At 42.1% G+C, this 57,671-nt stretch carries 53 protein-coding genes (1 of these 53 running past the window's edge); 23 read left to right on the top strand and 30 right to left on the bottom strand.

Going from position 1 to position 57,671, the window contains the following annotated elements:
- The 11 genes from RM368_RS23035 to RM368_RS22985 all read right to left on the bottom strand — a co-directional run.
- Positions 1–248: the 5' portion of a GNAT family N-acetyltransferase gene (locus tag RM368_RS23035; RefSeq protein WP_322696192.1), read on the bottom strand. 10 nt of this gene lie to the left of the window's left edge; 248 of the gene's 258 nt are visible here — the first part of the coding sequence; it begins with the start codon at positions 246–248; the stop codon falls past the left edge of the window.
- Between the two features lie 23 nt (positions 249–271).
- Entirely contained in the window at positions 272–658 is a 387-nt protein-coding gene (gene hpxZ, locus RM368_RS23030) for an oxalurate catabolism protein HpxZ (RefSeq protein WP_322696191.1), read from the bottom strand.
- A gap of 150 nt (positions 659–808) precedes the next feature.
- Complete coding sequence (locus tag RM368_RS23025; RefSeq protein WP_322696190.1) at positions 809–1,585, bottom strand: sulfite exporter TauE/SafE family protein; 777 nt, start codon at positions 1,583–1,585, stop codon at positions 809–811.
- A 16-nt stretch (positions 1,586–1,601) separates the two neighbouring features.
- On the bottom strand, positions 1,602–2,258 hold the full coding sequence (locus tag RM368_RS23020) for an HAD family hydrolase (protein WP_322696189.1): 657 nt from the start codon (positions 2,256–2,258) through the stop codon (positions 1,602–1,604).
- 156 nt (positions 2,259–2,414) lie between these two features.
- Positions 2,415–3,377, bottom strand: a complete 963-nt coding sequence (locus tag RM368_RS23015; protein ID WP_322696188.1) for a DMT family transporter — start codon at positions 3,375–3,377, stop codon at positions 2,415–2,417.
- A gap of 508 nt (positions 3,378–3,885) precedes the next feature.
- Positions 3,886–4,800, bottom strand: a complete 915-nt coding sequence (locus RM368_RS23010; RefSeq protein WP_322696187.1) for a TauD/TfdA family dioxygenase — start codon at positions 4,798–4,800, stop codon at positions 3,886–3,888.
- A gap of 76 nt (positions 4,801–4,876) precedes the next feature.
- Positions 4,877–5,677, bottom strand: a complete 801-nt coding sequence (locus RM368_RS23005; protein ID WP_322696186.1) for an SDR family oxidoreductase — start codon at positions 5,675–5,677, stop codon at positions 4,877–4,879.
- 422 nt (positions 5,678–6,099) lie between these two features.
- Positions 6,100–7,485 carry an eCIS core domain-containing protein gene (locus tag RM368_RS23000; RefSeq protein WP_322696185.1) on the bottom strand — a complete coding sequence of 462 codons (1,386 nt, stop codon included), beginning with the start codon at positions 7,483–7,485 and terminating at the stop codon, positions 6,100–6,102.
- Positions 7,486–7,842: 357 nt separating this feature from the next.
- Complete coding sequence (acsF, locus tag RM368_RS22995; RefSeq protein WP_322696184.1) at positions 7,843–8,898, bottom strand: magnesium-protoporphyrin IX monomethyl ester (oxidative) cyclase; 1,056 nt, start codon at positions 8,896–8,898, stop codon at positions 7,843–7,845.
- Between the two features lie 391 nt (positions 8,899–9,289).
- A complete protein-coding gene (locus RM368_RS22990; protein ID WP_322696183.1) occupies positions 9,290–11,041 on the bottom strand; it encodes an ABC transporter ATP-binding protein in 1,752 nt (583 codons plus the stop codon).
- 247 nt (positions 11,042–11,288) lie between these two features.
- Positions 11,289–11,939 carry a hypothetical protein gene (locus RM368_RS22985; RefSeq protein ID WP_322696182.1) on the bottom strand — a complete coding sequence of 217 codons (651 nt, stop codon included), beginning with the start codon at positions 11,937–11,939 and terminating at the stop codon, positions 11,289–11,291.
- Positions 11,940–12,342: 403 nt separating this feature from the next.
- On the opposite strand from RM368_RS22985, the gene galE reads away from it, so the two are divergent.
- The gene (gene galE, locus RM368_RS22980) at positions 12,343–13,341 is read left to right on the top strand and encodes a UDP-glucose 4-epimerase GalE (RefSeq protein WP_322696181.1); all 999 of its coding nucleotides are present in this window, start codon (positions 12,343–12,345) and stop codon (positions 13,339–13,341) included.
- 123 nt (positions 13,342–13,464) lie between these two features.
- Here galE and RM368_RS22975 read toward each other — a convergent pair whose 3' ends face one another.
- Entirely contained in the window at positions 13,465–14,166 is a 702-nt protein-coding gene (locus tag RM368_RS22975; RefSeq protein ID WP_322696180.1) for a hypothetical protein, read from the bottom strand.
- On the bottom strand, positions 14,141–15,412 hold the full coding sequence (locus tag RM368_RS22970; RefSeq protein ID WP_322696179.1) for a sulfite exporter TauE/SafE family protein: 1,272 nt from the start codon (positions 15,410–15,412) through the stop codon (positions 14,141–14,143). The genes RM368_RS22975 and RM368_RS22970 overlap by 26 nt, the downstream gene beginning before the upstream one ends.
- Positions 15,413–15,721: 309 nt before the next feature.
- On the opposite strand from RM368_RS22970, the gene RM368_RS22965 reads away from it, so the two are divergent.
- The 5 genes from RM368_RS22965 to RM368_RS22945 all read left to right on the top strand — a co-directional run bounded on the left by RM368_RS22965 (position 15,722) and on the right by RM368_RS22945 (position 21,373).
- Positions 15,722–17,056, top strand: a complete 1,335-nt coding sequence (locus RM368_RS22965) for an ABC transporter substrate-binding protein (protein ID WP_322696178.1) — start codon at positions 15,722–15,724, stop codon at positions 17,054–17,056.
- An 80-nt stretch (positions 17,057–17,136) separates the two neighbouring features.
- Complete coding sequence (locus RM368_RS22960) at positions 17,137–18,048, top strand: sugar ABC transporter permease (RefSeq protein ID WP_322696177.1); 912 nt, start codon at positions 17,137–17,139, stop codon at positions 18,046–18,048.
- A 3-nt stretch (positions 18,049–18,051) separates the two neighbouring features.
- Positions 18,052–18,936 (top strand): carbohydrate ABC transporter permease, encoded by an 885-nt coding sequence (locus tag RM368_RS22955; protein ID WP_322696176.1) that lies wholly within the window; start codon positions 18,052–18,054, stop codon positions 18,934–18,936.
- Positions 18,937–19,070: 134 nt separating this feature from the next.
- Positions 19,071–20,162, top strand: a complete 1,092-nt coding sequence (locus RM368_RS22950) for an ABC transporter ATP-binding protein (protein WP_322696175.1) — start codon at positions 19,071–19,073, stop codon at positions 20,160–20,162.
- Positions 20,163–20,323: 161 nt separating this feature from the next.
- Positions 20,324–21,373 carry a M28 family peptidase gene (locus RM368_RS22945; protein WP_322696174.1) on the top strand — a complete coding sequence of 350 codons (1,050 nt, stop codon included), beginning with the start codon at positions 20,324–20,326 and terminating at the stop codon, positions 21,371–21,373.
- Between the two features lie 117 nt (positions 21,374–21,490).
- Here RM368_RS22945 and RM368_RS22940 read toward each other — a convergent pair whose 3' ends face one another.
- Positions 21,491–21,913: a hypothetical protein gene (locus RM368_RS22940; RefSeq protein ID WP_322696173.1), complete on the bottom strand. Its 423-nt coding sequence runs from the start codon at positions 21,911–21,913 to the stop codon at positions 21,491–21,493.
- Between the two features lie 562 nt (positions 21,914–22,475).
- Here RM368_RS22940 and RM368_RS22935 point away from each other — a divergent pair.
- The 3 genes from RM368_RS22935 (at position 22,476) to RM368_RS22925 (ending at position 27,057) form a co-directional block, all read left to right on the top strand.
- Positions 22,476–24,122, top strand: coding sequence for an alpha/beta hydrolase (locus RM368_RS22935; RefSeq protein WP_322696172.1), 1,647 nt, complete (start codon positions 22,476–22,478; stop codon positions 24,120–24,122).
- A 1,460-nt stretch (positions 24,123–25,582) separates the two neighbouring features.
- Complete coding sequence (locus tag RM368_RS22930; RefSeq protein ID WP_322696171.1) at positions 25,583–26,269, top strand: DUF6875 domain-containing protein; 687 nt, start codon at positions 25,583–25,585, stop codon at positions 26,267–26,269.
- A gap of 323 nt (positions 26,270–26,592) precedes the next feature.
- Positions 26,593–27,057: a CYTH domain-containing protein gene (locus tag RM368_RS22925; RefSeq protein WP_322696170.1), complete on the top strand. Its 465-nt coding sequence runs from the start codon at positions 26,593–26,595 to the stop codon at positions 27,055–27,057.
- A 25-nt stretch (positions 27,058–27,082) separates the two neighbouring features.
- Here RM368_RS22925 and RM368_RS22920 read toward each other — a convergent pair whose 3' ends face one another.
- From RM368_RS22920 to RM368_RS22910, 3 genes are all read right to left on the bottom strand, one after another.
- Positions 27,083–27,448: a four helix bundle protein gene (locus RM368_RS22920; RefSeq protein WP_322696169.1), complete on the bottom strand. Its 366-nt coding sequence runs from the start codon at positions 27,446–27,448 to the stop codon at positions 27,083–27,085.
- A 190-nt stretch (positions 27,449–27,638) separates the two neighbouring features.
- Complete coding sequence (locus RM368_RS22915) at positions 27,639–29,021, bottom strand: aminopeptidase P family protein (RefSeq protein ID WP_322696168.1); 1,383 nt, start codon at positions 29,019–29,021, stop codon at positions 27,639–27,641.
- A gap of 46 nt (positions 29,022–29,067) precedes the next feature.
- Positions 29,068–29,334 carry a hypothetical protein gene (locus RM368_RS22910; protein WP_322696167.1) on the bottom strand — a complete coding sequence of 89 codons (267 nt, stop codon included), beginning with the start codon at positions 29,332–29,334 and terminating at the stop codon, positions 29,068–29,070.
- A gap of 222 nt (positions 29,335–29,556) precedes the next feature.
- Between RM368_RS22910 and RM368_RS22905 the strand changes: the two genes are divergently transcribed.
- Positions 29,557–30,363 carry a PhzF family phenazine biosynthesis protein gene (locus tag RM368_RS22905; RefSeq protein WP_322696166.1) on the top strand — a complete coding sequence of 269 codons (807 nt, stop codon included), beginning with the start codon at positions 29,557–29,559 and terminating at the stop codon, positions 30,361–30,363.
- Positions 30,364–30,365: 2 nt separating this feature from the next.
- Here RM368_RS22905 and RM368_RS22900 read toward each other — a convergent pair whose 3' ends face one another.
- Positions 30,366–30,830, bottom strand: coding sequence for a DUF29 domain-containing protein (locus tag RM368_RS22900; RefSeq protein ID WP_322696165.1), 465 nt, complete (start codon positions 30,828–30,830; stop codon positions 30,366–30,368).
- Between the two features lie 303 nt (positions 30,831–31,133).
- Here RM368_RS22900 and RM368_RS22895 point away from each other — a divergent pair, with 303 nt between their 5' ends.
- Both RM368_RS22895 and RM368_RS22890 read left to right on the top strand, forming a co-directional pair.
- Positions 31,134–31,388, top strand: coding sequence for a hypothetical protein (locus RM368_RS22895; RefSeq protein ID WP_322696164.1), 255 nt, complete (start codon positions 31,134–31,136; stop codon positions 31,386–31,388).
- 8 nt (positions 31,389–31,396) lie between these two features.
- Positions 31,397–31,846, top strand: coding sequence for a DUF4332 domain-containing protein (locus RM368_RS22890; protein WP_322696163.1), 450 nt, complete (start codon positions 31,397–31,399; stop codon positions 31,844–31,846).
- Positions 31,847–31,956: 110 nt separating this feature from the next.
- Here RM368_RS22890 and RM368_RS22885 read toward each other — a convergent pair whose 3' ends face one another.
- Positions 31,957–32,571 (bottom strand): TetR/AcrR family transcriptional regulator, encoded by a 615-nt coding sequence (locus RM368_RS22885; RefSeq protein ID WP_322696162.1) that lies wholly within the window; start codon positions 32,569–32,571, stop codon positions 31,957–31,959.
- Positions 32,572–32,721: 150 nt separating this feature from the next.
- Between RM368_RS22885 and RM368_RS22880 the strand changes: the two genes are divergently transcribed.
- The 3 genes from RM368_RS22880 (at position 32,722) to RM368_RS22870 (ending at position 37,146) form a co-directional block, all read left to right on the top strand.
- Positions 32,722–34,437, top strand: a complete 1,716-nt coding sequence (locus RM368_RS22880) for a pitrilysin family protein (RefSeq protein ID WP_322696161.1) — start codon at positions 32,722–32,724, stop codon at positions 34,435–34,437.
- Between the two features lie 35 nt (positions 34,438–34,472).
- Complete coding sequence (locus RM368_RS22875) at positions 34,473–35,990, top strand: pitrilysin family protein (protein WP_322696160.1); 1,518 nt, start codon at positions 34,473–34,475, stop codon at positions 35,988–35,990.
- A gap of 448 nt (positions 35,991–36,438) precedes the next feature.
- Positions 36,439–37,146: a Uma2 family endonuclease gene (locus tag RM368_RS22870; RefSeq protein ID WP_322696196.1), complete on the top strand. Its 708-nt coding sequence runs from the start codon at positions 36,439–36,441 to the stop codon at positions 37,144–37,146.
- Here RM368_RS22870 and RM368_RS22865 read toward each other — a convergent pair.
- Positions 37,107–37,517 (bottom strand): fasciclin domain-containing protein, encoded by a 411-nt coding sequence (locus tag RM368_RS22865; protein WP_322696159.1) that lies wholly within the window; start codon positions 37,515–37,517, stop codon positions 37,107–37,109. The genes RM368_RS22870 and RM368_RS22865 overlap by 40 nt on opposite strands.
- On the opposite strand from RM368_RS22865, the gene RM368_RS22860 reads away from it, so the two are divergent.
- Together RM368_RS22860 and RM368_RS22855 are read left to right on the top strand one after the other, a co-directional pair.
- Positions 37,518–37,865, top strand: coding sequence for a transposase (locus RM368_RS22860; RefSeq protein WP_322696158.1), 348 nt, complete (start codon positions 37,518–37,520; stop codon positions 37,863–37,865). It begins immediately after the preceding gene.
- A gap of 113 nt (positions 37,866–37,978) precedes the next feature.
- Positions 37,979–39,181, top strand: a complete 1,203-nt coding sequence (locus RM368_RS22855) for an alpha/beta hydrolase (RefSeq protein ID WP_322696157.1) — start codon at positions 37,979–37,981, stop codon at positions 39,179–39,181.
- Positions 39,182–39,226: 45 nt separating this feature from the next.
- Here RM368_RS22855 and RM368_RS22850 read toward each other — a convergent pair whose 3' ends face one another.
- The gene (locus RM368_RS22850) at positions 39,227–39,841 is read right to left on the bottom strand and encodes a hypothetical protein (protein ID WP_322696156.1); all 615 of its coding nucleotides are present in this window, start codon (positions 39,839–39,841) and stop codon (positions 39,227–39,229) included.
- Positions 39,842–39,980: 139 nt separating this feature from the next.
- On the opposite strand from RM368_RS22850, the gene RM368_RS22845 reads away from it, so the two are divergent.
- On the top strand, positions 39,981–40,412 hold the full coding sequence (locus RM368_RS22845; RefSeq protein WP_322681563.1) for a biotin carboxylase: 432 nt from the start codon (positions 39,981–39,983) through the stop codon (positions 40,410–40,412).
- Positions 40,413–40,993: 581 nt separating this feature from the next.
- Here the strand turns inward: RM368_RS22845 and RM368_RS22840 are convergent.
- From RM368_RS22840 to RM368_RS22815, 6 genes are all read right to left on the bottom strand, one after another.
- Positions 40,994–42,193, bottom strand: coding sequence for a hypothetical protein (locus RM368_RS22840; RefSeq protein ID WP_322696155.1), 1,200 nt, complete (start codon positions 42,191–42,193; stop codon positions 40,994–40,996).
- A 150-nt stretch (positions 42,194–42,343) separates the two neighbouring features.
- Entirely contained in the window at positions 42,344–44,206 is a 1,863-nt protein-coding gene (locus RM368_RS22835) for an iron uptake porin (RefSeq protein ID WP_322696154.1), read from the bottom strand.
- Between the two features lie 367 nt (positions 44,207–44,573).
- A complete protein-coding gene (locus RM368_RS22830) occupies positions 44,574–45,050 on the bottom strand; it encodes a hypothetical protein (protein ID WP_322696153.1) in 477 nt (158 codons plus the stop codon).
- 220 nt (positions 45,051–45,270) lie between these two features.
- Positions 45,271–46,035, bottom strand: coding sequence for an ABC transporter ATP-binding protein (locus RM368_RS22825; RefSeq protein WP_322696152.1), 765 nt, complete (start codon positions 46,033–46,035; stop codon positions 45,271–45,273).
- Positions 46,036–46,125: 90 nt separating this feature from the next.
- Positions 46,126–46,779 (bottom strand): energy-coupling factor transporter transmembrane protein EcfT, encoded by a 654-nt coding sequence (locus RM368_RS22820; protein ID WP_322696151.1) that lies wholly within the window; start codon positions 46,777–46,779, stop codon positions 46,126–46,128.
- Positions 46,772–47,695: an energy-coupling factor ABC transporter permease gene (locus tag RM368_RS22815; protein ID WP_322696150.1), complete on the bottom strand. Its 924-nt coding sequence runs from the start codon at positions 47,693–47,695 to the stop codon at positions 46,772–46,774. Before RM368_RS22815 ends, RM368_RS22820 begins: the two co-directional genes overlap by 8 nt.
- Positions 47,696–48,599: 904 nt before the next feature.
- On the opposite strand from RM368_RS22815, the gene RM368_RS22810 reads away from it, so the two are divergent.
- The 3 genes from RM368_RS22810 (at position 48,600) to RM368_RS22800 (ending at position 54,567) form a co-directional block, all read left to right on the top strand.
- Entirely contained in the window at positions 48,600–49,838 is a 1,239-nt protein-coding gene (locus RM368_RS22810; protein WP_322696149.1) for a glycosyltransferase, read from the top strand.
- A gap of 106 nt (positions 49,839–49,944) precedes the next feature.
- Positions 49,945–51,804, top strand: coding sequence for a glycosyltransferase (locus tag RM368_RS22805; RefSeq protein ID WP_322696148.1), 1,860 nt, complete (start codon positions 49,945–49,947; stop codon positions 51,802–51,804).
- A gap of 234 nt (positions 51,805–52,038) precedes the next feature.
- Positions 52,039–54,567: a mannose-1-phosphate guanyltransferase gene (locus tag RM368_RS22800; protein WP_322696147.1), complete on the top strand. Its 2,529-nt coding sequence runs from the start codon at positions 52,039–52,041 to the stop codon at positions 54,565–54,567.
- Positions 54,568–54,663: 96 nt separating this feature from the next.
- Here RM368_RS22800 and RM368_RS22795 read toward each other — a convergent pair whose 3' ends face one another.
- Positions 54,664–54,963 carry a hypothetical protein gene (locus RM368_RS22795; protein ID WP_322696146.1) on the bottom strand — a complete coding sequence of 100 codons (300 nt, stop codon included), beginning with the start codon at positions 54,961–54,963 and terminating at the stop codon, positions 54,664–54,666.
- A 658-nt stretch (positions 54,964–55,621) separates the two neighbouring features.
- On the opposite strand from RM368_RS22795, the gene fldA reads away from it, so the two are divergent.
- Together fldA and RM368_RS22785 are read left to right on the top strand one after the other, a co-directional pair.
- Positions 55,622–56,134: a flavodoxin FldA gene (gene fldA / locus RM368_RS22790; protein WP_322696145.1), complete on the top strand. Its 513-nt coding sequence runs from the start codon at positions 55,622–55,624 to the stop codon at positions 56,132–56,134.
- Between the two features lie 72 nt (positions 56,135–56,206).
- The gene (locus RM368_RS22785) at positions 56,207–56,956 is read left to right on the top strand and encodes an alpha/beta fold hydrolase (RefSeq protein WP_322696144.1); all 750 of its coding nucleotides are present in this window, start codon (positions 56,207–56,209) and stop codon (positions 56,954–56,956) included.
- Between the two features lie 38 nt (positions 56,957–56,994).
- On the opposite strand, the gene RM368_RS22780 is transcribed toward RM368_RS22785, so the two are convergent.
- A complete protein-coding gene (locus tag RM368_RS22780; RefSeq protein ID WP_322696143.1) occupies positions 56,995–57,117 on the bottom strand; it encodes a hypothetical protein in 123 nt (40 codons plus the stop codon).
- A gap of 33 nt (positions 57,118–57,150) precedes the next feature.
- Positions 57,151–57,636 (bottom strand): AAA-like domain-containing protein, encoded by a 486-nt coding sequence (locus RM368_RS22775; protein ID WP_322696142.1) that lies wholly within the window; start codon positions 57,634–57,636, stop codon positions 57,151–57,153.
- Positions 57,637–57,671 lie beyond the last annotated feature (35 nt).

The following is a 57,671-nucleotide window of genomic DNA, read 5'->3' as shown; positions in this document are numbered from 1 at the left end:
CTAAGATTACTTGTTGTAAAAAGTTTACTTTCTGAGCGCTGCACAGCATATATATAGTGCGGTATGTTGCGCCAGAGTGTCTCTTGAACGACCTTGAGTCCGTTCTTTTCAGCTACGCGGCGAGAGGGGATGTTCTCTGGGCGAATCAGGGAAATGACGCGATCGCAACCCAACACGTTAAAGGCGTAGTCTTGGCAAGCTGGCGATCGCTCTCGATCGTAATCAATGTACTCGAATTCAAAATTCAAAATTCAAAATTAATTTTTAAAATTCACACTGGCAATAATGAAACATGGGCTGAAACCACTTTCCAGCCTTCAGTAAACCTGTACCAAGTCTGGCTTTGTCGCCCGAAACGCTCTACACCATTGATGATTCGGCGAAATTCTAAAGTTACTGTTGCGGCATCTTTCCCAAAGGTTACAACCTTGAGATTCGAGATTTCTCGCTCTATTTTTGGGTTTGATCGATTCTGACGAAAGTTACGAATTTCATCACCGCCATAGAGGTTTTCTGTGATGCCAAACCGCACTACTTCGGGCGCATCCCAAAACAACCTATCCATCACTTCCAAATTATTATTAGAAAGGGCTTCTTCATACTTCAGGTACAAATCAGTTACTTCAGCTACAACAGCAGGGTCATTTATAGTAGTCATTGTTGTTACCAATTTTTGATGTTATGGCTAGATAATGCACTCTTTCAAATAGCCAGAGTTATTTTTCAAATTTCTAGAACTAAAAGCACGCAGCATGACCTGTGATTTATTTGATGCTTGCATACATCACCCCTGAGTCCTTCCCAGTTCTTAACCGTGAATAAAAAAGTAGGCAGTCATCGTAAAGGCAACAATCATCACAAATTTCCGAATTAAGTGCGGTTCAAGTTTACGAGCATAATGGGCGCTTAAGTAACCACCAAGAGAGCCACCGACTGCCATCAAAATAGCTTGATGCCAAGCAATCACACCAGCAAAAAGAAATGGAACGATCGCAATACCATTAATACAACTCCCTAAAAATGTTTTAAAAGCATTCATTTTGTGGATACTTTTGATACCTAAAAACGTTAGAGCTGCCAGCATTAAAATCCCTATACCTGCGCCGAAGAAACCACCATAGATGGCGATCGCTAGTTGAGCCAGTACCAAATTAAACAACGGTACAGATTCCGGTGATGTATTCTGACTTTTACGCTGCAACCACTTTTTGAACGGTTCGCCAAAGGTAAATACAACTGTTGCTAGCAGCAATAGATAGGGAATCAGCTTTTTAAAGACATCTGGCGATGTATACAACAAAGCTATGGAGCCAATCATGCCACCAACTAAACTGACACCACATAAAAGTAAAAAATCTCGCCGCTCGATGCCCAAATCTTGACGATATGCTCCCGCACTGGCTAGAGCAGCCACCCAAATTGCAGTATTATTGGTGGCGTTAGCTGCGATCGGGGCGACACCTGTAAAGATGAGAGTTGGAAACGTGATAAAGCTTCCACCACCCGCTACAGCATTTAAGCCGCCTGCAATGAAAGCGGTACTAAACAACAGCAAGCTATGGATAAACGTTAATGATGGCGGCATTATTTTGAATTACGAATTACGAATTACGAATTATAAATCTGGGAATATCACTTGGAGAATGGGCAATCAAGTCAGCACCATGAGCTTTTAATTCCTCCTCAGTTCCATAGCCATAGGTGACACCAATTGAGGCGATTTGATGGCGCTTGGCTCCAATGATGTCATGTGAGCGATCGCCTACCATCACCACAGTAGAGGGTAAAAGTTTTTCTGTTAATAAAATATGGTGAATTAAGTCACCTTTTATGCTCCGCGTTCCGTCAAGTTCACTACCATAAATACCATCAAAAAGCAATGACAAGCCAAAATATTCAATAATTTGCGTAGCATAAATATATGGTTTAGAAGTTGCAACAAAAGTTTTATAACCAGCAAAACGAATTGCTTTTAAAACTTCTGTAATTTGGGGATAAAGTGAGTTTTCAAATAATCCAATTGTGGCAAAACGACGACGATATAGTAAAATAGCTTGTTCAATTACTGTACCATCCAAGGTATTGAGTAATTGCGAAAAGCTATCTTTCAATGGTGGGCCAATACACCAATTTAATTCATCAGCATTCGGTGGTTCGTAACCAAGTTCAGAGAGCGCATACTGAATGCAACTTGTAATGCCAGGTTTCGGATCTGTTAAAGTCCCGTCTAAATCAAAAAGGATAGCGGAGAAAGGCATATTTTAATTCGTAATACTTCGGCTACGCTCAGTACAAGTTCGTAATTCGTAATTCGTAATTAAGAAAGTAACGTTCTAAAATTAGCCCATGCCCCATACTTCGGCTACGCTCAGTACAAGCGCCCAATGCCCCATGCCCAATTCCCAATTCCCAATTCAACTTCTAATTTTGAACGATTTCATAAACCCTTCTGCACTAAGTAAGGCGATCCCCAATGTGACAACACCAATCCCTACACTTTGAATCACGTTTAAAGTTTCGCTAATCGTTATCCATGCCATTAACGCTGTCAATGCTGGACTGCTAGAGCCGATTATAGAAGCGGTAGATGCGCCAACCATCCGAATCTCCACATTGTTTAGAGTGTGTCCGAGAAAGCTGACAAGACCAGAAAATATGCTGCCAATCCATAGGGGTGTCCAGTCAAGTTGGGTGTTATTAGCTGGCCAGAACAGTAAGCTAATACCGGAGAGTAGTAGAGTACAGGCAAAACTGATCCACGTAAAAGGAATTGGATGGAATTTTTCTAAACATTTTTGAGCAATGATGCAATAAAAGGCGTAAACGATCCCAGCGCCAAAACTAGCGAAAATACCGATCGCAATGGTATGACTGCTGTAGGTAGCAGAAGATTGGGGAATGGTGAGAGCGCTTCCTACCAGAATAATAGCCATTACTAGCCAACGGAACAATGTGGGGCGTTGGCCAAAAAACTTCCAAGATAGCAGCGCTGTAAATACGGGATAAGTAAAGAAAAGGGTTAAGGCAATACCTGTGGGAATCAAGCCAATAGCAATGTAGAGTGAGGCAATATATACAAACATCAGCACTCCACAGCTAAGAGCTTGAATTAGAATATCCCTACGCTTGCGGGCGAACAAGTCTTGAAATTCTGTCCAAGCAGATGGATATAGCTTGAATGATAGAGATGCCATGAATGGAACCACCAGCAGCATTCGCATGAACATCAGCAAAAAGGAATTCTGCAAATCCGGTTTAACGTATCCACCGAGCAAAAATAAACCTAGTACGAGATGTTCTGAAAACAAAACTCGGACTGTAACGTTGTGAAACGTTAAAACAAAGGAGGATAGTAGAACCGTTAGGATGCCCAACACGATAAAAAGTTTCCTTAGAGACGACTTGATTGTATTGTTAAAATCACTGGAATAACAAACCAGATGAAGTTTGAAGAAATCAAAGCCGTTATTTCAAAAATACTGCCAGACGGTTAAAGAGACGCGATAAATCGCCGTCTCTACTCTTAATTTATCTATCAATTATTTATTGACAGACTACTAGTGTTGCTATCCGTGCAATGCGTGCATAAGGTGAGTTAGGTGTATAGAAGAGTTTCATAAAAAAGCGCGATCGCCATTAGTCAGCAGAAGGTTAAGCCAGCAAGGGGGAGGGAACAGGGAATGTGGAGTTCAAAGGCTCATTAATGAAGCTCAAAGACTCATTAATGGAGTTCAAAGCCTCATTAACGAGTATCAAAGGCTCATTAATGAAGTTCAAAGGCTCATTAATGAAGCTCAAAGACTTATTAATGGAGTTCAAAGCCTCATTAACGAGTATCAAAGACTGATCTCCTATTCCCCATACCCCATGCCCAATACTTAAGTATTATGCAGTCACCACCTCACGTCGGTTGTACTGAGAAGCATCTCCCTTGATGGCTTCACTTTGTTTACCATCGATGCCAACTGGAAGGTCGCCGACAATTGTAACTCGTTGAACGTGGCGGGGCTGGTCGCCGTAATCTGCGATCGCATAATGTTGAGTAGCCCGATTATCCCAAAAAGCAACATCACCAACTTGCCAACGCCACCGGACTGTGTTCTCAGGACGTGTAATATACGCTTGCAACAGCCGCAGAATGTCATCTGATTCAGTTGTTGATAAGCCACGGAACTGGCGCACAAATCCGCCGATGAATAGTCCACGCTCTCCAGATTCGGGATGGACGCGTACAACTGGGTGCAGAGTCTCGTATACAGTGGAGGTGAAGACAGCCCGGTAAGCTTTGGCATCTTCAGGTAGGTCGAATGCAGTAGCATAATCGTATTTGTTGCTATGTACTGCCCAAAGTTGGTCTGCAAGATTACGTAGATGAATAGGTAAATCTTGGTATGCAGTGACGGAGTTTGCCCAGATTGTATCGCCACCAGTTGGCGGAATTTCAAGCGCTCGTAAGATAGAACCGAGAGGAGGACGGTCTACAAATGTTACATCTGTATGCCAGCTATTGGCGCGGGAAGTGGTACGCCCATAATTCAGGTCTAAGACTTCTGGGTTTTCTGGCAGCGATGGTACAGTGGGGTGGGCTGTAGTGACTTCACCAAAACGACGAGCGAAAGCAACCTGTCCATCAGCATCAAGCTGTTGCTGACCACGGAAAAAGATCACTTTGTATTTGACTAGAGTCTTGCGAATATCACTGATGATGTCATCGCTGAGTTTAGAACTCAGATTAACACCAATAATTTCAGCACCAATACGTCCTGCAACTGGTTTGATGTCAAAGTATTGAGAACCCATATTTTTATCTCCAAGAAGTTTATGTTTTGACAAATGTAGAGACGCGATTCATCAGACGCGATGAATCGCGTCTCTACTAAACACCAGGGGTAGATCCGCCATCAACGATAATCTCCGTTCCTGTAATTGATGCAGCAAGATCGGACACCAAAAATAGCGCCAGCGCGGCAATTTCTTCTGGCTGGGCGATTCTTTTTAAAGGAATACTTTGGACATTTTGTGCCTTTACTTGCTCAACGGTGATGCCTTGCGCTTGGGCATTTTGCCGCGCTAAAGTCTCGGCACGCTCAGTAGCTGTAGCACCAGGGGAGATAGCGTTAATGCGAATCTTGTACTCGGCTAGTTCTTTAGAAATGCCCTTTGTGAAATTCAGCAAAGCAGCATTGCTTGTACCACCAGCTAAGAAGTTCGGACGAGGTGTCCGTCCTGCACCACCGACTATATTGACAATCCGCCCATCACCGCGACTTTTTTGATGGGGAACGACGGCTCTAACTAAGCGGATATAGCCTAATAATTTTAAGTTCCAAGCATCCAAAAATAAATCATCAGTGGATTCTAGGAAAGATCCAGCACGGGCTGATCCGGCATTGTTAATCAAGATATCAATCTGATTAAATTGGGCTAATGTTGTGGAGACAACTTTTTCAACATCCTCAGCTTTCATTAAATCGGCGCTGATGGCAATAACTTTAGCGCCAGAACTTTGTAAGGACTGGATGTCTGCTACAGCTTGATCTAAGCGTTCTTGATTGCGGGCTGCGATCGCTACATTCACACCTTCACTATAAAGAGCTTTGGCCGTAGCTAAACCAATTCCTGCACTTCCTCCTGTAACGATCGCAGTTTTACCTGATAGTTTTAGTTCTAAGCTCATACAAACTTACCCTCAAAAATCTAAATAATTTAGTTGCGAACCAATAATATTGCTGATTGAGAACCTGTATTGTGGATATCCAAAATGGCTTGATTTTCTTCACAAGTGCAGCCCAGAAGTATTTTGATTTCTGTATCCTGTTTTTCCAAATCAACACTACAAATGACGGCGGTTGCTTTTTTACTGGTTAACGAAATTCAAAAACAGCGGTATCTTGATAAACTTACAGTATTTTATGACTTGTAAAAAGAAAAGTATCACAGACAGCCAGAAGAATCAAGCACCTTGTGGAGAAATTCGCTGTTGACACTTGCACTTTAGTCAAGCCAAATAGCTTTCGTATGGTTCGGCGTTCTTTTTATGAATTCAAACAGTGTAAACGCGAAAATTATTAGCAGGTCTGCGTTATGGTGTTTTCGCCTTTATTGTTGAGTTTGAACCTCTACTTTTGCATCCGATTCATTTCCACTTTGAGAAACTTTTTCTGGGCCGCACTGTACCGGAGTTACTCCTGTACCTTGAGTGAGTCCGTGTTTCGTTGTGGTGTCGTAAGCATTATTATCAGTATTTGCTTGGGCGTAAGTATCGTTAAAAATCTTGTCAGATACTGAGGTTGTTTTGCCAAGAAGCTTTTTGTGTAAATCCTTAAAAGCCTTCTCGTCAATACTAATGTGCCCATTCTCGTGTGTATCAAGAGCGCTATAAAACCTTGCCCATTCTTTTTTAACAGGTTCGCACTGTTGGTCGAGTTCCGTCCAGACGGGCATTGCCTTAGTTTCTGTTACTAAGACATCTGCTTCGTAGACAATTTCATCAGATTTATCTTCTGCTTGGTAAGTTTTGACATCTTTTTCGGGGGCACAAGTAACACTGCCCGCTTCGCCCTTTCCTTGTGATGTTAAGTTTGTAATTGCTTCGGTAATATTTTTTCCAGAAGCAGTAATTGTGGTATTTTTTTTGTCAATTTTAGTTGTGCCTTTTTTGGGCGGCATACCACTAGATGTCTGTTCAACAGGGGCTGGTGCTGTAGATGCATCGCTTTGTTTTTGCACTTTGCCTGTCTGCTGTACCACATGGGTTAACTCATGGGCTGTCAACTCGTTATTACCAGGTGATTTCTCGGCGCTAAAGTAAATATCACTACCATGAGTAAAGGCTTGCGCTCTCAACGACTTATTCATCTGCGTAGCATTGGAGTCAGTATGTACTCGCACATCGTCGAATTTACTACCAAAGCGTGGTTCCATAAACTCTCGTACTTCGGGAGATAACGGGCTTCCTCCACCCTTACTATTATCTAACTGACTCTCAATATTATCTTGGGTTTGAACGCTGCGATCGCTAACGCGTTGTAGTGACAACTCGGTTTCTACTTCTTGTTCTTCTTGCTCACAATCTGCACATTCTCGCTGTACTATATGTGAATCTATTGCACCGATATTTATATTTGACTTAAGTCTAGGTAGAAGCATAATCTGGTCAGCTGACTGCTCATACTGGTCTTTTGGCTGGCTACCTATAAGTTGCGGCTGTGGACGACGCAAAGATATCCGACTAATGTCGTGAACAAGAGGTTTTTCTTTAATAGCTTCTGGTTCTAATAATTGCTCATTAGCAGACGTGGCTTCTTGAAGGTCGCCATTGAGCGCAGTATTATTATTTGTTGGTAAACCAAAACCGCGTGTTGGATTGGCCAATGTGGGAATATTGGATGAGACAAGCGATGGATTCGTAAAATTTGATGTCCCTATGTGGGGCCCCTTCCATGTAGTTAAAGGCAAAGCGGCTTGTCTTTTAATGTCGCCCATCTCTCAATTCCTACATTTTCTAGATTAATTAGTAACCTCTTACATATTGCATTCCAGTATCTTCTAAGTAGGTAGACATAATCAAATATAAAATCAACTCCTAGTTTGTAGTGAACGATTTATCGCTCAGAGCAAGGATTATCAGGACTAAAGTCCTGACTACAAACTTGAAATTTATTTATGCCTAGATACTTATACAAAAATTTAACTATTTTATTGACATCCTGATGTATAGACTTTAGTCTAGTTTTGTCATTATTCAGCTACCCAAATATTCAAAAATTGACATTTAGTGAAATTAATTATGCGTTATTGAGAACACATCATTAATTTCACAAGCAGATGTCTAATCAATAGCTAACGAACCGTTCCCCGCAGGGCTTCAGCATCAATTGGTTTGATGAGGTAAATTAACAGCAGATTCCAAACAATTGCTGCAATCAAAGGTAGTTTGCGAATTAGCTTCATTAATTTCGGATTATAACTGCCTTCAATCTCTGCAATTTTCAGGTTGTAACCTGCACAGCGTTGCAGACGTGGGAAAAACTTGGGATGTTCGGTATTCAACATTACAGGAAAAGCCCGTCCTGCGGTTTCATTGGTGTTGCAGACAACTTGGATATCAAATTCTGTGGCATCAAGTCCCAATGATTTGTAGAACCCAGAACGTTCATGAACTGTCAGGGTGTGAGTAGCAAATACTGACAGCAAGAAAAAACGACTCCACAGCCTAGATTTCCAGGTGTTCCAAAGTTGCGGTTGAGAACGCAATAATGCCTTGAATATATCTCCGTGACGGTTTTCGTCTTGACACCAGCTCTCAAAGTAGCGGAATATGGGGTAAAACTGGTTTTCTGGGTGCTTTTCTAGATGCCTGAAAATAATAATGTAACGCCAGTAACCGATTTTTTCTGAGAGGTAAACGGTGTAAAGTACCCATTCAATCGGGAAAAATGTATAAGTGCGGGTTTTAGTAACAGCGCCTAAATCAAGGGAGAGTTTAAAATCAGCCATTGCTTTGTTGAGAAATCCGGCGTGGCGAGCTTCATCACGCGCCATCATTTGAAAGATTTCCGCTAGCACTGGGCTACGATTTTTTAGCTTGCGGGATAATTCCTTGAATAGCAAGAAGCCGGAAAACTCAGAAATGCAAGAACGTTCCAAATACTCTATAAACGCCTGCCTTGCTTCACCGTCAATGTGTTCCCAAGACTGCTCAAACGCTTCATCCCGGACAAAATGGTGCCGATTGTAGTCTGTCCGCATTTCTGTCAACATCGCCTGCAATTCCGTTTCCTGGGCAGACAAATCCAGCTTGGCTGCGGTTTCAAAATCTGTAGTGTAAAACCGGGGGGTGAGTACAGTTTCTTTGCTGGGGGTTTTAGTTTCTGGCTTGGGTAGGGTGTTAACCATGAGTGATGAGGCGAGCGAGTCAATAGTTCTATAACTATAAAGCTATGACAAATGCAATTATTTTGCTAGACCTATTTACAATCCTTCAGTAAAGTCAAAATTTCTGAATTTTTCTTCAACGGGTCGCGCCCAAGAAGGATTCGCCAATTTCAGCCAAGCGTAAAAGGGACTGGGGACTGGGAACTGGGAAAATATTTCAAAATTTGCTGTGGGTAATAGCCCCGAACATCATTTTTGAGCTGATTACCCAATCCCTAATCCCCATTCAAATCTTCCCAATCCCTAGTCCCTAACTCAATCATAATTCTTTCCCCCTGCTCCCGTTCGGCTACGCTCACGGCAAGCCTGCTCCCTGCTCCCTGCCCCCTGCCCCTGCTCCCTGCCCCCTGCTTCACCGCAGTAATTCCTCAACTTGATGCTGGCTCCACAATGTTCTGTATAAGCCCTGTTGTTGTAAAAGTTCTAAATGATTTCCGACCTGCACAATTTTTCCCTTTTCCATGACAAAAATTCGGTCAGCTGCCGCCGCCGCTGATAATTGATGCGTAATAAAAATTACTGTTTTACGTTCAGTACCACTGGAGAGATTTTTGAGGATTTTCGTAGCTGTTTGATTATCTACACTAGAGAGAGCGTCATCCAAAATTAATACTGGAGCATTGACCAACATTGCTCGAGCCAAAGCAGTACGTTGGCGTTGACCGCCAGAAAGATTAATACCGCGTTCGCCAACAATAGTTTCATATTGTTGGGGAAAATTCTGGATTTCTGATTCAATTTGGGCAAGTTTAGCGACAGCTTCTACCTGCTGTTGTTCGCTAACTGGATCGCCGTAGCGAATGTTATTTTTGATTGTAGTGCTAAATAGAAAGCTATCTTGAGGAACGTAGGCGATCGCACCTCGTAAATCTGTCAAAGCGATCTTAGTAATATCTACCCCATCTAAAAACAATTGTCCTGATTCAACATCCAACAAGCGCGGTAAAGCATTGGCCAAAGTGGATTTACCCGAACCAATTGCCCCAACAATCGCGACAGTTTCTCCAGGCGCAATGGTAAAGTTAACATTTGCTAAAGCTGGAGTCGTGGAACCAGGGTAATTGTAGGTGAGATTTTTAGCTGTTAGTTCGCCTTTGAGTTCAGCCACTGGCAGATGTATGGCATCGGCTGCATCTTTAATTTTTGGTGTGACAGAGAGAATAGCTTCAAGCCGATCGATACTAACTTCACCGCGTTGGTAGGCAGTAATTGTAAATCCTAAAAGAGCAGTGGGGAAAACTAGACGCTCTACATAAATTAACAATGCTAAAAAATCGCCGACCTGAAGTGTCCCAGCAGACATCCGTGCCGATCCTAGCCAGATGATCACCAGCGAACTGATATTAGCTAACCCACCAATTAGCGGAAACAGTGTATTGCGGAGTTTTGCCAATTCCAGGTTAGCAGTCAATAGCTGCTGATTTTTCTGGGCAAAAGCTCGACGCTCGTTTGCTTCTTGAGCATAAATTTTTATTAAGGCAATGCCACTGATATCCTCTTGGATGAGTTCGCTGATGTCAGAGAGTTGCTCTTGGACTTTTGCTTGTTGTTTGCGTAAGCGATCGCTAAACAGACTCACCAATAAGAGCATAAAAGGGTATACTGCCAGGGCGGCTAGGGTGAGATCCACACTAATTGTCAGCATTACTGGCAGTGTCAGGGCGTAGGCAAACATCGTATTTGCCAAACTCAAAACCGCAAAACCCAATAACCGCTTGATATTCTCCACATCGCTAGTAGCACGACTAATCAAATCGCCAGCAGTAGTACTGGCAAAATAACCAGGCTCTAGTTTCAGTAAGTGTTCAAAAATCCGTTGTTTCAGGTCAAATTCCACCTGACGCCCCACCCCAAATAGCCAAATGCGTGATGCCATCCGCATTAGCCACATTGCCGAACTAAGCAATACAATAACTACTACGTAATGCAGTATTTGGTTCCAGCTGAAGGTTGTCGAGAGTTTGTCAACACCAGCACGAATCAACCAAGGGATATAAACACCCAGTGCATTGACAGACAACAAAGCGAGAATACCCAAGGAGGCTTCTTGCCAATGGGGTCGTAGGTAAGCACTGAGTTTAGCGATTCGTCGAGATTTTGCCATTAAAGCAATTGTGCAACTTTATCATCTAGATTAACTGCTAGTCCAAGAAGGCAGCTATGAAGAGGAAATATCGCTTGTTAGAAATTCAGCTTTTGTTACCCCTTTTAACTGGATAGTTATTGCCATTCATTACTAGTAGTCCATCACAGCAACTTTAATGAAGAAATAAGTTCGTAGTAAGGACTTTAGTCCTTTGATTCATGGCTCAAGCGCTTACTACGAACCAATTATTGTTCTCTTGCCTTGATTACCGCTGAACACGCAAGAACCTGTAAATTTCAAGGAGATAACTTTCCCAAGTTCTTGTTGTCAATTGCAATGTTTCCGAATTTGGTACAAAGTCTTCAAGTCGTAAACCGCGTGTGCGAATATCTTGAGGACTTCCTTGTAATAAATAGGGAGGCACTCTCAAATTATAAGAAAGAATGCTATCCCCCGTTACATCTGAGATATTCGCTGTGGTGGGTTGCCCTAATGCCACCAGTGTCCCAGATGTTGGTGTAGCAGTTGCGACAGACGTTTGGCCCGTCATTGCTAGAGGTGCTCTATAAAGGAAATAGGCGACTGCTGGTGTACTTGCTAACAGCAAAATAGTCAGTGCCCAACCGATCAAGTATCCTCCTGGTTTATCTATTCCACCTCCTTTGATTTTCTGAGCGGCAAGAATCATCAGTAAAACAGAGGCTCCTAGAGGCTTGAGTGGAAAAGATAACATCCTCCACAACGACGCCACAGCAGGTTCACTGGGGTTAAGAAATGATAGGGCTACGATTACCAAGATAACGACTAAGATTAATCGTCCGACAAAAGTTCCAGAGGGATAAAATCGCTGGAACAGAGAATAAACGATAGTGCCAATCAGCAGCCACAGCAGTACCCGGCTTAACAATAGAAACATAGACTAACTCTCAAATTTTCTGGTGCAGTGAGCCAGTGTGGTGGTGTTCGCGTAGCGTCTCCGTCAGGAGAGGCAGTCCGTTTTGATCGGGGTTGCCCCCAGAAAAGACTGCCATGCAGGGAAACCATACATAAAACAACTGGCGACTTCTTACTGATAGCGACGTTATAAGCGTCACCCGTAAGGCTCAACCTAGAGGTTTCGGGAAATGGATTTATTTTATTGTCAAATTGTAATCGTACTGTTTGACTTAAAATTTCTCAAACCTCACACCCAATGACTACCGTCGTAGTGATTTTAGTGCAATTTTTTGACACTGCGTCTATTATTTATAATTTTCCAGAAGAGTAATCTAGTACCGGTAAACTAAATTAATTAAGTAATCGACTCAAAAGGAAAAACTATGTCGCCTGGAAAGCCTACTATTCTGGTAACGGGGGGAGCTGGATATATTGGTTCTCATACAGTGCTTGCTTTGAAGAAAGCGGGTTATGGCGTTGTCATACTTGATAATCTGGTATATGGACATCGCGATCTAGTAGAAGAGATTTTACAGGTAGAACTGATAATTGGGGACACAAGCGATCGCGCCTTGCTCGATCGTGTATTTAAAACCCACGATATTGCCGCAGTGATGCATTTTTCTGCTTATGCCTACGTAGGAGAATCGGTGAGCGATCCGGCTAAATATTACCGCAATAACGTCCTTGGTACTTTGACCCTGTTAGAAGCGATGCTGACAGCATCTGTAAAGAAATTTGTCTTTTCTTCTACCTGTGCCACCTATGGGGTACCGGAATTCGTGCCCATTCCAGAAACCCATCCCCAAAATCCGATTAATCCTTATGGCGCGACAAAGCTGATGGTAGAAAGGATTCTCTCTGATTTTGATGTTGCTTACGGTTTGCAATCAGTGCGTTTTCGCTATTTCAATGCTGCTGGTGCTAATCCCGATGGCTTACTAGGCGAGGATCACAACCCAGAAACCCATTTAATTCCCTTGGTGCTAATGACAGCTTTAGGGAAACGAGAATCCATTTCAATTTTCGGCACTGATTACCCCACGCTCGATGGTACGTGTATTCGCGATTATATTCACGTTAACGACTTAGCAGATGCCCATATTTTGGGATTGGAATATTTATTAAAAGGTGGCGATAGCGAAGTTTTTAATTTGAGCAATGGCAGCGGTTTCTCCGTCAGAGAAGTCATAGCCGCAGTCGAAGAAGTGACAGGAATTAGCATACCAGTAGAAGAACGCGATCGCCGTCCTGGCGATCCCCCGGTTCTCATTGGCACCAGCGATAAAGCCAGAACAATCTTAGGCTGGCAACCTCAGTATCCATCCATCAAAGATATCGTTGCTGACGCGTGGCAGTGGCATCAGAAGCGACATAAATAAGGGCATGGGGCATTGGGCATGAAGAAGAGACAAGGTAGACACGGAAGAGGGGGGAGACTTGGGAGAGACTTGTTCAATAATTGCCCCTTGTCTCCCTTGTCTCCCTGCTCCCCTGCTTCCTCCCTACTCCCCACCCCTCCTCATACTTTGCATGACGACAACTAAGATGCCGATAAATCCGAGAATTGGCAGTGCGATCGCCCAAGTTGGTAATTGTTGAGATTGACCTTCTACTAAATCATCATTGACATTTCGCAGGTTTTGTGGGTTCTGCGTAGACCCGCCCCCTGTCACAGTCACTTCAAATTTGAACTCAAAGGGTTTGAATCTTGCCCCAGAGGCAGGTTTGCCATTTAGTTGCAACTCATAAAGACCTGGCTTGGGAAAGACAACTTCTGCACCTGGAATGCCTTGATAACGTTCTGCTGACACAGGTTGTAACTGTGGTTCTAAAAGTGGTGGCTCTCCGGCTGCATAAGGTTCGGCATAAACAGCCAACTGACAATTACACTGTGACAGAGGAATCACCTTTCCACCTCTGCGGGTAAGTGCAAACCAGGCTTGGCTTGGTTCTCCAGCACGGGGATTATCGTTTGGTTCAATGTGGAGAGTGCCGCCAACATCTGAGGCTACTTCCACTTTATGAGCAAAGGCAGGGTAAAGATTAGTTATTGATATAACTAAGCAACTGAGGAATAATAAATACTTTATTGTTCCTTGATTCTTCCAGAAAATGTTTTTGAGAAGGTAACGCCTCTGTTTTTGACTCGTTGAAACGGAGCCAGAAAATAAAGATGATTTACCGCGATTTGGTTGGGGGAACATAAAACTTTTCTACGGCTAACTTTGACCAAAAAAAGCGCGATCGCACTAGCAAAACACTGAGAGTAACAATTACCATCAGTACTGCCGCTAATTTATTTCCCCAAGTTGATTGCAAGGAACCCAGGTAATGGGAACCAATCAACACAGTATGAATGGCACTCAAGAGCAAGGCTGGCACACTTAATAGATGAATCTGTCGCCAACGCTTGCCCAAAGATTTTTGCAACGATTCCCAACTTGTAAAAGCGGCGGGGGACATTAATACCAATGCTACAGCACCCGCAGCCATCCCCCACTGAAATTCTGGCGGCAGAAACGAAAAGGCGGCAAAATTCCATTGCAATGAGTGTTCTATCATGTGGAAGGTGTGAACCACAGAAAGCACAAAAGCTCCCACTCCCAAGCCGCGACGATAACGCAGTGGTGAAGCCCACAAGCCACTAATCGGACGCGCAATTAAGGCCAAAATTAAGCAGATTAAGGCGGCGTGTCCGGTGTAATCTACCATTGTGTCACCAGTCCGCAGCAAGGTGATGATGCCAATGGTGAGTGTTACCCAACCGCCTAATCGAAACAACTGACTGCGCCTGTCTTTACTTACCAAAGATGTGGAAACGCCTACACCTAGCATTGTGGGCAAGGTTCCCAAGCCAAAAGCCAGCATAGTAGCTGTACTCATCCATATATTGCCAGTTTCAGCAGCTTTAATTTGGGCAGCATACAGGAAACCACAGGGCATTAAACCCCAAGTCATCCCTAAAAGCATTGGCGTCCACCATTTGGTTTTTAAGGAAAGTTTAAGCATTCCGCTGCTGAGGCGATCGTGTAAACTACCTTGCAATAGGGGATGTAATACGGGAATACGCGGTAATAAATCGGGTTTTAGTTGTCCTAAGCCAAACCAAATCAACATCACACCAGTCAAAATTGCCATCCAGCGCCGGAAGTCGCTGCCAACACCCGCTAGCTGTCCACCTTGCAGCAATACCGAACCTAGCGCCCCAATGCCAGCACCGACTAGAGCATAGCTCAACATCCGTCCCAGGTTTAGCAGGATATGAAATTTTAATTGCTGTTGCCAAGTATCGGGTTTTTCTAAGGTTAATGTCCGTCCCAAGGAGACTGTTTTTGGACTTTTCGGCTGATGAGACAGAGAAAATGCCACTGTTAGCGGGCCACACATCCCAAAGCAGTGTCCAAAACTCCCCAGGAACCCCAGGATTGCGATCAGCAATAAATCTACCATAAAAAAAGTTCCGAGTTCTGAGTTATGAGTCCTGAGTGTCCGAATAAAGATTTTGAAGAAGTAATAAGAAATTTTTCTTTTCTTCTTACTCAGTACTCAAAACTCCTCTAGTGCGGAACTGTAAGTGAAGTTGCGATCGCTGTCAAAAGACAAAGCGTCAAACTTGATGTTTTCTCTATTGAAGAATTCTGTTTGATAAATTAATTTTACTTATAAAAAACCGTAAAAAAATAATACGAAATAATCTTTTTTGAGATGTTTTATGTTTTTATTTCCTAAGAATTACTACTAGCGATCGCTACATTGATAATGTTGTACCGAAAGCCAATAAACAATTTGCAAAAATTCATTCAAAAACAAAGTTATCTGCATATAGGGGTTTTTCTGGCAACTCTCTTGAGCATTATATTGTTCAGTTGGGTAGCACTCTCGCAACAACCAGTTACCCTCAATCTGTTAATGACTGCCCCTGATGCCCAACCTTGGAGGCAGGGTTTAATTAAAGACTTCGAGGCTGAGAACCCAGGTATTCGCATTAACCTAGTTGAAGGGCCTAATGCCACAAATTTGCTCGAAGACCTGTATACCTCATCTTTTATCTTGGGTGAATCTCCGTATGACCTGATCAATATGGATGTGATCTGGACATCCAAGTTTGCTGCTGCTGGATGGTTGCTACCTTTAGGCGATCGCATTTCTAAAAAAGAGTTAGCAGCATTTTCACCACAGGATGTAGAAGGGGGACGTTATCAAAACCAGCTGTACCGCATTCCAGTGCGTTCCGACGTAGGAATGCTCTATTACCGGGAAGATTTAATCAAACAAGCCGGATTGCAACCACCAGAAACATTTGATGATTTGATCCGAATTTCCCAAGTTTTGCAGAAGAAAAAGCAGGTGAATTGGGGCTATGTTTGGCAGGGTCGCCAATATGAAGGACTTGTGGCGATGTTTGCGGAAGTCCTCGATGGCTTTGGTGGCTTCTGGGTTAAACCCGACACCCTTGAAGTTGGACTAGATCGACCAGAAACATTAAAAGCCATTGAGTTTCTACGTAGTACCATCAGCGAAGGCGTTTCTCCGCCTGGAGTCACAACCTATCAAGAAGAAGACACCCGCCGTTTGTTTCAAAGTGGTCAAGTAGCGTTTTTGCGTAGTTGGCCTTATGCGTGGCCTCTAGCCCAAGCAGAAAATTCGCCAATTCGGGGCAAAATTGCGATTAAACCGATGGTTCATGCTCCTGGGAAGACGGGAGCGGCTTGTCTTGGGGGCTGGGGTTTAGGGATTGCGAAATCTTCTCAACATCCTGAAGAAGCTTGGAAAGCAATTCAGTATTTTACCAGTCGGGAAGCACAGCGCCGATTCATTTTCAGTGCAGGTTATGTGCCCAGTCGCCGGGAACTGTTTACAGACCCAGGGATTGTTTCTAAATACCCCCACTATCCGCAGTTATTGGAGGTTGTGGACAATGCAGTTTTACGTCCACCGATCGCGCAATATGCTCAAACATCAGATATTTTACAGCGTTATCTCAGCGCTGCATTATCCGGTCGAATGAATCCTGAACGAGCAATGCAAGCTGCTGCTGCCGAAACACGCCGACTGCTGGCGGCAGGGGGAAAGCAATTAAAAATTAAAAATTAAACAACTTGTGCTTTCTGCCTGCTCTTTGCCAATGCCCAATACCCAATGACCAATGACCAATGACAAATGACAAATGACAAATGACAAATTTACATACACTTAGAAATCGAGAACAACAGACAGCCTGGATTTTATTAACACCAGCATTGCTGCTGTTGTTGTTTGTATTTGCCTACCCGATTTTACGAGCATTTTGGTTAAGCGTATTTACTAGAAATTTGGGAACAGAGCTACAACCCGTATTCTCTGGTTTGGAGAATTATGTGCGGATGGCGGGGGATGGTCGTTTCTGGCAGAGTTTGTGGGCGACAACCGTGTTCACAACAGCATCAGTAATCTCAGAACTACTGCTAGGACTGGGGATTGCCCTAGTTCTCAATCAGGCGTTTGTTGGTCGGGGCATAGTGCGTACAACCGCCATTATTCCTTGGGCTTTGCCTACTGCTTTGATTGGTCTGGCGTGGGCTTGGATTTTTAACGACCAGTTTGGGGTTGTGAATGATATTCTGCTGCGCTTGGGGCTGATTAAAACTGGGATTAATTGGTTAGGAGATCCAACGCTGGCAACGATCGCAGTGGTTTTTGCTGATGTTTGGAAAACTACGCCGTTTATTAGTATCCTGTTGCTGGCTGGGTTGCAGTCGATATCAAAAGACCTCTATGAAGCTTACTCAGTCGATGGAGCAACTGCTTGGCAAAGTTTCCGCAATATTACCCTGCCATTACTGCTGCCGCAGATATTAATTGCAGTGCTATTTCGGTTTGCTCAAGCTTTCGGAATTTTTGACTTGATTGCTGTGATGACTGGGGGTGGCCCTGGTGGCGCTACGGAAGTGGTGTCATTGTACATTTACTCCACGGTGATGCGCTACTTAGATTTTGGTTATGGAGCAGCCTTGGTAGTAGTGACATTTTTAATATTAATTGCGGCAGTGGCGATCGCTAGTTTCTTACTTAACAAATACCGCGCCAAAACATCAGGAGCTATTTAACCGATGAGTGTAACTCCCCAAGCAGTGCCAACGACTCCAAAACGAACCGGGGGAACCAAGTTTTCTCTAAAAAAAATCTTGCTGGGCATCATAGTTGTATTAATAGTGCTATTTAGCCTAGCACCAGCTTTATGGCAATTGCTGACCTCGTTTAAAGTAAATGACGATATTGCCGCCGTTCCTACTGTTTATTTCCCCACACGCTTTACTTTCAATCACTACATTGAGTTATTCACCCGTCGTCCATTTTGGCGCTACATCTTCAACAGCGCTTTTGTGTCGATTACTTCTACTGCTGTAGCTTTAGCGATCGGCGCACCTGCGGCTTATGCTCTGGCACGGTTACGCCCTTGGGGTGAAAAAGTTATCCTCGCCAGCATTTTAATTGTTACCTTATTTCCTGGAATTCTCTTGTTCTTAGGACTATTAGAAATTATCCAAACGCTGAAATTAGGCAATAATTATCTGGCGCTAATTATACCCTATACTGCGATCAATTTGCCGCTAACAATTTTAGTACTTAAAAGCTTTTTTGAACAATTACCAAAAGACTTGGAAGATTCTGCTAGGGTCGATGGTTACAACACCTTTCAACTATTATGGCAAATCGTGCTACCCATGACCCTTCCCGCCTTAGTGACTACTGGAATCCTTACCTTTATTTTTGCTTGGAACGAGTTTATTTTTGCCCTCACATTTATGACTCGTGAAGAGTTGAAGACAATTCCCGTTGCTGCGGCTCAGTTGGGTGGTGCGACAATATATGAAATTCCCTATGGCCCGATCGCTGCTGCAACTGTCATCGGGACATTACCCCTGATTTTACTAGTTTTGTTTTTCCAGCGCCGGATTGTCCAAGGTCTTACCGCTGGTGCTGTCAAAGGATAGGGGTGAGCAGGGGAGAAATCAATTCAAAATTCAAAATTCAAAATTCAAAATTCAAAATTCAAAATTAAAGAACTTCTGCCTCCTGCCTCCTGCCTCCTCTTTCCCAATGCCCAATGACAAATGACAAATGAAAAATGGCTAAACTCGAACTTAAAAACTTGAATAAAACCTACAGTCCTAAAGTCGTCCCTGTTAAAGACGTTAGCTTAACTGTAGATAACCATGAGTTTCTCACTTTACTTGGCCCTTCTGGCTGTGGCAAATCCACCGTCCTACGCATGATTGCGGGTCTTGAAGAACCGACTCGCGGTCAGATCGAAATCGGGGATGTAGATGTCACCTATAAACGAGCAGCCGATCGCAATATTGCAATGGTATTCCAAAGTTATGCACTCTATCCCCACATGACGGTGTACGAAAACCTCGCTTCTGGACTGAAGCTGAAAAAAGTACCACCGACAGAAATTAAACAGCGAGTGGCAGAAGTGGCAGAAGTTTTAGGATTAGCAGAGTTAATGAACCGTAAGCCTGGTCAAATGTCTGGAGGTCAACGGCAGAGGGTTGCTGTCGGTCGTGCTTTGGTGCGTAATGCCGATGTCTACCTGCTGGATGAACCTTTAAGTAACCTGGATGCACTATTGCGGGAAAGAGTCCGAGCCGATATCAAGCAAATTTTTGCCGCTCAAAAAGTGCCAGTTGTTTACGTCACCCACGACCAAACCGAAGCGATGACGCTCTCTACGAAAGTTGCCTTGCTCAACGATGGCTATGTCCAGCAACTCGATCCGCCTGACCGCATCTATAACCATCCAGCTAATCTATTTGTGGCTGGATTTGTTGGTAGTCCGCAAATGAATTTGCTGACTCTACCTTGTAAGGGAAAATACGCGCTCCTGGGTAATTTCCAAATCCTTCTCCCAGATATACCAACTGTACCACCGCAGATTGTTCTGGGAATCCGCCCAGAAAATGTCCGCGTTGCTCAACCGGGTGATAGCCAGACTATTCAAGGGCGAGTGTTTTTAGTGGAAAATTTGGGTATGCACTATTTGGTCAGTGTCAGGGTTGAGGGTTCACAAACTGGAGCGATTACGGTACGTGCTTTGTTGCCAACAGACCAAAATTGGAGTAACGAGGATATTACACTCGCATTGCCCCCTGAAGATATTCACTGGTTTGATGTGCAATCTGGCCATGCTGTTGTTAAAAGACAAATGTTAGGTTAACGCAAGCAAGAGATGCGATGAATTGCCGTCTCTACAATAATCAGATTTATCGCGTCTTTGCGATCTCGAATTTTCATCAAAAAACCTTAACCAAAGCAATCCTAGAAAATGATGCTTGGGGATTTGCGCTACCCTAAGTCTGGAAGCCAAGGATAAATTAGATGAGAAAATGGATTTGGCTGATGCTGTTGGTGCTGATGACGGTTGCCGTGTTGGGTAGCAGAGGTAGCACGTTTTTTGAACAGCGTCCCTCACCGACAATTGTTGAGCGGATTCCGGTGGGAACACCCGAACTACAGGCATCAAGGGAAGTTGATATTACTCCCCAAGTGTCTACTGAGAAGTTGTTAAACCATATCCAAAAGTTGAATTTTCAGCGCTACACCACAAAAGAGCGATCGCTTACTCGCACTTATATTACAACTGAACTGAAAAAATTCGGCTGGAAACCTAAATTAGAAAACTTCTCTGACGGTGTGAATATTTTTGCCGAACGTCCAGGAACGAATAAAGCCGCGAAAGCAATTCTTGTAGCAGCACATTACGATACTGTTGCCTCTTCCCCTGGTGCCGATGATAATGCCAGTGGTGTAGCTGTAGTGCTGGAAGTCGCTCGGTTACTCGGTTCTCGTCCTACGCCACGGACGTTACAGCTAGCTTTTTTTGACCAAGAGGAAGCAGGACTTTTGGGTAGTCAGGCTTTTGTGAGTAAGACAGCACGCTTGCAAAATTTAGGCGGAGCGATCGTTATGGATATGGTAGGTTACGCTTGTTACACTCCTGGATGTCAGAAATACCCTGCCGGATTGCCTGTTACGCCACCTAGCGACAAGGGCGACTTTTTAGTAGTAGTCGGTGATACAGAACATTTGCCTTTCTTAAATGCCTTTCAAAACTCACAAAATATCCCCTCAACCGCCCTGAATAAACAAAAATCAATGCCAGCAGTTCTAACATTACCAATTCCTTTTAAAGGTTTACTGACACCAGACACCTTACGCAGCGATCATGCACCGTTTTGGTACCAAGGCGTGGGTGCTGTGCTGGTGACAGATACCGCAAATTTACGCACTCCGCACTATCATAAACCTAGCGATGTGCCAGCGACTATCGAGCGATCGTTCTTCAGCGGAGCAGCACAAATTGTAGTTAATGCGACTAGTGCCTTATTAGAGAAAAATCAGATTTTGGAAACTCAAGCACCAAGCTAACTTACGAATTACGAATTATCTTTACCAAAAACGACTCATGATACAAGCCCCTCTCTTACAAAGTTCTGAGCAGAGGAAACCTCCACTCAGACTTTGCGCTAAATTTATTTATGGGGATCATGAATTTTGAATTTTGAATTTTGAATTTTGAATTCGGAGCAAAGCGACGTGACTAGCTTTTGGTTCAGGGAAAGTCAATGTCCAATTATTTTTATCATTGACCTGAGAATATAAACCTTGCAGAATAAGCCGCAGAGTTTTTCGAGTTCTAATAGCCTTCTTGACCAGATAAGTTCCTGGTTCAGCAAAGATATCATCAAAGTTTTGTTTATAACCAAATTGTTTTGAACAGTAACTACCAGCACCTTGGACTGTTAACACAAAAAATGGAGCTTGTTTGTATTCATCAGGAATCATAAAGATGCCATATACATGATGACGACCACGCCACGGCTGAACAATAACCTTAGTAGCATGTACTTGGAATTTTGTAGTTTTTGATGCGATAAAAGCCTCGAAATTGCAATCAGAATCATTCACAGGCCACCACAGTGTAATAATACTCAGAGAGAGCAGAAAAATTAAAATATAGGGTAGTCTGTGACGCATAAAGCCAAGAAAAATTGTTGATGCGGCTGGGGGAATTTGATGAGTAACGATTCACCTGCAACACCTCTGCAAAACGTTTTAAACAGCAAAGACAAAACATTAAGCAGTTGGTTAAATTTTTCTGTCAAAAAAAAATTGCAGATTGTAGATGCGTAGTTTACCGCCGCAGGTATCGCTTTCCCTGTTCTAGTAGCTCCGTTACAGTCTTAAACTTAGCTGAGAAACAATCGAGCTTTTGTGGCTGTTAACACTGATTTATGCTCAAATTTTTGGCTGTAATGAATTCTACAATTCGTTACCTTTGTTATCCTTGTAATATGGCTCTGTTTGCATTAGCAGATGCTTTGAGGAGATTAGAGCATAGGCATAGCCCGTCGTAGACATCGCCATCAAGTTAAGAAAAAATTTACTTTTATTTCTAAGCAATTATTGGAGTAGTCAAATACACAAATATCCGTTATATTCCCGTAAGTAACAATTGGTATAAAAGTTTATGGGAAATTGGAGAAGTCTTAAGACAGTTGCGGGTTTATTTAGCGCGATCGCACTTACACAGTTCGGCGTAAATACTTCAGCCATTGCTGCTGACACGGTTGTTGTGCGTTTGGGTTTATTTACAGAATCCATTTCTGTTACTGAGTTGCAAAAGGCTGTAAAAACAGGAAAATTGCCTGGGAGTTTGCAGTCTTTGTCTGAAGAACAACGCCGCTTCTTCTTGGGGGCGTTGAGTATGAATATACCGATGAATGTTGTCACACTTGATAAGTTAATTAATACCCAGATTGGTACAACTATTCTCAATGACTTCGCTACAGCCTTAGCCCGAAAGGACAAAGCTGGCGTACAAGCGCTCAGAGCAGGCTTGATATTAGGTTCTACTGCACCGCAAGGTCTTTCTATACTAAGTTTTATCGCCGCTTATCCCAGTAAACGCTTAGAAATTGATTTACCAAAAGCTTTCGTTGTTACAAAAAACTTAAATACAGCTTTTTGGCGTACCCAGCAATTCATGTTAGCGATCGCTCCCCAACTCAACCCGATAACAGCACAGCCGGGAACACCGCAGATTGCTTTCCCTTTCGATCCCAGCCAACCAGGAAGCGCCCAAGTAAAAATACTCAATTTAAGTTTGAACGATCGAAAGCGCGATCGCCAAATCCCAGTTGATATTTATTGGTCAACTGCTGCAACTCCCGACAAACCCGTAATTGTCTTTTCTCACGGCTTCGGATCGGTTCGCACGGACTTGCGTTACCTAGCAGAACATTTAGCATCCCACGGTTATGTAGTAGCAGCTTTAGAACATCCCGGTAGTAATGCGGCAAATACTGATATAGCATTACAAGGCAAAACCAGAGTTATGAAGCCTCAAGAGTTTTTGTATCGTCCTCAAGATATTAGTTTTGTTCTGGATGAATTAGAAAAACTCAACCAAACAGCTAATTATCCCCTACAAGGGAAACTTGCAACTACAAACGCGATGGTTGTTGGCTATTCTCTTGGTGGTGGTACAGCTTTAGCACTTGCTGGAGCCGAGTTGCAACTAGAACATCTCAAACAACGCTGTAAAAAGAACCTGACTATCTTGAGTTTGGGAGAAAATATCCAGTGTATCGCTCAAGAATTACCAGAAAATAGTTATCAACTACGAGATCCTAGAATCAAACAAGCGATCGCTTTCAATCCGACAACTTCTCTAATTTTTGGCGAAACTGGGTTAACTAAGATACAAATTCCTACCATCGTGTTAGCAGGTTCCGCCGATAAAACTACACCAGCTTTAACTGAACAGATTGTGGGATTTGAAAAGATCCCATCCCCAAAATTCCTAGTTGGTATTATTGGGAGTACTCATCTCAGTGTAAAAGACCCCAGCACCACATTAGATCAGATCGGACAACCAAATACACCGATTAGTGGCGGTGAAGTTGTCGGCGAACAAGCAGCAGATGTTCGCAAGTACGTTAAAGCTATAGCCTTGGCCTTTGCTTTCCAGATGACTCCAGAAGCTAAAAACTATGCTATTTTTCTGACACCAGACTATGCTCAGTTTGCTTCAACTGCTGCATTTCCATTTCGTCTAATTACCCAGATTCCTCCTGATGCTATGGCAGTGGTGAAAGAATTTGTTGATAAATAAGGGACTTCCAATTAAACAAATATAGGACTTATACCATTTTAGATTTTGGATTTTAGATTTTGGATTGGAAATTGCCTTGGTGCGTCTGGCTTGGTGTGAATCTATCTGTCGGAATCATTTTTCAAAATGGTCTTACGCAACTGGCATATTCTTTTCAGTTCGTAGTGTTCGCGCACTTGTACTGAGCAAAGCCGAAGTAGCGTCTCTTTTCGAGAAGAGAGAACTTTAGTCCTCTCTGCGAGACGCTCCGCGAACAAAATAAGGCTAGAGCCGCTTACTACAAACTACAAATCCGATTTTTTGTGACACTTGCGCAAGTCCCATAATACCCAGAACAGTAAATATGCAACAAAATCGGGGTTGCAATCAGCACCGGAAATATAGGACTAGTATTTGATTTCTGAAAAGATACGTAGGGTGTGTAGCTGCGAGAGTACGGCACCATCATCAAGGTTTTGGTGCGTTACGAACTGCGTTCTAACACACGTACAATACCTAATTTTGTTCAAAAATCAAATATGATTCCTATATATTTCACTTAATGCATATTATGGTTAATTGGTATAGTACCGTAAGTCCTAAAATATTTAATTTTGTGAGTAGCTTACTTAAGAATAGGGGTATGGGGAACGGGAGAAGTCGCGGCTTATTCTAACTATCTCTACTATTTTTATTTTGAGAGCAAATAAAGCCTAAAATACCGATATTTGCTACAAATACCTGACGTTGAGATCGACCAATCGAGAATATAGTATTTTCATCTAAGTGGATTAACTGGATTAACTACCCCACTCTATCAAGCATCCTCCCCAATCTATTTGGGAGAGTGTACTTTATTAATTTGTAATTCGCTGTAAGTATTATAAAACTTATAAAATTGACTTATACCAATTCTGTGTAAACTTTTTACTTGCTATAAGTATACTGCCTTGATAATAGCCCTAAAGTTGCTGTTAAAACTACACTAAATTTTTACAGTAAAAATAACTATTTACACATAAAATTTATAATGTATTCGTAAAAATAACAGAAGTTTAAGAGTGTAAACAACTAGGAGTAGATGCCGAATGATGGTACATACGTATCCTATAGAAATCGTAAATTCTTTTTGAAAAAATCTGTCAATTAATTGTAGGGTGTGTCAGCAAAATGTAGCATATACTACAAACGTTTCAAAATTCAAATATTAGTTCTGAAGATAAATATTACAAACTAATTTCAAAACAAATGAAAATAAGTTATTTGATGTGAAATATGTTTGTGTATGTTTTGAAGTAACTTACTTGAAGTTCACAGAACTAAATGAGAGAGCATTGTTATCTTCTGCAAGCTACCGATTAACCAAAAATCAACAACAAAGAGCTTGTTTTATTTACTTAAATAATTAGTTTTACAATACGCCTGTATGTAAACTAATTTGGGATTCAGAATTAAACAATTATTCCATTTAACTCAAGCTTATGCAACTCTATACAACTCGTGAAATTGAACAACTCCAGCAACACGAAGACCTTTCTACCTTAATTGAAATTATGAATTGGGTGAAAACCTTTTTAGGAAGGCCTCATCCTGGCTTAGGTAGACCCGGCGCAGTTTGCCCTTTTGTACCTTTCTCTCTCAAATCAAACAGTATTCGTCTAGCAGTTATTCACACAAAAGATTTGTATCCAGAAGAATTAGAAGAGATTGTTGGACGCTATCGAGATATATTTCTGCAAATAGATCCTCAAGAGCAGGAATTAGCAATTAATAAAGCTTTTTTACTTATTTTTCCTGACATCCATATAGAAGACGCTACTAAAGTAGTAGATAGTGTCCAACAAAAACTTAAACCTTTGTTTGTTGAGTCAGGACTGATGATAGGAGAATTTCATAAACGTAATGAAAGTCCTGGTCTACACAACCCAAACTTTCGTCCACTTCGTAGCCCTATCCCCCTGTTGGCTATTCGGTTCATGGTTGAAGCTGACCTCCCTTTTCTTCAGAATCCTGCCGATCCACACTTACGTATTCGATATTTGGAAGCTTATTTAAAGAATTTTGAGCATAAATTTACAGATGAAATAAAGTTTAAAAATGCTCGTCAAGCATTGGCTTTAGCAAAAGAACAAATTAAACAAGAAAGTTTGGTGAGTTCTTTTATATAACAAATGCTTGAATTTCGGGTTAGCGATTGAGCGTAGATATGGAGGATTAAAAATCTTTAAAATTCACTGCACCTTGAAATAAGTGGGATAAAAATCACGAATTTACTGCTAGTTGCAATTGTTTAGTGCAGATAGCATCAAATCGTCATCAGGGTACAAATTATCGGACTACAGTAGAAGCGATCGCTAATTATTAATTAGTCAATATCAACACTTAAACAACTTCACTCTAATTTGTAATAATTGCGCACACATTTTTGTGAATAAATTTAGGATTACTCTATTATTTATGATATAAAAAAGCAAATAATTTGGTAAATAAAATGGCAAAAGAAATAGAGCGTAAATATTTGGTGAGAGGAGATAGCTGGAGAGGATTAGCTGAAGGTAGTGTATATCGTCAAGGATATATTGCTACAGAAGATAAAGCAACTGTACGCATACGTATAATAGGGGAAAAAAGTTATTTGACCATTAAAGGCCCCAATATTAAATATTCGAGATTAGAGTTTGAATATCCTATTCCTGTTCAAGATGCTCAAGAAATACTTGAGACATTATGTCAACGTCCCTTTATAGAAAAAACCAGATATAAAATAGAGTCGGGTGGTTTGATTTGGGAAATAGATGAGTTTGATGGTGTTAATAAAGGACTGATATTAGCAGAAGTTGAACTCACTGATGAAAATCAGCAAATTGAATTACCAAACTGGATTGGACAAGAAGTTTCTGATGACTCTAGATATTTCAACAGCAATTTAGTAAAATACCCTTTTTCACAATGGTAATAGATACGAATTCAGGAGTCAGGAGTCAGGAGTCAGAATTCAAAATAGAATTAGCATAAGCTGTTAGTAATTTACTAACCTCCTCAAGTTGAAGCATTAATCCTGATGTGTCACCGTAGTCAAGGTCTTTTGAAAGAATTAGATAGTAGCGGCATTCTTCTAAAGAACCTTGTGCAATGTTTAAAAAACGAACTTTATCTGCTGCTCCCTTTTTCTTAAAACCCTCAGCTATATTTGCTGCAATAGAGATTGCTGCTCGTCTAAATTGGGAAGTAAGTCCATATATTTCCGATTTAGGGAACTGACCAGTAAATTGATATACCAATAAAACAAACTGGTGTGCTTTTTGCCAAACTATCAAATCTTGAAATGTTTTGGCTGGCTGTCTCATTTATTCTGGCTCCTGAATTCTGACTCCTGAATCCTTACGGTAATAGAATAGACTTCTTGCATAAGTAGGGAAAAGGGTAAAGGGTAAAGATATGGAATTTTCCCTTACCCTTTAACCTTTAACCTTTCCCCAACATCAAGGCAAAAGTTACTTTTGCAAGATGTCTAAAGAATGCCTGTGAGATATGAACTCAGCCATTAACTAGATTTTCTATAGAATCAGCATCATTTGGTAATGCAGCTGTTAAAACTTCGCTGCCTTCTGTAGTAACTAAAACATCATCTTCAATGCGAATTCCTCGGACATCGGCGAATTCAGATAAACGCTGCCAATTCACCACATTCTGATATTTTGAACGGACATTAGCATCATTTAAAATTGCTGGTACTTGATAAAAACCAGGCTCAATTGTGACTAACATTCCTGGACGCAGGGGACGGTTTAAACGGAGATAGCTTAAGCCAAAGCGATCGCTCCTTTGGCGTCCCTCTTCATACCCGGCTAAATCGCCCAAATCTTCCATATCATGCACATCTAAACCCAGTAGATGGCCGATCCCATGAGGAAAAAACAGCGCGTGGGCATCCATTTCTACTAAATCTTGGGGATTTCCTTGTAAAATGCCTAACTCCACCAAACCTTCAGCGATCGCTGTAGCCGCTAGCAAGTGAATATCCCCATACTCTACACCAGGCTGGATTTTGGCAATACAAGCATCATGGGCTGCCAAAACGATATTATAAATATCTCTTTGGGTAGATGAAAACTTACCCGAAACTGGCCATGTGCGAGTCACATCACCTGCCCAACCAGTCTCGGTTTCAGCGCCAACATCGGCAAGTAGTAAATCACCTGGTTGCAAACTATGGTGATACTGCTCGTTATGCAAAACTTCACCGCGAACGGTGACAATACTGTTGTAAGAGGTAGTCATATTGTGGGCAATAATCACCCCTTCCATCGCTGCCCGAACTTCAGCTTCTAGTTTGGCTTGGGGTGTTGCTGCCATCCCGGCTTTGTGAGCTTTGACAGTGACAGCCGCAGCTTTTCGCAACTCGGTTAATGCACCCTCATCGTGGCTGAGGCGGAGTGAAACGATCGCCTTCGCTAACTCCAAGTCAATTTCTTGAGGAGGACTTTGTGGTAAAACCCATCTATTTAATAGCTGCGATTGCTGCGTCCAAGTAGCTGCATCTTGGACGGCAAGTGTAGCGGCATCTTTTAGCCAAGACTCTAATTCTGCCATTGGCCGAGCCACATCCGCCCCAATCTTCTCAGCTATTTCTTCGCGTGTTGGCATTTCTCCATGCCAAAGGGTGCTACTGGGTGACGGATCGTCGATGAATAGTTCTAGTTTGCCCGCTTCTAGACGAATTGCCGCCTTTGGTAATGGCAGTCCGGCGAAATAAAGGAAATGACTGTTAGCACGAAACGGAAAGGAATTTGCCGGAAAGTTGCGCGGATTGTTGCTACCTGACCACAGAATTACCGGAAAATCAATCAACTTGGCTAGTTGTTGCCGTCGGTGGCGTAAAGTATCGCCGAGGGAAGTAGAAGTTTGTGGGATAAGCATAAATGTAAACTCAAAAAAAGGATAAAGGTGATAGTTTTGCCTTTATTTAGTCGTTATCGTCTTTATCGTCATCTTTTTTATCATTTTTGCGATCGCCATCTTTTCGATCGTTTTTGCGATCGTCATCTTTGTGGTCGTCATCTTTGTCGTTCTGGTTAGGTTGTAACACTGGTTTTTGTTGCTCAGTTGGTGCAGGTGGTTGCGGGGCTTCAATAACACAACTAACTAATCCTCCAGAAATTAGCGCTAAGTTGACAGCAGCAAAGATGCTTTTGAAGATTTTTATCCTCACGTTTTCGGTTTGCTTTAACATTGACTCTAGTTTTTGGAGATTGTATTTCTAATTTATAAGGTACTGTATATAGCGGTTCTCATTAAACAAGTTCGTAGTCAGGACTTTAGTCCTTATTTTCTAAGCACTAAAATCTTTACTACAAACTCTCAAAGCTAGTTTGACAAAATACTATGATGCATAAATCTCTAACGCACTCCTGATAAATATATTACTGTCTAACTTTCAAGGTGACTCTATCTAATGGGACAAATCATTACTCAAGTTGATGCTTTTACCAATACACCTTTTGCAGGTAATCCGGCTGCTGTCTGTGTTTTGCCTACTCTCCAAGATGAGCGCTGGATGCAAAAGGTGGCTCAAGAGATGAATTTATCTGAGACGGCTTTTCTAGTCAGACAGGATGATGGCTTTAATCTGCGTTGGTTTACGCCCACAGTAGAAGTTCCACTTTGTGGTCACGCAACTTTAGCTAGTGCCCATGTTCTTTGGTCAGAGGGACATTTGTTACCTGATGAACTTGCACGTTTTTATACCAAAAGTGGAGTGTTGATTGCGAAGTTACAAGGTGATTGGATTGAGTTAGATTTTCCAGTAAATCATTCACAAGTAACAGTCGCTCCTCCAGAACTAAAGCAAGCTTTGGGTGTAGCCTACAAATCTGTCTTGCAGAATTCACTAGGTTATCTTGTGGAATTGGAATCTGAAGAATTGGTGCGGCAAATACAGCCCAATTTTCAACTACTCAAGACCTTAGCGATTCCTAATGTCATTGTCACCAGCCAGACTAACTCTGATTCTCAATATGATTTCGTCTCTCGCTTCTTTGCACCAGGATTAGGTATTAATGAAGACCCAGTGACAGGAGCGGCTCATTGCTGTCTTGCTTGGTTCTGGCGCGATCGCTTGCACAAAAATGAGTTTTTGGCTTATCAAGCATCTAGTCGCGGTGGGGTGGTGAAGGTGTATTATGACGGAGGCGATCGCGTCTTTCTCGCCGGACAAGCGGTAACTGTGCTGCGAGGGGAGTTATTTATCGCATCAACCTAATGTTACAAATCAATAATATCAGGCAAAAACTCACTATCAAGAACTTGGACAATGGAATAAGGACATTCCACTGGAAACGTATCTATTGGTAGTTCAGTTTCATTACTAGCAGCTTTCAACCCCCGATGATAGCACTGGGCTAAAACTTCTTCGGGATAAGACTTGAGGCTGGGACTCTCTTGCAGTAAATCTGCAATTTTGTAGCGCTGCTCATCAATCGTATTTCGCCAAGAGCCATTCCGCAAACTAGATTGATATTGCCACTTGAGCAAATGCTGTAATAATACTTCCAAGCGGCTTTTCAACTCTCGTCGTTCTGACCGTCCCAAGCTTTCAATCTCCTCAATCACAGCATCCCAGTCTACTTGTCCAAATTGTCCAGCACGAATGAGTTGTACAGTTTTTTCTGTCCATGCTGCAAAGTCTGTTTCATACAATTGGGCTGCACTTTTCGGAATATGGGTCACGTCGCTTCGCTCCGAATTCAAAATTCAAAACTTGTACTGAGCTTGTCGAAGTATTCAAAATTCAAAAATTTTTGATCCCTATAAATAAATGTTAGTTGCTCTGTATTCTTTTTTTTTCGGTCATCAGCTTCCTGCAATCTACCGTATATTAGCTAAATTGCAGATACTGTACGCCCATTGTAACGTCAAGAAAACTATAGAAAGCGATCGCATCTTTTTAGCCATACAAGCCGTAACGCCTTTATCTTGAGCTATCCCGATACAATCGGCATTACCTGCATAAAATAGCACGGCACAATCGCATTGTTAGTCGATGCAATCGCATTGTCAGTCGATGCAATCGCATTGTCAGTCGATGCAATCGCATTGTTAGTCGATGCAATCGCATTGTTAGTCGATGCAATCGCATTATCAGTCAAAACAATCGCATTGTTAGTCGATACAATCCCATTGCAGAAGGTTGGCTTAAAATTGCACATCAATACAAACACTAAACCGCAAGAGCGTTCTTTTGCGAAGAAGCAACTGTCACAATATTTAAACAAGCCTATATTTTAATTTCAAAAATGTCTGCTAAACACAAAGATAGTAAAACTAGTATCCAATCTCGTGATTGGCCAATTGAGCAATTACCTGGACTGAGCCATGAGGAACAATCTCAACTTCAAAATTGTGGGATTACTAGCACAGTAGCTTTAGTCAAACAAGGGAAAACTTTAGAGTCAAGACTAGCGTTAGCAAATAAACTACAGATTCATCTTCAGTATGTAAATAAATGGATGGCTTTAGCTGACTTGGCACGTATTCCCAGTGTCGGGACACAATATTGTGGTTTATTGCTTCATGCGGGTATTGGTTCTGTAATGCAGTTAGCTCAAACTCCCACTCACAGATTGCACCAACAAATCATGCGCTTGCAGGTAGCAACAATGCAGCGACGAGATTTGTGTCCAGCACTTGAGCTAGTACAACAGTGGAGTCAGCAAGCGAAAATAGTGCTGAGTGCTGAGTGCTGAGTGCTGAGTGGGGGAGATGAGGAGGCAGGGGAAGCAGGGGAGGCAGGGGAAGATGAGGGGGACAAGGCAAATAACCAATGCCCAATGCCCAATGCCCAATGCCCAATTCCCTACTCTTTAGCTAAAACACCATTAAGAAAAATATCAGCGAGTCCTTCGGCCATTTCCTGCATTTGTTGGGGAGAGGCGTCAGGTTCGATGAGGGTGTTGTTGGAAAAACCTGCGATCGCAAACATTCCTAAGAAAACTTTTGCAACTAATTTCGCGTCCCCTTGACGATAAATACCTTTATCCATCGCTGTTTGAAAGAATGCTTCGCCGACATCAGTCATTTTGGTAATGACTTCTAATTGAATGCGATCGCGCAAATCGGGGTGAAATTGCACCTCCATAAAACAGACGCGCATCAAATCGGCATTTTTTTGGAAATTCCACATCCGACGGCGCATCACCTGAGCGACGGCTTTATAGCTGCCCATTTCACTTAATTCTGTGAGCAAATCTGTCAGAATCTCTACCCAGCCATTCGTGGCTACTTCCACCAAAATTGCTTTTTTATTTGGAAAATGGCGAAATAGAGTACCTTCAGCTATGCCTGCGGCTTGTGCTAAGTCGCGGGTGGTAGTGCCGTCAAATCCCTGAGAGGCAAACAACCGTTGCGCTGCGTGTAAAATCCGGGTGCGCGTCTGAGCCTCTGAGGGCGGGGAAGAATTAAAAACTCGCATAACAGTTATGGTTAGATATCCGTAACAAGATTTGTAGCATTATTATCTAAGTCAAATGCAAAGAGCCACTGAAAGCTTAATACAAGATTAACGCTCTTTTGCTAAGTATCCTGTTATTTAGGTAATGTAACTTTATCTTACTTCTCGCTTATGAACCAGAGCAGTCGGTCAATTTTAGATTTTAGACTTCGGCTACGCTCAGTCGAACGATTGGGGACTTCGACTTACTTCGACTACGCTCAGTACAAGTCGCTCAGTCGAACGATTTTGGATTGGTTAGATCGAGTATCTGTAATATTGCGGCGGTTGTTTATCATTTTCTTGACTTTAATTATCTTCTCGTGGGGATTGCTGCCAGAAGTTGCTCTCGCTCAAACTCAGACAGCACCTCCTCCTCAAGAAACTAAAACTCCAACCCCGCCAGTTGAAAGTTCAATCCAACCTTATCTCGATCGAGTTATTAAGCAGTTAACGGAGTTTCGTCTCGACAATGGTTTGAAATTTCTTGTCTTGGAACGACATCAAGCGCCCGTGGTTTCTTTTGTCACTTATGCGAATGTAGGTGGTGTGGATGAGCCAGATGGCAAAACTGGTGTAGCTCACTTTTTGGAACATTTGGCGTTTAAAGGCACAACGCGCATTGGTACACAAGACTACAAAAAAGAAAAACCACTACTAGATACCTTAGAGCAGTTGAATGCTCAAATTAAAACAGCGAAAGCCGATGGCAGAAAAGCTGAGGTTATTCGGTTACAAACTGAGTTTGAGCAAGTGGAAGCGCAAGCAGGCAAGCTAGTCAAGCAAAATGAATTGGGGCAAATTGTCGAACAAGCGGGTGGCGTGGGTTTAAATGCCAATACTTCAACCGAAGCGACTCGTTATTTTTACAGCTTTCCTGCGAATAAGCTAGAACTTTGGATGTCGTTGGAGTCAGAACGATTTCTCGATCCGGTAATTCGTCGTGAGTTTTATAAAGAGAAAGATGTAATTTTAGAAGAACGACGGATGCGGATAGAGAATTCACCGATTGGATTGATGGTGGAAAAGTTTATCGATACTGCTTACAAAACCCATCCCTACAGGCGTCCGGTGATTGGTTATGACGAAGATATCCGCAATCTGACACCAGAAGATGTCCAAAAGTTTTTTGATACTCACTACGTACCAAGTAATTTGACCATTGCCATTGTCGGAGATGTCAATCCTACTCAGGTGAAAAAACTGGCGCAAACTTATTTTGGCCGCTTTCAAGCCAAAACCAAAGCTGTTGAACAAATCCCAGTAGAACCGCCACAACAACAAACACGAGAAGTTATGGTACAACTACCTTCTCAACCTTTGTATTTAGAAGGTTATCATCGTCCGGCAATTACCGATCCAGATAATGCCGTCTATGAAATCATTGGCAGTTTATTAAGTGATGGGCGCACATCGCGGCTATATAAGTCTTTGGTAGAAAAGCAACGTTTGGCGCTAAATGCTCAAGGTTACAGTGGATTTCCTGGAGATAAATACCCAAACTTGATATTTTTCTATGCTCTCACGGCTCCTGGTCATACAGTTGATGAAGTGGCGGTGGCTTTACGTCAAGAAATTGACAAATTAAAAACTGAACCTGTGGCGGCGGTTGATTTGCAACGAGTGAAAACCCAAGCACGGGCAGGTTTGTTACGTACTCTCGACTCCAATATGGGCATGGCTCAACAATTGTTGGAATATGAAGTGAAAACTGGCTCTTGGCGGAATTTGTTTAAGCAGTTGGATGACATTTCAGCAGTGACAACGGCTGATATTCAACGGGTGGCAAAGGAAACTTTTACGCCGAAAAATCGCACGATTGGGAAGTTGTTGTCGAAAGCAGCATGAACAACAAATCGCAAAGGGCGCACAGGAAAATAGATATGCACAAGTACAAGGTGAAAGCTAAAAGGCAGATAGCGTTGAAAATTCAAAATCGGAAAGGGTTGATTTATGCTTTGGTTGCTGTTTTTGCGTGCTTACTTTTAACTTGTAATTTTTCTCTGGCGGCGACGGCTGAGGCGAAACATTACACAGAATTGCAGCTACCACCGCTACCTGAGATTAAGTTACCCAAGTATGAGCGGTTTGTGCTGCAAAATGGCTTGGTTGTCTATTTGATGGAGGATCGCGAGTTACCGTTGGTGAATGGTACGGCGTTTGTACGGACAGGAAATCGCTTGGAACCAATGGAGAAAGTTGGTTTGGCTGGTTTTACAGGCGCGGTAATGCGAACTGGAGGAACTAAGAACCATTCGCCTGATGAACTCAACGAGATATTAGAACAACGGGCGGCATCTGTGGAAGTTGGTATTGGTGAAACTTCTGGTAGTGCTAGCTTTGACGCCCTCAGCGAAGATTTAGAAACAGTATTTGGGCTGTTTGCTGAGGTGTTGCGATCGCCTGTATTTGCTCAAGAAAAGCTAGACTTGGCGAAAACTCAAGCCAAAGGTGGCATTGCCCGTCGTAATGACAATCCAGATGGGATTGCTAATCGGGAATTTAAAAAATTAATCTATGGCAAAGATAGCCCTTATGCTCGCACCATAGAGTATGCGACGGTGGATAAAGTTGAGCGTGAAGATTTGCTCAAGTTTTATCAGCAATATTTCCACCCCAATAATATGATTTTGGGGATTGTGGGCGATTTTGATGCTAAGAAAATGCGATCGCTCATTCAAGCTAAGTTTGGTGATTGGCAGCGTAACCCAGGTATTGCTAAACCCACATTACCAAAGGTTTCGCCAGCTAATGCAGGTGGAGTCTTTTTTGTCAATCAGCCCCAACTGACGCAAAGTAGTGTGCTTATCGGGCATTTAGGCGGACGTTTCGATAGTCCCGATTATGCAGCGCTGGATGTATTGAATGGAGTGTTAAATGGATTTGGTGGACGCTTATTTAATGAATTGCGATCGCGTCAAGGTTTAGCTTACTCTGTCTACGGTCAGTGGAGTCCCCGCTACGATTATCCTGGCATATTTATCGCTGGTGGAGAAACGCGATCGGATGCTACCGTCCAGTTTGTCAAAGCCTTACAAGCCCAAATCAAGCGCACCCAAACTCAAAGAGTGACAGCAAAAGAATTGGCTTATGCCAAAGAGTCTACACTCAACTCCTTTGTATTCAACTTTCAAGACCCCAGCCAAACCTTATCACGCTTGATGCGATACGAATATTACGGCTATCCTGCTGATTTTCTCTTTCGCTATCAAAAAGCCGTCGCCGCCACCACAGCAGCCGATGTCCAACGGGTAGCACGAGAATATCTCAAACCAGAAAAGATTGTAACTCTAGTAGTGGGGAATCAAACCGCTATTCAACCGCCATTGACACAGTTAGCTAAACAAGTGACACCAATAGATGTAACGATTCCTGGTTCGCAGCCACAGGCAAAGAATTAATAGCGTAGATGGGTAGACACTCAATAGACCTCTTGCAAAAATATGTTTTTGCACTCTTAGGGTAAAGGGTAAAGGGTAAAGGTTAAAGGGAAAGGATTTTGAGTTTCTTCACCCTTTTCGCGTTCTCCCGTACCCCGACAAATGCCAAAAAGTCTAATATCTAATACAATCGCAAAGCTCAGATCCCCGACTGTTTAAGAAATCGGGGATCTTGTTTTAAAAATAATTTTCTCCATTATCAGGAAATGACTCAGGACAAATTGGAGTAACAAGTAGAAACTAAATCAGGAACCAAAACCTCTGGAGTTCCCAGAGGTTTTTCTCTACTCTATTCATCATAGAAGCGATCGCTCCAGCATACACTTCTATGAAGCAGCAAAAATTGTCGCCCCTATCAGGTCAACTAGAGTAAGCTGAATTTAGGTTTCAACTATCGGGAGTGGAGATGATGTTGTTGGAATTAAAGCGCATCCATGTTCCACCAGGACAAAGAGTGCTACTACGAGATGTAACCTGGCAGGAATTGGAAACAATTCTAGAAGATTTAGGTGAACACCGAGCAGCACGAATTGCTTATGATAGGGGAATACTGGAGATTATGGCACCACTGCCAGAACATGAATATGATAAAGAAATTATTAGCGATTTAGTCAAAGCTCTTTTGGAAGAATTAGACATTGAGTTTAGATGCCTTGGTTCTACCACTTTCAAAAACCAAGCAATGGCTCAAGGTATAGAACCCGATCAGTGTTTCTATATAAAAAATGAATCTAAGATTCGCGGCAAGAAGCGGCTAGATTTAGCAGTAGATCCTCCTCCAGATTTAGCTCTAGAAATTGATATTACTTCTCGTACTCATCCTAATATTTATGAAGCGCTAAAAGTGCCAGAACTTTGGCGTTTTGATCGAGGAAAGCTCAAAATTAATGTTTTGCAAGACGGACATTATGGCAGCTTACCTCCGGGTTCCCCAATCAAGATGAGTCCCTTTTCCCAAATCTTGCAAAAAAACACTTTTGCAAGAGGTATACTGCTTCTAAAAATTTGTAGGACAGCAATTAAATATAATCGCTGTCCTACAAAATCGAAATACAAATTAGCTATTAAAACAAGTGCCTATGTAGATTCAGGAATTAATACTGTGTCAATCACATGAATCACACCATTATCAGCTTCCACATCTGGCGTAATAACTGTCGCATTATTGATTTTCACAGCACCATTAGATGCATCAATTTTGATGCTGCTTCCTTCAACGGTTGGAGCAGAGTCTAAATTGACCACATCTGTTGACCACACTTTCCCTGAAACAACATGATAAGTTAAGATTCTTATCAGTAGTGGAACGTCAGCAAGCAGTGAGTCCATTGTCCCTTCATATAGCTTAGAAAATGCTTCGTCAGTTGGTGCAAAGACCGTAAATGGACCAGCGCCCTTGAGGGTATCCACTAAACCAGCAGCTTGTACTGCTGCTACTAAGGTGTTAAAGGAACCAGCACTAACAGCAGTATCAACAATGTCAGCCATATGTTTTATAAATTTATGTATCTTTCGTTACTGAAAATATACTTTTATTCAAACTATTACTATCTATCCACAGATAGGTTAAATTCTGTTAATCACTTGATACTAACAAAATATTGTTTGGTGCTGGCAGACAAAGGATACGATGCTGATAAGCGCATGATTGAACCCCTGCAAGCCCAAGGCAAAACTGTCGTGATTCCGCTCAAGCGCAACCGCAGGAATCCTCGTGATTACGACTTAGACTTGTACAAAGCTCGTTATTTAATTGAAAACTTCTTTGCTAAACTCAAACAGTACCAGGCGATGCCTACGCAACTCGCTATGATAAACGGCCAACCAACTTTCTAGGTGCTATTTATATTTATCTGGCTGCTTCTGCGATCTGGCTCAATTGATGACACGCCCTAGCATTAGCGGATAAATTGTACTTCTTTGAAGTCATTACTACCGCATTTTAATCTATGTTTTTTAAACCCAAAACATTTTTATCATCGGTTGCATTATTACTCAGTTTGGCAACTCTATTTCTTAGTTCTTGGATTATTCTTCCTGCTCCAAATATGTTTTTCCTTACCCTTGCAGTGGGAGCACCAGAGGTCAGCCCTTGGTTATTTTTATTAAATCTGCTCTTTGTATTGCTGTCTTTATTCTATATCCGTCGCCGTAAATTACAGCGTTTAGTTTGCATTTTCAGTTTCATCGGATTGCTAATTTGTGGATGGGTGCTAGTAAATATTCCACCAACTCAAATGCAGATGGCTAAAGCGATGAAACAAGGGCTGGGAGCAAATTATCTAGAGCAAATTCCAGTCAAAGTCAGGGCTAAAATGCAATCCCATTCCTTTGACTTAGTTAATTTCTTTTGGGGTATTCCATTAGGTAAAACGCGTCATCAAAAAGATATTCTCTTTGCTTCTCCTGGGGGAATACCTTTAAAAATGGAAGTTTACCAACCCCTAGAGGTAGGGAAATATCCAGCAGTGGTAGTAATTTATGGTGGAGCTTGGCAATATGGCAATACTCATGCCAATACTGAGTTTAATCAATATATTGCAAATCATGGATATACGGTATTTGCGATCGACTATCGACACGCACCTAAATATCAGTTTCCATCTCAGTTAGATGATGTGCGTACAGCCCTAAATTTTATTCGCAAACATGCAGCTGAATATGAAGCCGATTCAGAACGTATGATACTTTTAGGACGTTCTGCTGGGGCACATCTAGCAATGCTAGCGGCTTATCAACCCGATGCACCACCCATTCGTGCTGTGGTGAACTATTACGGGCCTGTTAACTTAACTGAAGGATACAAGACACCACCAAATCCCGATCCGATAAATTCTCGCGCTGTTTTAAAAGCATTTCTTGGTGGTTCTGTAGAAGAATTGCCCAATCAGTATCAAATTGCTTCACCGATAAATTACCTAACGCACCCTTTACCGCCAACTTTATTAATTTACGGCAGTCGCGACCATTTGGTGCAAGCGCGATTTGGCAGACAGATGTACGAACGTTTACATGACTCTGGCAACACTGCGGTTTTTCTAGAAATTCCTTGGGCAGAACACGCTTTTGATGCTGTTTTCAACGGTGTAAGCAATCAATTAGCGTTGTATTATACTGAGAGGTTTTTGGCTTGGGCATTGTTCAGGCCATGATTTGATTCGCAGATTCACTCACAAGTATTAAAAACTCAGCACTCCTTACTCCTTTTGAGACCAGCGCCAATTGTAGCGATTCCATTCATACATACCTTGAATTTCATACTCAGCGCCATTGAAGAAGCGGACGACGCAATTAGTAGAGGAATCATCGCTATCGCTAATTTCCTTAACCTTAATCACCATACAGGGAAACCATTCCCGCTTACAAGGCCCATCTTCTTGCACCCATTCCCATAGTGCATTGGAAATTTCAATGCGATCGCCTACTCTTAACTTCAGTGCATCCTCAAAATAAGAATACTTGTCAAAATGATATGACTCAACCCGATTCAACCACTGTAAACCATAGCGTTGGCGAATAAATTGTACCGTTCCAGAGTCATTTTCCAGCAACCAGTCGTTGAGTAATTGCACTTTCCAAGTGCGGTTGTGTTGTTCTTCCTCCTTCACAAATTGTAAAAATGCTTCTAATTCCTCTGGGGTAAGTTCGTCTAAAGGATTAGCAACATTTGACTTCCCAGAGGTAGAATTTCCCTGAGTTTGCTCAACCACTTGCAATAATATCTGTTTCTGCGTGTCAGTGAGAGGACAGCTTGCTGCATCACAATCATTAAAGGCTGCAAACATAGCTACTTCAATCTCATCTGGAGTCATAATTTCATAGCAATTGAGGGGTTATTCTCCTAATTATTACAAATGTTAAATTCAAGTCTCCAATCCTCTGTAGTTAAATTCAGGTAAGCTGAGGTTGTAAGTTAAATATTGTTTGCTAAATTAACTCACGGGGTCTTTTATGCGGTTGCGTTCACTCACGGTCGTTTTTATTTCATGTCTTATTACTTTTCTATCGTGGGTGATTATTCCCCCAGCTGAAGCCCTGACACAGATTAAACTATTTGATGTTTCCTATAAAGATTGTCCACCAGAACTAGCACAAGGGGCTGTTATCAGTAGTGGTAGCGCTGCTGCCAATTGTTTTCTTGTCGTTGGCAAAGCAGAAAATGGCACTAATAAAACAGTATACGACGCAGATATTTTTGGACGCATCTATGATGCTAATAATGACTCGGTGATGCAAAACCGCACTCGCTTAGGTTCTATTACCGAGGTGCCACCAGGTATTAGCGATTTTGAATTGAGAATTTCTGTACCTGCGAATCAGCCTACTCCATTGAAGCTAAAACAGTTCAAGGCTGCGGGGTTTAGCGGTCAAGTGCGTAAGTAATTCTTAATTCGTAGTACTCGCCAAAGGCGAGAAACAGGCTAGGTAATTAACGTAAGTTGCTAGTTATATCATGTCCGGCTAATCAGTTATGATTTGCTACATCTGAGCAGATAAAAGAAACTCTTTCTCCCCCTGCCCCCTGCGGTCTTGATGACAAGTTTTTAAACGAACACGATATTATAGCCGTAGTCATATAGGTTAAAACAGTGTTAATTGCTCAAAGCCTTAAATTGACTGGGTTAGAATCGTATTTTTTGATAACTAGCAACTTGGGTTAAAGAACTTCCAAATAAAAAAATATCCAATTAACTCCTGTGGAGTGGGCATCTTGCCATTGGTGTCAAGTTAAGAAACTTAGAATCTTGTCAAGTAGGGATAACTCAATGCTTAAATTCAACACCCTTGTGTTGAAAAAACTACGAGTAAACCACCTAAAAAAGCAGGAAATTCAGAATTTCGTCATCGGGTGACAGTGCCAGCGCCAACGAGGGAAGAGATAGAATTGCGGTTAATAGTGCTGGTAATGACGAGACGCACACCCCACAAGAAGTGTTGGATATTTTTTATTGAAAAGTCCCTAACTAACGCAGTAGCACTCGACTACGAGGGCCGATCGCTTGTTTTGCTAAAGTGGGCATTGTACAACTCTTAGTAGAATCTTGCGAACAAGCGGCTTGAGCAAGGGTTGCAGGGTTGACAACTACTTGATTCACCTCTAGGGACTTACCATTGCTCAATTCCATATTAGGTGTAGTAGAAATTGATGGTGAATTCGACCCAGATGTGTACGTTGTAGGTGTCGAGGAAGCGCTACTATCAACTATTGGTATAACAGTGAATGTGTTGCCGCCATCAACCATTGGCGTAACAGTGAATGTGTTTCCATCATTAACTATAGGTGCAGGAGCGATCGCACTACCACCACTAACTACAGGTGTAGGAGCGATCGCACTACCATCGATTACTGATGGGGGAATGGGTGTACTACCACCACTAATTACTGGTGGGGGAGTGGGTGTGCTACCACCGCTACTTACTGGTGGGGGAGTGGGTGTACTACCGTTACCAGTAGTTGGTGTAGGAGTTATGAGAGTTGCAGTTGCAGGTACTTTGATTTGTATTCTTGCTAGGGGTGAGTTAGTCATTTCCAAAGATGTCACCTTTGGCGAACCTGGGAGATCGGATTTGAAATCAAAGACTGTGGGGGTGGCGCTACCATTGCGATCGCTATATCGGACTCCATATCCACTCACTTCAAAAGTGCCCTGATACTGGTTTCCAGTGTTTGGATCGGTGACAATACCAGTGTATAAGGCTTTGGTGAGATTAAATTCATCCTGAACTACTCCTTGAAACGTGGTTCCTGCCAATTGTCCTTGGTATTTATAGGGTGTCAGCTCACCACCAGAGAGAATCGGCGAAGTAAGAACGCCATTAAAGGAGACAATCGGAATGCCTTTAAAGTCAACAAAATAATGCAGACTACCATCAGAGCGTGTTTGTACCTGCACATAGTCTGACTTGTATATAGGAACATAATTAGGATTGTTCTTAGTACCTAAGTTCCGCGAGTAAGTCCCCGTGTCGTCTGTATCAACACGAGTAATGCTTTGATTGAAATTGGGATTATTTCTGGGAAGTTGGATAGTACCCGATAATGTGCCAGTGCTTTGAATTGTGATTTGAGCAGAAGCATTTGTTCCACTTAAACCGATGAAGACTGCGGCTAAACTGCTGCTAACAAGAAAACAACCCAAATGAACTGATGAATTTAATTTCATAAAAAATTTGCTCCTTTAATCACATACAAAAAAAATACGCGTATGTTTACGCATGACTTTTCCTTGCTCCTAATGGATCGTGAAAATATCTAATACTGAACTAACCAGTATTTAAACAGCGTATTTTATTACATTTTCATCAGTACAAAATTAAAACCGGAAACTTGCTCTTAATGTCCCAACGATTAATGCATCGTTAGCAGCATTGTGATCCGGATTGAGAATAACGAATAAGCCTGGAGTCAAGGCGATATTGTCGCTGAGTTGGGCGCGGTAAAAAACTTCTACGTGAATTGATGTGTCACTACGTCCACCTGCTGTCCCCCCATCAGAAAAGTTGGGAAAATTGAAGCCGTCGGGTAAAGTACTGGAAGTAATTTTGGGCGGTTGTCCAACGAGAACGCCCCCTAAATTCCCAGGACGCAACAAATTAGGAAAAGCTGCGAATACCATCCAGTTGGTAGTTTCTACACTTCCCGAAAGTTTAAATGGCTTGGAAGAAGTAAAGCCACCCCAACCGCCCAATTGCAAGTTAGGGTTAATTCGCCAAGCAACGGTAGCGCCAATGGCTTGGGTATCGAAAGCTGTAGGAGCTGCAAAAGGTGAAATCAGTTGAGAATCGCCAATACCACCTCCCAGTAAGCCATCTGGGGAGTGGGAATAGAGATAATGTACGCCGACATCGATGTTATTTGTGGGTGCTAAACTTAACTGAGCGCCAGCAGTATATCTACCACCAAATAGTCCGCCCTGCTTGGTATCGCCAGCAAAACTGGGAATTTCGGCACTATAAACGCCTTGCAAACTGATGCGATCGCTAATTTCCCAGTCAAAGCCTATACCACCACTGCCGTTACCAATACTTAAAATCGGGTTTCGCTGACCAAATAGAGAAATTGCACCATCACTAGAACCTTCTAAAGGGCTAATACCGCGAAAGGTGTTAATCGGGTTGACTCCGGCCGTACCGACGACAATTCCCAAGTTATGCGAGGCCAGAAACCGATAAGATAAGTCACTAATAACTAGATTGTTGTCTGTATTTGACTCGAATCCCAACCGCCCCATATTGGTAGATAACAATGATGCATTAGAACCCAAATTACCCGCAGACAGCCCTGTTAACAGCAAATCTCGCCCTGTAAATGAAGTTGCTAAGGTTAGTTGGGCGCTACTTGTAAACGTCAGATTGGTTTTTCCCTGGCGTTCAGGTACGCCATCTCTCGGAAATAAATCGACATCGGGGCTATTGGTTCCCTGGACGCTAAAAATTGCTTGACCAAATAACCTAGTAGTTGTGGAAAACCGATTTCCTTGTAATTCACTAGTCTGCTTTTCCACAACCTCGATACGCTGCTGTAATTGCTGCAACTCTGCTTTGAATTCGCCCTGTAACTTTTGCAGCAGGATTAAATCTTCATTATTAACAGTATTAATTTTATTGTTAGCGTTCGCATCGTTAATCTTCTCCAAACAAGCATTTAAACCAGCCGCAAATTCATAACGGCTGATGCTACGATTCCCCAGATAAGTCTCATCAGTGTATCCCGCAATGCAGCCATAGCGTTCTACTAAAGACTGCAAAGCAGCAAAAGCCCAGTCGGAGGGTTGCACATCCTGGAGTTGTGATACTGAGGTGACTTGAGACATTGGGTTGTCTGAGTCTGGAGGATGAGGAGATGGAGAAAATTCTTCTGTACTTTCCTGGTTCTGTACAACTTCTGCTATAGGTTGAGTATTTTTTGATTCAGGTAAGTTAGGTGAACTGATAAATTGAATTTTGTCTCTACTTTTTCTAAGTATATTATCGTACTTATTTTTTATCGCTGACGAGGTAGTTATATCTGGTTGCACGAATTCAGGTGGTGTAATTTGAGCAGGTGAGACAACTTGAGATAAATTATCCTGTGTTGACTGCTGCACCGGGTTTTCTGGCAGAATTACGGACTTTTCTGGTAAATTGAGCGCAGATATTGGCGCTGTTGCCAGCACACTCGCCATCAGTAGACTCATATCACTCCTGGTATTTCATTTGACTTGCACCAATACTTCTTTTGACAGGTAAAGTTGGTGTACGTCAGGAAATTTTTTAAAAAAGAAGTGATAAAAGTTACTGTATTTCTAAGAGCTATCGCTGTATCAGTGGGAGAATAGACCTCTTGCAAAAGTGCTTTTTGCAAGAGAGGGAAAAGGGTAAAGGTTAAAGGGGAAGGGGACGATACAGAACTTTTTCCCCTTCCCCCTGCCCCTTATCCCCTTCTTGGGACCCCACCTTCCCCTTTTCCCGACTTATGCAAGAAGTCTAATGAAAGAGCAGAGGAGAAGTTGCAGTAAGTTTTTCCCCTCTGCCCAATGCCCAATGCCCAATATCCTAGATAGATTATTCTGGTTCGCTACAATACTTATTCATCTGATTCACTAATGTATCTGACTGTTTGCCAAGAGTTGTAGCTGTTGTCAGTGCGGAATCAATTTCGGCTCTAGCCTTTTGGATTTTTTCTCTTCCAGATTCTGAGGCTTGTGCTGTCTTGGTTGCACCAAGTGCTTTACCTGCTTTGGCGATCGCTTGGCTAAGATTTTGAAAAATCTTCACAAAACTGCTTTGAAATTCTTTCAGCTTCGGATCTGTTAGCTTCAGTTCTCCAATGGATTTAGTCACAAAGTCTAAATCTTTAGATAACTGTATGCTAGTTATCACTTGTGTTCCTTTATTTTTATCAATTAGAGAAGTTCCAGCATTCACAACTCGAATCAGTCGCTGGCACTGGGAAACTTTATTGTCACTGCAACTAGCAACTAACAAAGCAATACTTAGGCTCACAGGAACAAGAACAGTATATTTATGTAAAACAGACATTAACACCCCAACAGCAATTCAACCCACAATATAGTATCCAATATTACGGGGAAATGAGAGGATTGGGCACAAGACGCAGAGAGGCAGGGGGAGAAATCAATTCAAAATTCAAGTTGCGCTGGAAGCGCACCAAAGGTGCGACTCAAAATTCAAAATCCAAAATTAAAGAACTTCTGCCTCCTCTTTCCCAATACCCAATGCCCAATGCCCAATGCCCAAATCACCAATCTATCGGCAAACCCAACTGGTCTAAAGTAGCACCATCTTGTAATAGTGGTTGAATATCACTGTCTATTTGAATACGACCACCAGAAAGTACCAAAGCGCGTTGAGTGACTCTGCTTAACCAATTTAGATCGTGGGAAGCAATTAAAATCGCTTGCACAGGTAACTTTAATAATACTTGCCCCAAATGACGACGCCATGCTGGATCGAGACCGTTAGTTGGCTCATCCAAAATTAGAATTGTTGGTTCTAGGGCTAAAATTGAGGCTAGGGCGGCTAGGCGTCTTTGTCCACCAGAAAGTTCGTGGGCGGAACGATTAGCGTAGGCTTCTAGACCAAAATCAGCTAATAACTGGCGGGCGCGATCGCTTGCTTCTGCTGATGATATCCCATAGTTACGCGGCCCAAAGGTAACATCTTCTAAGATGGTGGGCATAAATAGTTGGTCGTTGGCATCTTGGAAGCTAAAGCCTATTTGACGACGCACTTGGGGTAAAGTTTGCGGTTCTACGGGAATGCCATTAATGGTAATTTTTCCTGTTTGCGGTTGTTTTAAGCCGATTAAGTTCTCCAACAAGGTACTTTTTCCAGAACCTGTTGCTCCCATCAATGCAACGCGATCGCCTTTGTTCAAGGTAAAAGATATTTCCTGTAATACTGGCTCTTGGTGGGAATATGCATACACCAGGTTCTCAACCTCGACTACAGCTGTATGGGGGTTATGGGTTGATAATTGGGGATTAGAAGTTAATGATTTCAAAATTTACAAACTCAATATGTAAGGGAGTAGAGACGCGATTGCTCGCGTTTTAGTGAGAGACGCGATTTTGCATCTCTACTAAGGAGTGGGTTAAATCTTGTAAGAAGTTAGAGTTACACTAGCAGCGATCGCCCAAGCTAGTAATAAGGCAAAACGTTCTTTTGGTCTAAGGGTAGAATCTATGGGTAATTGTCCGTTGTAACCACGAGCTACCATTGCCGCATAGACTCGCTCTGCTCGATCTAAACTACGGAGATACAAAGCTCCAATCATAGCTGCACTGGCATAGCGCAACCATCCCGTAGTTCCATTCAAACCGCGTAGTTGGGCGCTGCGCCGCATCCGCGTTACTTCTGAGAGCAAAATTTCCATATATTGCCCAGCTAATAACAAGTTTTGCTTTAAAGGTGCTGGTACTGGCAAGCTTTTCAGGGCAATGCCGAAACTGTGGGGCGGTAAGGTTAACAAAAAACTATTCATCGTCACCAGACAAACCAGCGAACGAACTAGCAAAAAACTGGCTCGTTCCCATCCCAAGGGCAATGCTAGCAATGACAAAAAAATCAATTCTGTGCCGAGTAATCCTCCCAATTGGCGAATTGGTACGCGCAAGAAGCAAGCCCATAAAAGTGCGATCGCGCCATATACACTTAGTCCATACCAGGCATGATGCTTTAATAAAGCTGCTCCCACCACGATCGCTAGAGACAGTTGTAAACGTAGCGGTAAGGAAAGTTTAAGCATTATTCGGTTTCACTACCTTGGCAATTCCAAAGGCAACAGCAAAGCAAACCGCAGCTCCCACCAGCCCAGCGATACTAGTGCCAATTGGCCCTAAACCCTCAATTCCATAGTCAGCTAAGGGAGTCGGCACAATTATCCGTACTTTCTCGGCTAAGTGAATGAAACCTGTATTTTCAGCAACTTTCTCCAACCCATCGGGCCAGGCTGAGGCAAAGAGTGACAGCACTCCTGCAATCAAAAAAATGGTGACAATAGGCACTGACCAGCCACGAAACTCATGCTGTTCGCCTGGTAACATATCTGGTCTGGCTCTGGCCAGATAGGTCAACACACCCCCGGTAATCATTCCTTCGCCAATGCCAATTAAAATATGCACGCCAGTCATGGCTGGTAAAACTATCGCTACCGGTGCAGTTCCAGAGAGAGCCAATTCAATGGCACAAACGATCGCAGCTACCACTACACTCACTCCAGCGGCGATTGCAGCAGCCAAGGGTAAGCGCCCTTTAGACCCTCCAAACAGCCTTTGCAAGGTTTCGGTTAAAACCCAGCCAACCCAAACCCCAACTACTGCCATGTTAAAAATGTTTGCTCCCAAGGCTGTAATGCCACCATCAGCAAATAACACGGCTTGAATAATTAAAACTGTGGCAAGACACAACGTTCCTGCCCAAGGACTGCCCAAAACGATCGCAGCTAAGGTTCCCCCTAACAAGTGACCACTAGTACCTCCTGCTACTGGAAAATTGATCATCTGGGCAGCAAAAATAAAGGCGGTGGTTAGTCCCAATATCGGGGCACGACGAATACCAAAAGCCTCTTGCGATCGCCCGAAGGCAACAAACAACGCTGCCACACTCGCTAAACCAGTAGCCCCGGCCACTGGAATAGAAACAAATCCATCAGGAATATGCATGATCTACCCTGTATTTTTAGAGGTTCATTTATTCAAAACAAGCAATAAAACTACGCCATCATTTTAATAACAAACAAAATTTTTCTCTTTTTTGCAATGCCCTACCGGGGGATTTTATAATGTTACTTTTGACATATTTTCAATCGAGTCTCTACTAAATAGTATACTTATTTAGTAACATATTAATTTTTGTTAAACTGATTTTTTATATTGCTAAACGTTGACAAAATGGGACTGTACTTATCTCGTCTCATTTTGTCGATCAAATTACTCCGAAAAAGAGATAATCAAGAAACTTTAGCTACCTCTTACCTTATGGAGTAGTTCATTTTTTCAAAAATCAAACAGGAATTTATAGCTGCTCTTATAGTTAAGAAATAGCTATAACTATTTCTCCAAAAAATGTTTTGATTTTTTTGTAGTGTTTAATTAATTCCTTATTGCATCAAAAAATAAGTTTTTACGGATGTAACAAGCTTATGTAATCAACATTTGCACTTTATTTTTACCTTGCTGTAAAAACAATAATGTATACGCACATTAACCAAATTACCGATACTCCATACTAAATTAATATTCCCTGTAGTCTCATTAAATAATTATAAAGATATGCTGAATAAACTGTATATTTGCTGACTTAGTTTACTGAAAAGTACATAATGTTTTGCTAAAAATACGTAATTCTTCGTATAATATCATAAAAATAAGGGGTAAGATGTAAAACTTAGATAAATTTAGGAAAATACTAGAAATCGAAGTGCGGAAATTACTAAACTTTCAGGGCAACTAACTGTAACAAAAGGATTCCTCGACTTTTGAGTAACTAAGTTCAGTCAATAAAGGCACCAGATGTTTGATTCTATTTTCCACGGACTTTACACACCCTCGTTTTGCAATTTGGAATATGAAAACAAACTCATCGAACTCGTTGTTAACAGTATCAACCGGCCCGCTAAAGATTTCAGAGTTGCCCCCCAACCCCGTGGGTACAGATGATAATTCTATTCATCTTTCTCTAGTAATTCCTACTTATAAAGAGCGTGACAACATCAAAAATGTAGTCAGCATATTGAGTCAATTACTGGATGAATCTATTGCAGGAAAGTATGAACTAATAGTGGTAGATGATGATAGCCCAGACCGAACCTGGGAGATAGCGCAATCTTTGACGAAAGAATACCCCCAGTTGCGAGTAATGCGACGCCAACAGGAACGGGGGCTATCCTCAGCAGTGATTCGTGGATGGCAAGCAGCTACGGGTAGTGTGTTGGGAGTGATTGATGGAGATTTGCAGCATCCACCAGAGGTACTAATACAACTGTTAGCTAATATTGAGCAAGGAGCAGATTTGGCAGTAGCTAGCCGTCATGTAGAAGGAGGCGGTGTTAGTAGCTGGAGTGTTGTTAGGCGTTTCTTGTCTCGTGGCGCTCAGTTGTTAGGCTTGGTAATTTTACCGGGGGTATTGGGCAGAGTTTCTGACCCGATGAGTGGTTATTTTATGGTGCGTCGGAGTGCGATCGCAGGTGTAACACTCAATCCAGTTGGATATAAAATTCTCCTAGAAGTAATTGGCCGAGGAAAAGTAGACCAAGTTGCCGAAGTTGGGTATGTCTTTTGCGAACGCAAAGAGGGCGAGAGTAAGGTGACATGGAAGCAATATATAGATTACATCCACCACTTAGTGCGATTGCGGCTTTCCACAGGTAAAGTAGGACGATTGCAAAGAAAAGTCAATTTCCCCATCGGTAGATTTGTCCGTTTTGGGTTTGTTGGCTTTAGTGGTGTGTTTGTGGATTTAACGGTGTTTCACTTGCTGCGTACTGTAATTCATTTAGGTTTAACCCGCAGTACGATTCTTTCAGCTGGAGTGGCAATCGTAAATAATTTTTTGTGGAATGATATATGGACTTTTAGTGATATTTCTCAGAGGCAACGTGCTTCGCATCAACGTTTCAAGCGATTCTTGAAGTTCAGTGCGGTCTGTTTGGCAGGAGTTATATTACAAGCTTTAATAATTAACTTTCTCTATAATATCTTGGAAATAAATCAGTATTTAGCTAAGTTGATCGCGATCGCAGTTGCTACCATTTGGAATTTCTGGGTTAATTTGAAACTTAGCTGGCGCGTCACAGACGTGAAATAATCACAACGAGGGATTTGAGCTTTAGATTTTTGTTTTTAGATTTTAGAACGAACGAACTTAAATCTCAAACGTCAAATCTACAAATCCATGACTGTGAGGCCCAGCAATGAGAGTTCTTTTCCAAGGTGCATTTTATTTTTACAAACAAATTATCTCGTTGCTAACTGCATCTGCTATACATTTCCTGCCTCTGGCAGATAAAAACTCTGGCTCACAACGCAAGCATTGGCATAATTGGCATCGCCTTCCTCCTTTCTGGGTTCATCTCTTGCCGATCTTAATATGGTCGATTGTCGGCATCAGCTTGCGCCTAATCAACTTGACTGCAAAGCCTCCTTGGACTGATGAGTTTGCCACCTTGGTGTTTAGCTTGGGGAATACTTTTATATCAGTTCCCCTCGATCGAGCGATCGCACCTGATATCCTATTACAACCACTGCAACTAAACCCAGCTGCAACTATTGGTGATGTCATTCATAACTTAGCCACACAAGATAATCATCCACCACTGTATTTTGTGCTGGCTTACCTGTGGATGAAGTTATTTCCTAGCGATGGAGGATTAATATCGCTGTTTGGTGCGCGATTGCTACCAGCGATATTCGGTGCTGCCTCCATTCCGTGTGTTTACGTATTAGGTAGAGTAGCGTTTCGTTCGTCATTAGTGGGACACTTGACTGCTGCGATGATGGCAGTATCACCTTATGGCGTATTTTTAGCACAAGAAGCGCGTCATTATACTTTGGCAATCTTATGGGTAATTGGTTCCCTCACCTGCTTAGTAATCGCCACACGTCATATTCAAAACCGCACATCTTTACCTATATGGGTAGCACTTTTCTGGATCGGAATTAATGCTTTAGGTATTGCTACTCATTATTTTTTCAGCATTACCCTTTGCACAGAAGTCGTAGTTTTGATTTTTCTGGCTTGGCTTCAATTGCAAAATAGCAGCAAATTTTCTCTTTTCTTCTCTCCTCCTTGGCGGCGTATCTATGCCGTTGTCATAGGTACTTGTGTAGCGGGTTTAATTTGGATACCAACCTTGTTAGAGAATGAAAATCGTGGTGCTTTGACCGAGTGGATTCGAGGTTCGCGCGTTGGACTAGAGTGGTTAAGCCCAATTTTTCAAGCTTTAGGAACATTGATTGCAATGATTTCCCTATTACCAGTTGAATCTTCTCAAGCTTTGGTTGTGATTCCTTCTGGAATAGTGATGCTAACTTTCTTTATTTGGGCAGTACCAATTTTGCTGCGTGGGATTAAAATTCAACTACAGCACACAGAAAGCCGGATGATGATTCAGGTACTTGCTGGAGTCGTTATCAGTGCGATCGCAATATTCTTTATCTTTACGTACTTTTTGGGTATTGACCTCACCAGAGGTGCTAGATATAACTTTGTTTACTTTCCTGCGATCGTGGTTTTACTAGGTGCAAGTCTTGCAGTTTGTTGGCATCCTCCCCAGATGGAAACAGAGCCAGGGAAAAATGGGGTAACAAGCATAGGTAAATGGGGAATAAACGGGAAAAAAGCCGTAATGGTAATTTGGTTAATGGGATTTTTCAGTGCAGTTACAGTAGTTTGCAATCTCGGCTATCAAAAATATTATCGTCCTGACCTGTTTGTGCAACTAATTCAACAAACATCCCGAACACCAGTACTGATTGCCACCACCCACAAAACTTATGTACACACTGGGGAAATGATGGGAGTTGCCAGGGAGATTAAACTTGCAGATTCACTCCAAAATCCTCTGTTTCTCCTGGCTCATCAAGATCGAGATCCGAACGCTTCCACCATTGCTTTGGAAAATACTTTAAAAAATTTACCACGACCTTTTGACTTGTGGCTGGTAAACTTTCACGCACCCGTAGCAGAAACCGCGAAAAAATGTGTTACATCTAATACTCGATCTTTGCCAACCGTAGACGGCTACGAATATGAACTTTATCGTTGCCAATAAATAGGGAGCAGGGGGCAGGGGAAAAGGTTAAAGGGTAAAGGGTAAAGGGATAAATTTAACTTTTCCCCCTTACCCCTTTCCCTTTGCCCATTCCCAATCCCCAATCCCCAATCTATATGCATCTTGTGGAAGTTCCTCAAATCTCAATATCCATAGGAGACTAGAGAAAGAAAAACAAAATATATCTGACACGTTTTTCAAATAGCGAAAGCTGTAACTAGTTAAGGAGGATTTATGCGTGCAGTACTGATGGCGGGGGGTTCGGGAACGCGGCTTCGCCCGTTAACTTGCGATCTACCAAAACCGATGGTGCCGATTCTAAATCGACCAATTGCCGAACATATTATCAATCTCCTCAAACGACATCAAATTACAGAAGTTATTGCAACATTGCATTATTTACCTGATGTCTTGCGAGACTATTTTCAAGATGGCAGCGATTTTGGCGTTCAGATGACTTATGCTGTCGAAGAAGATCAGCCTTTGGGTACAGCAGGCTGTGTAAAAAACATTGCCGAACTTCTTGATGAAACCTTTTTAGTTATTAGCGGGGATAGCATAACAGATTTTGACCTGACGGCAGCGATCGCATATCACAAACAAAAACAGTCAAAAGCTACTTTGATTTTAACCAGGGTTCCCAACCCGATTGAATTTGGAGTGGTGATTACCGATGAAGAAACACGGATTCGGCGATTTTTAGAAAAACCCTCTAGTAGTGAAATTTTTTCTGATACCGTTAACACTGGTACTTACATTCTCGAACCAGAAGTTTTGGAATATCTGCCAGCAAACGTTGAATGTGACTTTTCTAAAGACTTATTCCCCTTACTGCTAACAAAAGATGAGCCAATGTATGGTTACATTGCTCAAGGTTACTGGTGTGATGTCGGTCACTTAGATGCCTATCGTGAGGCTCAGTATGACGCGTTAGATCGAAAAGTCCAGTTGGATTTTGCCTACAAAGAAGTTTCTCATGAATTATGGGTAGGCCAAAATACTTACATCGATCGCACGGCTGTGATTGAAACCCCGGCTGTGATTGGTGATAATTGCCGTATTGGGGCAAGAGTACAGATTGAGGCAGGAACCGTAATTGGGGATAATGTCACTATTGGCGCTGATGCTAATCTCAAGCGTCCCATCGTGTGGAATGGGGCATTTATTGGCGATGAAGCACATCTTTCTGCCTGTGTAATTTCCCGTGGCACTCGTGTAGACCGCCGCGCCCATGTATTAGAAGCTGCTGTTGTAGGTTCGCTTTCTACGGTGGGAGAAGAAGCCCAAATTAGCCCTGGTGTGCGCGTTTGGCCCAGTAAAAAGATTGAGTCAGGGGCAGTTTTAAACATTAACTTAATTTGGGGGAACACTGCCCAACGAAATTTATTTGGTCAACGTGGCGTTCAAGGATTAGCTAATATCGATATCACCCCAGAATTTGCTGTGAAATTGGGAGCTGCTTACGGTTCTACTTTGAAACCTGGTTCTAAAGTAACGGTTTCCCGCGACCAGCGTAATATTTCTCGGATGGTGACGCGATCGCTGATTGCAGGTTTAATGTCGGTAGGTGTTGACATTCAAAACCTTGATGCCACAGCTATCCCCATCGCCCGTACAGTTATACCCACAATGTCGGTAGCTGGTGGTATCCACGTCCGGGTACACCCCGACCGCCCTGACTACATTCTGATTGAATTCATGGATGCCAAGGGCATTAATATCACCAAAGCCCTGGAAAAGAAAATTGAAGGGGCTTACTTTAAGGAAGATATGCGGCGGGCGCTAATTCATGAAATTGGCGATGTATCTTATCCTAGCCAAGTCATGGAGCGCTACTGTACTGCTTTTGAGAAATTATTGCATGTTCATACACTCCGTAATAGCCGCGCAAAAGTGGTGATTGACTATGTTTATGCAGTATCAGGGGCAGTTTTACCCCAAATGTTGGATAAATTTGGCGCTGATGCAGTGGTATTGAATGCCAGTGTCAATAAAACGGCAATGTCAATCACCGATCGCGAAGGATTGCTAACTCAGTTAGGTCATGTAGTGGAAGCATTGAAAGCTAACTTTGGGGTGCAAGTATCCGCTAATGGAGAACAGCTAATTTTAGTTGATGAATCCGGCTATCCAATTCGTGGGGAAATGTTAACAGCACTGATGGTAGACATGATATTAACTGCTAACCCCAGAGGAACAGTAGTTGTACCAGTTCATGCTTCTAGTGCTATTGAACAAGTTGCCCGTCGCCATGATGGTAGAGTGATTCGCACTAAAGCCAATCCTACAGCTTTAATGGAGGCTTGCCAGAAAAACCCGAATGTGGTAATTGGAGGTAGTGGAGAGACTGGTTTTATTTTCCCGCAACTGCATCCGGGATTTGATTCTATGTTCTGTATTGCCAAGATAATTGAGATGTTGACTATACAGGAGCGATCGCTTGCTGCGGCGCGGTCAGAATTGCCCCGTGTAATTCACAAAAGTTATACAGTCCGTTGCCCGTGGACAGCCAAGGGTGCTTTGATGCGTTACTTGGTAGAAACTCACCCAGCCCAAAACCTAGAACTCATTGATGGAGTAAAAATTTGTCAACCCTACGATGACAGTTGGCTGTTAGTTTTACCAGATGCCAGCGAACCACTGGTGCATTTGTATGCAAATAGCAACGATCGCGAATGGGTAGATGAAACTGTGAGAAACTACCGCACCCGTGTTCAGACTTTTGTGGAAAGACAACAAGAATATCAACCCGCCGAAGTTTAATTCGTAATACTTCGGCTACGCTCAGTACAAGTTCGTAATTCGTAATTGAATTCTTTAATTACGAACTACGAATTATGTTGAGTGGGTTCTAAATCATCATTGAGAACATTCTGGTAAATTTGTACCTGCGTAATTGCAATCAAAATAAATTAAAGCTTCCCTACTAGAAGCAAATCCTTGAGTTGTGGTATATGGGTCACTTTCTGGATTTGCTTCATATCGCCAAACTTTCAAATAGTAATAATTATTATCTGTAGACCATAATTCGTAACGGTAATTACCTCCTGATCCTTGACTATTTAAATAGTCAGCTAGTGCTGTATTTGATATAGACACAAAGCTAAATACAGTCAAAACCGGAATTACAGCTAGTTTCAGTATTTGGATTAATTTCATAAATGCACAAAAAACTTACTCCCTCTAGCCTCCTTTACCGAAGTGATTTTTGAAACTAGTAATTATCAGGAATATTTTGTGAGGATATCGTAAGACGCGATAAATCACGTCTCTACAACAAGGGTTATCGATATTTTATAGCGATTTAAACTATCTTCTTGCAGAGTGCGTTATTCACTCTTAATATTAAATACGGTAACTCAATCGATTTAACGTATTTAATGTAGCCAAAGAACAGTATCACATAACTCCTGCAAGATCAAGTCTTGTATCGCTTTTAGTCTAAACTCTTTTGTTCAGGCGTTCATCTCAATACTCCTATTCAAGTCAGTGCGAAGTTTTTGACCAATTAAGGTATGAGAATTCTTGCTGCCTCGTCTAGTTTTTGGTTTGTTTCCTGAAATACTTAACAAAAGTTTACTCATTTAAATGAAAAAGACTCTCAATTAGTCTGATAGTATATCTTCAGGGTTATTGAGAGTAATACTCATTAAGTGAGTGATGTATTTCAGCTATTGGCAAACTTTCTGAAAAGATAAGGCTTTTGACTTGCGTGGCTGTTCAAACACTGGAGTCGATGCCTTGATGGGCAGATTAACCAACCTCTCAAGGCGACTTTTTAGCAGGGCACACAACTATTTATTTCTCAGGTGTCAATATGTCAAAAAAAATTGGTTTGTTTTACGGTACTCAAACTGGTAACACTGAATCTGATGCTGAAAAAATTCGGGATGAGTTTGGTGATGATGTTGTGACATTACATCCCATTTACGAGGCGGATAGTAGCACTTTTGATGAATATGACTTGCTGATTATTGGCTCTCCTACTTGGGATATTGGTCAACTTCAGAGCGATTGGGAAGGCTTTTTCTCCGATCTAGATGAAATAGATTTTAGTGGAAAGCTAGTTGCCTATTTTGGTGATGGAGACCAATATGGCTATGCCGATAACTTCCAAGATGCAATCGGAATTCTAGAAGAAAAAATTTCCCAACGGGGTGGTAAAACTGTTGGTTATTGGCCAACTGAGGGATATGACTTTGAGAATTCTAAAGCTTTGAGAAATGGCAAGTTTGTCGGATTGGCACTTGATGAAGGTAGTCAATCTGATTTAACAGATGAGCGAATTAAAACTTGGGTTGCTCAGTTGAAGACAGAATTTGGTTTGTAGAGATTTAGGGCGTACAGCTAACTGTACGCCTTTGTTGAAACTGATAATTTAATTTAGAAGTTCTAGGTATTTATGTCTGATTCATTTGATGTTTTATGGTTAAGTGCCAGTCCAGCTTTGCAGCGTTTTGATAAACCATTACTTGAATATTTATCTAGTTATATAAATGTTGCCCATTGGGAATATCAGCAAACTAAAGATGAAGCCAGTTCCATAGATCAAGCTGTAGATTTACTGTATGAATTTTTAGAATGCCGCGGCCCCGTGCATTTAGTAGGACATGCTATGGGTGGTGCGATCGCTTTAACCTTTGCGCGGCGATTTCCGCAAAAAGTGCGATCGCTCACTCTGCTAGCTGTAGCAGCTCAACCTGCAAACAATTGGCAAGCTCACTATTACTTTCAACGACAACTTTTTAGCATCAGCCGTGAACTAATTCTAGCAAGTAGCGTTCGCAGTCTATTTGGCAATCAACCACCTCATACCACTAAAAAGTTAGTAGCTGCCTTAGATAAAGATTTAGAACAATCTCCCACGTCACACTCTTTATTTAAGTTGGTTTATTTACCCAAGGGTGGAGTTTCTATGCCAATGATGGTATGTGGTAGCAAGAGCGATCCAGTAGTCAATCCACCTGCATTGCATGACTGGTTAAATTGGTTCAAGCCAGAAGATAAACTTTGGGAATGCCCACAAGGGTATCATTTTTTTCACTATTTCTATCCTCAACAGGTTGGCGAACAAATTTTGAGTTTTTGGCAACACCACCATCCGCATCTACTGGAAGCATCTGCACTATCTTTTAGCACTTCTATAAATTAGTAACTTTGAGGTGCGATGTCTGACGACAAGCCTTACAGCTACGCACTTGTGAAAGTTGGGTGTACTGGGGTGCGTAGCTTGCCGCCGTAGGCATCGCCTTTGGTGTTGGCGTTGCGTAGGCGTAGCCCGTCGTAGACATCGCTAATAATTTTACCACTCATTATTGATGCTTCATCCTCTCAAGCTGGGTGTAATCATTCGGATAGGCGTTCTCGAAAATAAAGACGATATAAATTACAAAGGCATTGAACTTTATTTTCTTTAAATTTAATTAAGCCCAGACTACGTAATTTAAAACTTTGTGTATAGTCTAATTGCACAGGAATATCACTCTCAATAACTTTTTTCATCGCTGCTTTTAACAATTTATCTTCTTCTAGTAGTGAAAGATAGGGATGTAAAAAGCCTCTAAATAATCCCTCATCAGTGGGAGCAACTTTCAGAAGTTGTTTTAAAGTTAAATTACCTGTGGCAATTTGATAAAGAGCAGTTCTTAATAAATAAGGATGACCATCAATCATTTCCTTTAATTGTCCGACTTCTGTATCTGACCAATTTAATTTATGTCGTTGGACTAATTCTTTTATTTGTGTGACGTTGAATTCTCCGATTTCGATAGGTAAACCTACATTAAAGGGGGATTGATTGACATTTAAAGAAACATACCCCTCTTCTGTCACTTTCCGGGTATTCTAAATAAAAGGACTAAAAGAAA

The sequence above is a fragment of the Nostoc sp. DedSLP03 genome, from assembly GCF_034530815.1.
GTDB lineage: Bacteria > Cyanobacteriota > Cyanobacteriia > Cyanobacteriales > Nostocaceae > Nostoc.
This window is presented reverse-complemented; position numbering and strand designations above follow the sequence as displayed.

Bases quoted from the DNA above. Each gene is read 5' to 3' on its own strand.
- hpxZ (WP_322696191.1), bottom strand. From the start codon at position 658: ATGACTACTATAAATGACCCTGCTGTTGTAGCTGAAGTAACTGATTTG.
- RM368_RS23025 (WP_322696190.1), bottom strand. From the start codon at position 1,585: ATGCCGCCATCATTAACGTTTATCCATAGCTTGCTGTTGTTTAGTACC.
- RM368_RS23020 (WP_322696189.1), bottom strand. From the start codon at position 2,258: ATGCCTTTCTCCGCTATCCTTTTTGATTTAGACGGGACTTTAACAGAT.
- RM368_RS23010 (WP_322696187.1), bottom strand. From the start codon at position 4,800: ATGGGTTCTCAATACTTTGACATCAAACCAGTTGCAGGACGTATTGGT.
- RM368_RS23005 (WP_322696186.1), bottom strand. From the start codon at position 5,677: ATGAGCTTAGAACTAAAACTATCAGGTAAAACTGCGATCGTTACAGGA.
- RM368_RS23000 (WP_322696185.1), bottom strand. From the start codon at position 7,485: ATGGGCGACATTAAAAGACAAGCCGCTTTGCCTTTAACTACATGGAAG.
- acsF (WP_322696184.1), bottom strand. From the start codon at position 8,898: ATGGTTAACACCCTACCCAAGCCAGAAACTAAAACCCCCAGCAAAGAA.
- RM368_RS22990 (WP_322696183.1), bottom strand. From the start codon at position 11,041: ATGGCAAAATCTCGACGAATCGCTAAACTCAGTGCTTACCTACGACCC.
- RM368_RS22985 (WP_322696182.1), bottom strand. From the start codon at position 11,939: ATGTTTCTATTGTTAAGCCGGGTACTGCTGTGGCTGCTGATTGGCACT.
- galE (WP_322696181.1), top strand. From the start codon at position 12,343: ATGTCGCCTGGAAAGCCTACTATTCTGGTAACGGGGGGAGCTGGATAT.
- RM368_RS22975 (WP_322696180.1), bottom strand. From the start codon at position 14,166: ATGTTCCCCCAACCAAATCGCGGTAAATCATCTTTATTTTCTGGCTCC.
- RM368_RS22970 (WP_322696179.1), bottom strand. From the start codon at position 15,412: ATGGTAGATTTATTGCTGATCGCAATCCTGGGGTTCCTGGGGAGTTTT.
- RM368_RS22965 (WP_322696178.1), top strand. From the start codon at position 15,722: ATGTTGTACCGAAAGCCAATAAACAATTTGCAAAAATTCATTCAAAAA.
- RM368_RS22960 (WP_322696177.1), top strand. From the start codon at position 17,137: ATGACAAATTTACATACACTTAGAAATCGAGAACAACAGACAGCCTGG.
- RM368_RS22955 (WP_322696176.1), top strand. From the start codon at position 18,052: ATGAGTGTAACTCCCCAAGCAGTGCCAACGACTCCAAAACGAACCGGG.
- RM368_RS22950 (WP_322696175.1), top strand. From the start codon at position 19,071: ATGGCTAAACTCGAACTTAAAAACTTGAATAAAACCTACAGTCCTAAA.
- RM368_RS22945 (WP_322696174.1), top strand. From the start codon at position 20,324: ATGAGAAAATGGATTTGGCTGATGCTGTTGGTGCTGATGACGGTTGCC.
- RM368_RS22935 (WP_322696172.1), top strand. From the start codon at position 22,476: ATGGGAAATTGGAGAAGTCTTAAGACAGTTGCGGGTTTATTTAGCGCG.
- RM368_RS22930 (WP_322696171.1), top strand. From the start codon at position 25,583: ATGCAACTCTATACAACTCGTGAAATTGAACAACTCCAGCAACACGAA.
- RM368_RS22925 (WP_322696170.1), top strand. From the start codon at position 26,593: ATGGCAAAAGAAATAGAGCGTAAATATTTGGTGAGAGGAGATAGCTGG.
- RM368_RS22920 (WP_322696169.1), bottom strand. From the start codon at position 27,448: ATGAGACAGCCAGCCAAAACATTTCAAGATTTGATAGTTTGGCAAAAA.
- RM368_RS22915 (WP_322696168.1), bottom strand. From the start codon at position 29,021: ATGCTTATCCCACAAACTTCTACTTCCCTCGGCGATACTTTACGCCAC.
- RM368_RS22910 (WP_322696167.1), bottom strand. From the start codon at position 29,334: ATGTTAAAGCAAACCGAAAACGTGAGGATAAAAATCTTCAAAAGCATC.
- RM368_RS22905 (WP_322696166.1), top strand. From the start codon at position 29,557: ATGGGACAAATCATTACTCAAGTTGATGCTTTTACCAATACACCTTTT.
- RM368_RS22890 (WP_322696163.1), top strand. From the start codon at position 31,397: ATGTCTGCTAAACACAAAGATAGTAAAACTAGTATCCAATCTCGTGAT.
- RM368_RS22885 (WP_322696162.1), bottom strand. From the start codon at position 32,571: ATGCGAGTTTTTAATTCTTCCCCGCCCTCAGAGGCTCAGACGCGCACC.
- RM368_RS22880 (WP_322696161.1), top strand. From the start codon at position 32,722: ATGAACCAGAGCAGTCGGTCAATTTTAGATTTTAGACTTCGGCTACGC.
- RM368_RS22875 (WP_322696160.1), top strand. From the start codon at position 34,473: ATGCACAAGTACAAGGTGAAAGCTAAAAGGCAGATAGCGTTGAAAATT.
- RM368_RS22870 (WP_322696196.1), top strand. From the start codon at position 36,439: ATGTTGTTGGAATTAAAGCGCATCCATGTTCCACCAGGACAAAGAGTG.
- RM368_RS22865 (WP_322696159.1), bottom strand. From the start codon at position 37,517: ATGGCTGACATTGTTGATACTGCTGTTAGTGCTGGTTCCTTTAACACC.
- RM368_RS22860 (WP_322696158.1), top strand. From the start codon at position 37,518: ATGTTTTATAAATTTATGTATCTTTCGTTACTGAAAATATACTTTTAT.
- RM368_RS22855 (WP_322696157.1), top strand. From the start codon at position 37,979: ATGTTTTTTAAACCCAAAACATTTTTATCATCGGTTGCATTATTACTC.
- RM368_RS22850 (WP_322696156.1), bottom strand. From the start codon at position 39,841: ATGACTCCAGATGAGATTGAAGTAGCTATGTTTGCAGCCTTTAATGAT.
- RM368_RS22845 (WP_322681563.1), top strand. From the start codon at position 39,981: ATGCGGTTGCGTTCACTCACGGTCGTTTTTATTTCATGTCTTATTACT.
- RM368_RS22840 (WP_322696155.1), bottom strand. From the start codon at position 42,193: ATGAAATTAAATTCATCAGTTCATTTGGGTTGTTTTCTTGTTAGCAGC.
- RM368_RS22835 (WP_322696154.1), bottom strand. From the start codon at position 44,206: ATGAGTCTACTGATGGCGAGTGTGCTGGCAACAGCGCCAATATCTGCG.
- RM368_RS22830 (WP_322696153.1), bottom strand. From the start codon at position 45,050: ATGTCTGTTTTACATAAATATACTGTTCTTGTTCCTGTGAGCCTAAGT.
- RM368_RS22820 (WP_322696151.1), bottom strand. From the start codon at position 46,779: ATGCTTAAACTTTCCTTACCGCTACGTTTACAACTGTCTCTAGCGATC.
- RM368_RS22815 (WP_322696150.1), bottom strand. From the start codon at position 47,695: ATGCATATTCCTGATGGATTTGTTTCTATTCCAGTGGCCGGGGCTACT.
- RM368_RS22810 (WP_322696149.1), top strand. From the start codon at position 48,600: ATGAAAACAAACTCATCGAACTCGTTGTTAACAGTATCAACCGGCCCG.
- RM368_RS22805 (WP_322696148.1), top strand. From the start codon at position 49,945: ATGAGAGTTCTTTTCCAAGGTGCATTTTATTTTTACAAACAAATTATC.
- RM368_RS22800 (WP_322696147.1), top strand. From the start codon at position 52,039: ATGCGTGCAGTACTGATGGCGGGGGGTTCGGGAACGCGGCTTCGCCCG.
- RM368_RS22795 (WP_322696146.1), bottom strand. From the start codon at position 54,963: ATGAAATTAATCCAAATACTGAAACTAGCTGTAATTCCGGTTTTGACT.
- fldA (WP_322696145.1), top strand. From the start codon at position 55,622: ATGTCAAAAAAAATTGGTTTGTTTTACGGTACTCAAACTGGTAACACT.
- RM368_RS22785 (WP_322696144.1), top strand. From the start codon at position 56,207: ATGTCTGATTCATTTGATGTTTTATGGTTAAGTGCCAGTCCAGCTTTG.
- RM368_RS22780 (WP_322696143.1), bottom strand. From the start codon at position 57,117: ATGAGTGGTAAAATTATTAGCGATGTCTACGACGGGCTACGCCTACGC.